The following is a 55587-nucleotide window of genomic DNA, read 5'->3' as shown; positions in this document are numbered from 1 at the left end:
TGTCCACCGTCCCGTTCGGCGGGCGCTCGTCGGCGACGGCGCACGCCAAACGGGCCGCGGGCGGTGACCACGTCGCGCAGATCAAGCTGACCGCGACGTCGATCGCCGACCCGGCCAAGACGGCGACGTCGGTCTGTACCGCTTTCGCCTTCTGACGGGAGCTGAAGGGCCCCTTCACGCGCATCCGCTGTGACTACTCGGGTGCCCGAGGCGAACGTGGCAATCCTGAAGGTCCGTGAAGGCCTCCTTACCTACCTTCAGGGTAGGTAAGGAGGCCTTCACGGACCCCGGCCGCCGCGGGGAAGGGGACTGTGGGGAAGGGGGCCTTCAGGTCCAGGACTACGCTCACGTGCCATGAGCGCGGTGTACGACTGCAGCAAGCGTGAATCCCGGGCCGACGGGCTCGCCGCGGCGGCGAGCGCGGTGCGCTCCAGCCGCCTCGTGGTCCTCCCGACCGACACGGTCTACGGCATCGGAGCGGACGCCTTCGACGGCGGCGCCGTCCAGTCCCTCCTGCGGGCCAAGAACCGCGGCCCGGACATGCCGGTCGGCGTCCTGGTCGGCTCCTGGTCCACTGTGGACGGACTCGTGCTCGGCACGCCGCCGCAGGCCCGTGCACTCATCGAGGCCTTCTGGCCTGGCGACCTCTCCATCGTCCTGCCGCACGCGCCGAGCCTGCAGTGGGATCTCGGCCAGTCACGCGGCACGGTGATGCTGCGCATGCCACTGCATCCGGTCGCGCTGGAACTGCTGCGCGACGTCGGCCCGATGGCGGTCTCCAGCGCCAACGTCTCCGGCCAGCCGCCCGCCTCCACCGCGCAGGAGGCCGTCGACCAGCTCGGCGACAGCGTCGCGGTGTACCTCGACGGCGGGTCCACCGGTGAGGCCGTTCCGTCCTCGATGGTCGATCTCACCGGCGACGACCCGGTCGTCCTGCGGGAGGGCGCGGTCAGCCGTGCCGCGATCGCGGAAGTACTGGGAGTGCCCGCGGAGTCACTGGCCTAGGACCGTGCGCCGCCGTATCCCCCTGGCGCGGTAGCGTGTTCGAGTGACTTGGACCTCGGCGGCGTAACGGACCATGCCTCCTACGCAAGGCCTCCCGATCCGGGAGTACATCCTCGTCGCCCTCACCGCGGCGGCCGTTACCTTCCTGCTCACCGGCGTGGTTCGCCGGGTGGCCATCCGGATCGGCGCGATCGCCAACCCGCGGGCCCGCGACGTCCACGTCACCCCGATCCCGCGGATGGGCGGTATCGGCATCTTCCTCGGCGTGGCCGCCGCGATGGGGCTCGCGCACCAGCTGCCCGCGCTGAGCCGGGGCTTCGACTTCTCCTTCGACTCGCTGGGCGTGCTGCTCGCCGCGGGCGTGATCTCCCTGATCGGCGCGCTCGACGACCGGTTCGAGCTCGACGCCTGGACGAAGCTGGCGGGGCAGGTCATGTGCGCCGGGATCCTGGTGATCTTCGGTGTGCAGTGGGTGTCGTTCTGGGTGCCGTGGGGCGGCGGTGGCGAATCCTTCGGCCAGGTGCTGGTGCTGGACAAGAACCAGGGCGCGCTGCTGACCGTCGTGCTGGTGGTCGTCATGGTCAACGCGATGAACTTCGTCGACGGCCTCGACGGGCTCGCCGGCGGTCTCGGTTTCATCGCCGCGGCGGCGACGTGCTCGTTCTCCCTTGGCCTGCTCGACTCCTCGGGCGGTGACGTCGGCGCGTACCCGCCCGCGCTCATCGCGGCCACGCTCGCCGGCGCCTGTCTGGGCTTCCTGCCGTACAACTTCCAGCCCGCGAAGATCTTCATGGGCGACTCGGGCTCGATGATGATCGGCCTCATGCTGGCCGGGGCGACGACGTCCGCGTCCGGCCGCGTGCCGTACCCGCAGTTCAGCGGCAAGGACGCGCTCGCGCTGCTCTCGCCGCTCGTCGTGGTCGCCGCGGTGCTCTTCGTGCCGCTGCTCGACCTGATCATGGCTGTCATCCGCCGCACCCGTCGCGGCGAGAGCCCGTTCGCCGCGGACAAGATGCACCTGCACCACCGTCTGCTGGAGATCGGCCACTCACAGCGCCGCGCGGTGCTGCTCATCTACTTGTGGGCGGGCCTGCTCGCGTTCGGCGCCGTGTCGGTGACGTTGTTCGACGACGCCGCGGTTTTCTGGATCGTCGGATTCGGTTTCCTGCTGGCGACTCTGGTGTCGGTGATCCCGCGGCTGCGGTCGCGGAACCGGACTGCGTGAACGGCTGGATCCGCACACGCCTACACTGGCGGGCTGAGACGACCAGGGAGTTTTCTGTGAGCGAGACCGAGAAGACCGTCGAGGCGGAGGAGAACCCTCACGCCAAGGTGGTTCTGCAGGCGGCCAACGCGATGATGAAGGCCTCCCTGAAGCTGGTTCCGCCGGCGGTGCTGATCTGCATCGCGGTCTTCACCATCCTCAAAGGACAGCCGGGGCTGCTCGGCTCGGTCATCGGCGGCGTGCTCGCCCTCGTGTCCGCGCTGGCGACGCTGGGCCTCATGCGCTTCAGCGCGGGCATGGACCCGATGTTCGTGATGGTGATCGCTCTCGGTGGTTACGTGCTCAAGATCGTCCTTCTTTTCGGGGCGCTGAGCCTGCTCCGCGGAGTGTCCTCGATCGACCCGATGGCGCTGGGCGTCACCATGATCGTCGCGATTCTCGTGGCCGCCGCCGTGGAGTTCGCGGCGTTCCGCAAGACCAAGATCCCGACGATCATCCCCGCCTCCCACTGATTTCGGGACTCAGGTCCTGACCTGGGGCGGGACCTAGGTCCTCGGCCGATCAGGGGCAATGTAGTACGCCTGTACGGCCCGTCGGATCCTGCTGATATGGTCCGCGTATGGGCGGCGGCCTCGGCTGCCGGCTCCTGATGACGAACCCCGAACAGCAGTGTGGCGACGGTGTTGAATCGTCCCTCATTACCCGCTGGTAGGCGTCTGTCTCCCGGGAGCACTGCATCGAGAATCCTCGTGTGCGGAACGTGAAGCCGTGTTCAGCACATCGTGGGGTGGCCGCCTCCGACGGCCCGATACGTGTCGGGTACGTTAAGTCCAGATCGTGACGATTCCCCCGGCGGAGTGAACGCCGGCCGGGAGAACCGGAAGGAGCCCAGTGGGCGCGCTGGTACTAGCCGAGGGTGCGGAGTTCGCGCCGCCTGGCGTCAAAGACTTCAACCTGCCGCCGTTGTTCGGTTCCGGCTATTGGTTGAGCTTCACCAAGCCGATGTTGCTGGTGGTCATCTCCCTGATCATCCTCATCACCTACTTCATGGTGTCGTCGCGCCGGTTGAAGGTCGTCCCGGGCAAGGGACAGTTCATCGCCGAATCGATTTACAACTTCGGCCGCAACAACATCGCGCGGGAGCAGATCGGCTCCGCCGACTTCAAGCCGTTCATCCCGCTCGTGCTCGGACTCTTCAGCTTCGTGCTGGTGAACAACCTCTTCGGGATCATCCCGTTCTTCCAGTTCCCCACGATGGCGCGAATCGGCTTCCCGGTCGCACTCGCGTTCCTTGTCGTTTACCCGGTGTATCACTACGTCGGGTTCAAGCGCCACGGTTTCAAGGGTTATCTGAAGAAGGAACTGGCCCCGGCGGGTATTCCCGGGTTCGTTCTGCCGCTGTACTCCACCATCGAGTTCGCGCAGAAGTTCTTCATCGCGCCTGCCACGCTGGCGATCCGAGTCTTCGCGGCGATGTTCGCCGGGCACCTGATCATCATGGTCTTCACGCTCGGTGGGAGCTTCCTGCTGACCGAAGGCGAAGGCCTCGTGAAAATCGCGTCGCCGGTGGCGTTCCTGTTCGCCATCGCGATGACCTTCCTGGAGGCATTCATCCAGGTCCTGCAGGCATTCATTTTCGCACTGCTGTCCGCAGGGTACATCGGCGCCGCGCTGGCGTCGGAGCACTGAGAGAACACCAAAAGCCCCCGATCCGCGTGAGTCGCGCGGACCGAGTTTGAAGGGAAACGCACGTGAGCAACATCGTTCTTGCGCAGCAGGCTGCCGAGGCCGTCAGCATCAACAAGGGTCTCGCCGCCATCGGTTACGGCCTCGGCGCGATCGGCCCCGGTATCGGTGTGGGTCTCATCTTCGCCGCCGTCATCAACGGCACCGCCCGCCAGCCGGAGGCCCAGGGCAAGCTGCAGAGCATCGCCTTCTCGACCTTCGTTCTGACCGAGGTTCTGGCGCTGATCGGTATCGTCATCTACTTCCTCGCCTCCGCCTAGGGCTGAGTTTCGCTCATCGCTTAAGGAGACGTTGTGCTGAAGACCGAATTGGTGTTGGCCGCCGAAGAGGTGCCCAACCCGATCGTGCCGCACGTTCCCGAGCTCATCCTCGGTTTCATCGCCTTCCTTCTGCTGCTGTTCGTCCTGAAGAAGTACGTCGTCCCTCGTTTCGAGACGGCATACGAGGAGCGGACCAAGCTGATCGAGGGTGGCATCGAGCGAGCCGAGAAGGCGCAGGCCGAAGCCGAAGAAAACCTTGCGCAGTACAAGGCGCAGCTGGCGGAAGCCCGTTCCGAGGCCGCGAAGATCCGCGACGACGCCCGGCTCGAAGCCGAGCAGATCAAGGCGGAACTGCGGGCCGAAGCGGAGTCCGAGTCCCAGCGCATCGTCGCCCAGGGCCAGGCTCAGCTGCAGGCCCAGAAGGCGCAGATCATCGCCGAACTGCGCGCCGAACTCGGCCGTAACTCCATCGAGCTGGCCAGCCGCATCGTCGGCGAGTCGCTCGCGGACGACGCGCGCCGCCACGGCACCGTGGACCGGTTCCTTGCCGAGCTGGAGACCGCTGGTGCCTCCAACGGAGCGGGGAAGTAGACCAGAATGACGCTGCATGCTGCGAGCCGTGAAGCGCTCGACCTCGCCGAGAATCGTCTCGGCGAGGTTCTGGCCGCCGCGGGTACGGACCCGGCGACGGTCGGCGACGAGTTGCTTTCGGTCGTCGCCCTGCTGGACCGGGAGATCGGCCTGCGCCGGGCCGTCGCCGACGGTTCGTCCTCGTCCGAAGCCCGGATCGGCCTCGCCCGCGGGATCCTCGCGGGCAAGGTTTCCGAACCGGCCCTGCAGGTGCTCGACTCCGTGGCGGGCAGCCGCTGGTCGAGCCCGCGCGAACTGACCGACGGGCTCGAGGCCCTCGGCCGCTCGGCGCTGCTCACCAGTGCGGAGAAGTCCGGGAACATCGACGCTGTCGAAGACCAGCTGTTCCGGGTCACCCGTATCGTTGCGGGCGCCCCGGAGCTCGAAAGGGCGCTGTCCGACCTGACAGCCCCCGCGGAGGCGAAGCGGACCCTCGTCCGCAACCTGTTCGCCGACAAGGTGGACGTGGTCACCGAGACCCTCGTCGAGCAGGTCGTCCTGCGCGCCAAGGGCCGCGGGGTCGCCAACGCCCTCGAGCGGCTGGTCCAGCTGGCCGCGGAACGCCGTGAACGCTCGGTCGCCCAGGTGACCAGCGCGAGCGCGCTGTCCGACGAGCAGCAGGCTCGGCTGAGCGAGAAGCTCAACGCCCTTTACGGGCGGCAGCTCGCGCTGCACGTCGAGGTCGACCCCAAGCTCGGCGGCGGACTCGTGGTCCGCGTCGGCGACGAGGTCATCGACGGCAGCACCGCGGGGCGCATCGACGCCCTGCGTCGCCGGCTGGCTAGCTGACCCCTAACAACGACTTTGCACACTGGCACGAACGAAGCGAGAGCGGGATTGAAATGGCGGAGCTGACGATCTCCTCGGATGAGATCCGTAGCGCGATCGAGAACTACGTCTCGAGTTACGCCCCGGACGTGAGCCGGGAAGAAGTCGGCGTCGTCGTCGACGCCGGTGACGGTATCGCCCACATCGAGGGCCTTCCCTCGGCGATGGCCAACGAGCTGCTCGAGTTCCCCGGCGGGGTCCTCGGCGTCGCGCTGAACCTGGACGCGCGCTCCATCGGTGCCGCGATCCTCGGTGACTTCGAGACCGTCGTCGAAGGCCAGCAGGTCAAGCGGACCGGTCAGGTCCTCTCGGTCCCGGTCGGCGAGGGCTACCTCGGCCGCGTGGTGAACCCGCTGGGCGCCCCGATCGACGGCCTCGGCGAGATCGAGACCACCGAGCGTCGCCCGCTGGAGGTCAAGGCCGCTTCGGTGGTCGAGCGCCAGCCGGTGGCCGAGCCGCTGCAGACCGGTATCACCGCGATCGACGCGATGACCCCGATCGGCCGTGGACAGCGCCAGCTGATCATCGGTGACCGCAAGACCGGTAAGACGGCCGTCGCGGTGGACACGATCATCAACCAGAAGGCCAACTGGGAGACCGGCGACCCGAAGAAGCAGGTTCGCTGCATCTACGTCGCGGTCGGCCAGAAGGGCTCCACGATCGCCGCCGTGAAGAAGTCCCTCGAGGACGCCGGTGCGATGGAGTACACGACCATCGTCGCGGCCCCCGCGTCGGACTCCGCCGGCTTCAAGTGGATCGCGCCGTACACCGGCTCGGCCATCGGCCAGCACTGGATGTACGAGGGCAAGCACGTCCTCATCGTGTTCGACGACCTGACCAAGCAGGCCGACGCCTACCGCGCGATCTCGCTGCTGCTGCGTCGCCCGCCGGGCCGTGAAGCCTTCCCCGGCGACGTCTTCTACTTGCACTCCCGTCTCCTCGAGCGCTGCGCCAAGCTCTCGGACGAGCTGGGCGCGGGCTCGCTGACCGGTCTCCCGATCATCGAGACCAAGGCGAACGACGTGTCGGCGTACATCCCGACCAACGTCATCTCGATCACCGACGGTCAGTGCTTCTTCCAGTCGGACCTGTTCAACGCCGGTCAGCGCCCGGCCATCGACGTGGGTATCTCGGTTTCCCGCGTGGGTGGTGCCGCGCAGGTCAAGGCGATGAAGGACGTTTCGGGTTCGCTCCGTATCGACCTGTCGCAGTACCGCGAACTGGAGGCCTTCGCGGCCTTCGCCTCGGACCTCGACGACGCGTCGAAGGCGCAGCTCGAGCGTGGTGCCCGCCTGTACGAGGTGCTCAAGCAGCCGCAGTACTCGCCGATGCCGGTCGAAGAGCAGGTCGTCACGGTGTACCTCGGCACGAACGGCCACTTCGACACGGTCCCGACCGAAGACGTGCGCCGCTTCCGTGACGAGTTCGTCGACTCCGCGCGTCGCAAGCACGGAGAGCTCCTCAAGGACATCCGCGAGTCGGGCAAGTTCTCCAAGGAGACCGCTTCCGGGCTGGTCGACGCGGTGAACGAGTTCAAGAAGGAGTTCACCACCTCCGAGGGCAAGAGCCTGACCGAGGTCTCCGACGCCATGGACGCCGAGAAGGTCGGGCAGGAGACCGTCAAGGTCAACAAGCCCGCACCGAAGAAGTGAGCTGGTAGCTCATGCCCGCACAACTCCGAGAACTCCGGTCGCGTATCAAGGCGACCAAGTCCATCGGCAAGATCACGAAGGCGATGGAGCTCATCGCCACCGCGCGCATCACCAAGGCGCGGGCGAAGGTCGCGGCGTCGCGGCCCTACGCGGACGAGATCACGAACGTGCTCTCCGCGCTGGCCAGCGCCTCGGCCAACCTCGACCACCCCTTGCTGGTGGAGCGAGCCGAACCGAAGCGCGCGGCGGTCCTCGTGATCACCAGCGACAAGGGTCAGTGCGGTGGGTACAACTCCAACGTGCTGAAGGCGACCGAAGAGCTCGTCACCCTGCTGCGTCAGCAGGGCAAGGAGCCGGTGCTGTACGTGACCGGCAACAAGGGCTTGAGCTACTACCGGTTCCGTGGCCGCGAGGTGGCCGAAAGCTGGACGGGGTTCTCCGACCAGCCCGGCTACGTCAACGCCTCGACCGCCGGTGAGCTCATCGTCGAGTCGTTCTTGAACGGTGCCGACGACGAGGCCGGTAACGCCGACGGCATCCTCGGCGTCGACGAGATCCACGTCGTCTACACCGAGTTCGTCTCGATGCTCACCCAGCGTCCGACCGCCAAGCGTGTCGCGCCGCTCGAGGTCGAGTACACCGAAGGCGACGAGGAGAAGCCCGAAGGCCTGGTCTCGAGCTACGAGTTCGAGCCCAACGCCGAAAAGCTGCTCGCCGCGTTGCTGCCGAAGTACATCAACACGCGGATCTTCGCGGCGATGCTCGAGTCCGCCGCGTCGGAACTCGCGGCCCGCCGTACCGCGATGAAGGCGGCGTCGGACAACGCGAACGATCTGGTGGGCACGCTCACGCGGGAGATGAACCAGGCCCGTCAGGCGCAGATCACCCAGGAGATCTCCGAAATCGTCGGTGGCGCGAACGCGCTCACCGCAGCAGGAAGTGATGATTGATGACCAGTACTGAAACCCCGCGCGCCAAGGGGCGCATCGTGTCGGTGACCGGGCCGGTCGTCGACGTCGAGTTCCCGCGCGGTGCCGTGCCCGATCAGTTCAACGCGCTCAAGGTCGAGATCGAGTTCGAGCAGCTGCGCAAGACGGTGACCCTCGAAGTCGCCGGTCACCTCGGTGACAACCTCGTCCGCACCATTTCGCTCCAGCCGCAGGACGGCCTGGTTCGTGGTGCCGAGGTCATCGACACCGGCGGCCCCATCACGGTCCCGGTCGGCGACAAGGTCAAGGGCCACGTCTACAACGCGCTCGGCGAGTGCCTCGACGAGCCCGGCTACGGTGAGGACCTCGAGCGCTGGGGCATCCACCGCAACCCGCCTTCCTTCGACCAGCTCGAGGGCAAGACGAAGATGCTGGAGACCGGCCTCAAGGTCGTCGACCTGCTGACCCCGTACGTCGAGGGCGGCAAGATCGGCCTGTTCGGCGGTGCCGGCGTCGGCAAGACGGTGCTCATCAAGGAGATGATCACCCGTGTCGCCCGGAACTTCGGTGGTACCTCGGTGTTCGCCGGTGTCGGCGAGCGCACCCGTGAGGGCAACGACCTCTTCCTGGAGATGTCCGAGGACGGCGTCATCAACGACACCGCCCTCGTCTTCGGTCAGATGGACGAGCCGCCGGGCACCCGTATGCGGGTCGCGCTGTCCGCGCTGACCATGGCGGAGTACTTCCGCGATGTGCAGAACCAGGACGTGCTGCTCTTCATCGACAACATCTTCCGGTTCACCCAGGCCGGTTCCGAGGTGTCGACCCTGCTGGGCCGCATGCCTTCGGCCGTGGGTTACCAGCCGACGCTGGCCGACGAGATGGGTCAGCTCCAGGAGCGGATCACCTCGACCCGTGGTCGTTCGATCACCTCGATGCAGGCGATCTACGTCCCCGCGGACGACTACACCGACCCGGCCCCGGCCGCGACGTTCGCCCACCTGGACGCCACCACGGAGCTTTCGCGTGGCGTCTTCCAGAAGGGCATCTTCCCGGCGGTGGACCCGCTGGCGTCGACGTCGACGATCCTCGACCCGGCCATCGTCGGTGAGGACCACTACCGCGTGGCCTCCGAGGTCATCCGGATCCTGCAGAAGTACAAGGAACTGCAGGACATCATCGCGATCCTCGGTATGGACGAGCTGTCGGAAGAGGACAAGCTGACCGTTCAGCGCGCGCGCCGCATCGAGCGGTTCCTGTCGCAGAACATGCTGGTCGCCGAGGCGTTCACGAACATCCCGGGCTCGACCGTGCCGCTGTCGGAGACCATCGAGTCGTTCGACCGCATCACCAAGGGCGACTTCGACCACTACCCGGAGCAGGCGTTCCTGGGTATCGGTGGCCTCGAAGACCTCGAGAAGAAGTACAAGGAAATCACCAAGAAGTGATGTTCCGATGAGCGGCGGGATCAGTGTCTACTGTGGACGCTGGTCCCGCCGTTCGCATAGATGGAACTTTGACTATTACACTCGGTGGCAGCACCTGAAGTGAAGGGAAGCTACGTGGCTGAGATTTCTGTCGAGCTGGTAGCCGTCGAGCGCCGTCTCTGGTCCGGTACCGCCACGTTCGTGGTGGCCCAGACCACCGAGGGCGAGATCGGCATCATGGCCGGTCACGAGCCGGTTCTCGGCCAGCTCGTCGAGGGTGGCGTCGTGAAGGTGACGACCACGGACGGCGAGACCGTGACCGCCGCGGTGCACGGCGGCTTCCTGTCGGTCACCGCGACCGGCGTGAGCATCCTCGCCGAGAGCGCCGAGCTTTCGCACGAGATCGACGTCGATGCGGCCAAGAAGGCGCTGAGCGGCGAAGACGAGCAAGAGCGGGCTAGGGCGACCGCCCAGCTCCGCGCGGCCGGTCAGTCGGTCTGACCGGGCGACGGGCAGGGGTCGGGCCGTGGAAATCGCCGTGGGTGTTCTCGGGGCCCTGACCATCCTGGCCGTGTTCGCGGCCTGGTATTCGTTGCGATGGGTCCGGATGCGCCGCGGTGGTGGCGTGAGCGTCGCGCTGCGGTGGCGTCCGGACGAGGCGCGGTCCAGCTGGCATCTGGGGCTGGGCCGCTACGAAGGCGACGAGTTCGTCTGGTTCCGGGTGTGGAGCCTGCGCACCGGCCCGGACCGGGTGTTCCAGCGGGCGAGCATGGAGATCGCGGACCGGCGGGATCCCTCCGGCACGGAGGCGTACGCCGTCCCCGAAGGTTCGATCGTCCTGCGGTGTGAGTCCGCCACGCAGGAGGCGATCGAGATCGCGATGGGCCCCGGCGCCCTCACCGGTTTCCTCTCCTGGCTCGAATCGGCCCCACCCGGCCGCCGCCTCCCGCGCGCTTCCTGATCACGCGTGTCGTCCATCTGATCACGCGTGTCCCGCGTCTGATCACGCGAGGTCGCCGTTCGAGCACGCCGTATGCTCGCGGCGTGACCATCGTCGACATCCCCGGTTCGAAGTCGATCACCGCCCGAGGCCTGTTCCTCGCGGCCGCCGCCCACGGTACGACCGTGTTGAGCAGGCCGCTGCGTTCGGATGACTCCGAGGGCTTCGCCGAGGGCCTTCTCAAGCTCGGTTATCAGGTCTCCCGTACTTCCGGCGAGTGGACCATCGAGGGCCGCCCCGAAGGCCCCGCTGTCGACAGCGCCGATGTCTTCTGCCGCGACGGTGCCACCACCGCGCGTTTCCTGCCCGCCCTGGCCGCCGCCGGCCACGGGACCTTCCGCTTCGACGCTTCCGGGCAGATGCGCGCCCGGCCGCTGGGGCCGCTGACGGACGCGCTGCTGGAACTGGGCGTCGATCTCACCTTCGAAGGCGAGCCGGGGCACCATCCGCTGGTGGTGCGGGCCGACGGGATCAAAGGCGGGGACCTGACGCTGGACGCGGGGCTGTCGTCGCAGTTCCTGACCGCGTTGCTGCTGGTCGGGCCGCTGACCGCGGAGGGACTGCGGATCACCGTCACCGACCTCGTCTCGGTGCCTTACGTCGAGATCACCATCGCGATGATGCGGCGCTTCGGCGTCGAGGTCGTCCGGGACGGCGACACGTTCGTCGTGCCGCCCACGCCGTATCAGGCCTGTCGCTACGAGATCGAGCCGGACGCCTCGACGTCGAGCTACTTCTTCGCGGCGGCGGCCTTGACCGGGAAGTCGGTGACCGTGCCGGGCCTTGGCGAGGGCGCGCTGCAGGGGGATCTGGCGTTCGTCGAGGTCCTGCGGCAGATGGGCGCGGACGTCGAGGTCGGCCCGGACGCCGTGACCGTGACCGGGACGGGCGGGCTGCGCGGCGTCACGGTGAACATGCGCGACATCTCCGACACCGTGCCGACGCTCGCGGCCATCGCGCCGTTCGCGGACGGGCCGGTGCGGATCGAGGACGTCTACAACACGCGGATCAAGGAATGCGACCGGCTCGCGGCGTGCGAGGAGAACCTGCGCGCGATGGGTGTCCCGGTGGAGACCGGGCGGGACTGGATCGAGATCCAGCCCTCCACGCCGACGGGCGCTCTCGTGAAGTGCCGCCGTGACCACCGGATCGCGATGGCGTTCAGCGTCACGGGGCTGAGGACGCCGGGGATCACGCTGGACGACCCGGGCTGCGTGAAGAAGACCTTCCCCGGGTTCCACGACGCTCTCGCTTCGCTGCGCGCTTCCTGGGACGCCTAGGTACTTCGGAAGCGAAGCGAACATGAGATCTTCACCGACCGGCATTTCTACCGGGCTCCGAACGTGATCCACGTCTATTCTCGGCGTATGACTCAGAGCGAGGACACGAACCGCTGGAGCCACCTTCCCGAGTCCGTGTCCCTGGAGGACACGATCACGATGAAGGCGATCGACCCGGGCAAGGACGGCACGCCCGACGTCGACCTCGAGCGTTATTGGGCGGCACAGGAACAGGGCTGAGCTCCACCCGACACACGATTCGGCACCTGGGCGCGACTACCGCGATCAGGTGCCGAATTGCGTCGTCAGGAGGCGCCGCCGGGCTGCCACAGGATGTCGCCGTCCGGATTGGCCAGTCGCGACAGGATGAACAGCAGGTCCGAAAGCCGGTTCAGGTACTTCAGCGCGAGCTGGTTCGTCGTCGTGGGTTCGGCCTCGAGCAGTGCCCATCCGGACCGCTCCGCCCGCCGCGCGACTGTGCGCGCCTGGTGCAGGAACGCCGCCCCCGGGGTGCCACCCGGCAGGATGAACGACGTCAGCTTCGGCACGCGCTCGTTGAACTCGTCGCACCAGCCTTCCAGCCGTTCGATGTACCGCTCGGTGATGCGCAGCGGTTCGTAGGGCGGGTTCTCCACGATCGGCGCGCACAGATCCGCGCCGACGTCGAAGAGATCGTTCTGCACCCCGCGCAGGACGTCCGTGATTTCCCCGGACAGACCGCCCATGGCGAGCGCGAGCCCGATGACCGAGTTGGCTTCGTCGACGTCGGCGTACGCGGACAGCCGCGGCGACGTCTTCGGCACGCGGGAGCCGTCGCCGAGCGCCGTGGTGCCGTTGTCGCCGACCTTCGTGTACACGCGGTTGATGCGAACGACCATGAAGCCGACTCTACCGGCCCGGCGTAAGGCAAATCCGGGCGAGAGGGCATGATTGGCGCCCATGAGCGAGCACTTCGACGTGCACGGCGGAGCACGGCTGGTCGGCGAGGTCGACGTGGTCGGGGCGAAGAACAGCGTCCTGAAACTGATGGCCGCGGCCCTGTTGGCCGAGGGCACGACGACCATCACGAACTGCCCCCAGATCCTGGACGTCCCGCTGATGGGCGACGTCCTGCGCAGTGTCGGCTGCGACGTCGTCATCGACGGCGACACCGCCAAGATCACCACTCCGGCCGAACTGTCGCACCGGGCCGATTCGGCCGCGATGGGCAAGCTGCGCGCGTCGGTGTGCGTGCTGGGCCCGCTGGTCGGACGGCTCAAGCAGGCCGTCGTGGCGCTGCCGGGCGGTGACGCCATCGGCTCCCGTCCGCTGGACATGCACCAGAACGGCCTGCGCAAGCTGGGCGCCACCAGCACCATCGAGCACGGCTGCGTCGTGGCGAAGGCCGACGGCCTGCACGGCGCGCAGATCTGGCTGGACTTCCCGAGTGTCGGCGCCACCGAGAACATCCTGATGGCCGCCGTGCTCGCCGAGGGCACCACGGTCATCGACAACGCCGCGCGCGAGCCCGAGATCGTCGACATCTGCACGATGCTGACCGAGATGGGCGCGAAGGTCGAAGGCGCGGGCACCTCGACCCTCACCGTCGAGGGCGTCGAGAAGCTGAACCCCACCGAGCACCGCGTGATCGGCGACCGGATCGTGGGCGCGACCTGGGCGTTCGCCGCCGCGATGACCCGGGGCGACCTGACCGTCCGCGGCGTCAACCCGCACTACCTCGACCTGGTCCTCGACAAGCTCCGCCTGGCCGGTGCCGAGGTCGAGACGTTCGACGGCGAGGGTTTCCGCATCGTCCAGAACGAGCGCCCGAAGGCCGTCGACTGGGTGACGCTGCCGTACCCCGGCTTCGCGACCGACCTGCAGCCGTTCGCGGTGGCGCTGTCGGCGGTGTCCGAGGGCACTTCGATGATCACGGAGAACATCTACGAGGCCCGTTTCCGGTTCATCGAAGAGATGATGCGGCTCTCCGGCGACGCGCGCACCGATGGGCACCACGCCGTCGTCCGCGGCGTGGAGAAGCTCTCCAGCGCGCCGGTGTGGGCCGCGGACATCCGCGCCGGCGCCGGGCTGGTGCTGGCCGGGCTGTGCGCGGACGGGGTCACCGAGGTCTGGGACGTCTTCCACATCGACCGCGGCTACCCGCATTTCGTGGAGAACCTGAACCGCCTCGGCGCCCGGATCGAGCGAGTCTCGGGCGAACCCGAGCGCGCCTGACTGCAACGGTCCGTGAAGGCCTCCTTGCCTACCCTGAAGGTAGTGAAGGGGGCCTTCATGTACTTCACCGCTCGCCCCACGCCAGTCCGGTGGGTAGGCAAATACGGTCCGTGTGACTAGCCCTCCAGCACGAGCGCCGCGCCGAAACCGACCAGTGCGGTTCCGGTGACGCCGTCGAGCGCGCGGCGGACCTTGCGCCGTTCCAGCCAGGTCCGCACGCGGTGCACGAAGAACAGCAGCATCATCAGCCAGATCGCGCCCAGCACCGCGACGGTGTAGGCGAGCAGCAGCGCGTCCCACGCGGAGGTCTTCACGGGGTCGAGGAACTGCGGCAGCACCGACAGGTACAGCACGAGGACCTTCGGGTTGGTGATGTTGGAGAGGAAGCCTTCACGGAAGCGGCGGAACCCGCTCGACCGCTGCTGCTTCACCGCCGCGAGGCCGGAGTAGTCACCGCGCCACGCGCCGCGCAGCGCCTGGATACCGAGGAAGACCAGGTAGGCGGCACCGACCCACTTGAGCGTCACGAACACCGGCTGCGACTGCGCGATGACGACGCCGAGGCCGAGCGCGGCGGCGGTGCCCTGGACGGAATTGGCCACGAAGATCCCTGCCGTGGCCAGGAACCCGCCGCGGGTGCCGCCGGAGAGAGAGTTCTTGAGCATCACCATCGTGTCCGGCCCCGGCGCGAGGACGATCAGGACGACGATGAGCAGATAGCTGCTGTAAGAACTCCAGGTCACGGTTGTCACGCTAGACGCCGGGCACGGGCGAGTCTCGCGGATTTCGGTCACATTCGCCGGTCACGATTCCGGCAAAGCCCTGTTCAGCGGGATGAAGCGGGCTTATCGTCCGCTCATGTATCTGGGGGATACGGGGCTGTTGCCCGGTGAAAGCCTGCTCTGGGAGGGCGTGCCGAAGCGCGTTCCGGCCGTCGAGAAGAGTGACCTGATCATCGTGCCGGGGCTGCTGTGCATCGGCTTCTGGGTCTACATGGCTTCGCGGACAGGCTCTTCGCCGCTGTTCGTCTACGTGCCGCCGACGGTGATGGTGGTGCTCTGGATCGGCCAGATGGTCATGCGGTACTTCAAAAGGCGGTCGTGTTCGTTCGTCGTGACCGATCGGCGCGTCGTGGTCCGGCGCAAGGGGGCCGACCTCGCGTCGCGGTACCTGGGTGACCTGGGGCCACCGCAGCTGACGGAGCACGCGGACGGAACCGCCACCATCACCTTCGGTGGCGGTGGCCTGTTCACGGGTTTCCGCAGTGGCACGAAAAGCCGTGACGCCGATTCGTCGCTTCCGGAGTTGGTCGGGATCGACGACGCGCGCCGCGTCCGCGACCTGATCGCCACGGCCCAGCATCAGGCGAGGTAGCGCGATGGATCGCATCGACGCCGATCTCGTGCCGGGCGAGCGCCTGCTGTGGTCCGGCAAGCCCCAGCGGATTCCGTTGCTGGTCAAGAACGACTTGATCCTGCTGCCCGCCGTCCTGGTCATCGGTGGCGTCATTCTCGGCGGTGTGCGCAACGGGTTCTCGCCTCTCCTCTGGGGCGTGCTCATGCTGGTCGGGGGCGTCTGGCTCGGCAGGCCGGTCCTCCGGTACGCCGCGTTGCGGACGGCTTCGTACGGGATCACCGATCGGCGCGTCATCGTCTGGACGAACGGGAAAGACGCGGTGGCCCACTACCTGACGGACCTCGGCCCGCCGTACGTCCGCGAGAACCCGGACGGCACCGGGACGGTCTGCTTCAACCTCGCCCCCGCGGACTTCGTCCAGACGACCGGCAGGGGATGGGTGGACCAGTCCTGGTCCGACGTGGGCCTGGATCCGAAGTACCCGGAACTGCTGAACATCGAGCATCCGATGGTGGTCCGCGACCTGATCGCCTCCGCCCAGCAAGGGGACCGCTAGGTCCGTTCGGCCCGAAGGCAACCGACGAACGGACACTGCCGCCCGCCTCGCGGACGGGTAGTGTGCGATGCCATGCATGAGGGGCAGATCGACCTCCTTCCAGGCGAACGGGTCATCTGGGCCGGGACTCCGGTGCGCAGGCCTCTCTTCAATCCCGGCGACTACTTCAACGTCCCCCTCGCCCTGCTCTGGTTGGGCGCCGTGACTCTGTACTTCCTCTACAACCACGAAACGACGTTCCACACGGTCGCGTGGGTCGTGCTCACCGTCGTCGGCGTGTTCCATGTCGTCGGCAGGCCGCTCATCAGGTACCTCAGGCTCGCCTCGACCACCTACGCGGTGACGGACGGCCGGGTCATCGCGACCAGTTCCCTGTTCCGCCGCAAAGAAGAGTCCGCGGAGTTGGCCGGGCTGGCGGATCCCGTGGTCACCCCGGGGCCCGGCAAGACCGGGACGATCACCTTCGGCAGGCTCGGTGTGCTGGCGTGGGCGTCGGCGAACTTCGGCGCCGGTGCCGGGAAGGACCGCAAGCCACCGGTCATCCTTGTGGGTGTCAGCGAGGTGGCGAAAGTGCGGGAAAAGCTCGCGAAAGCCGTTGACGAGGCACGACAGCGCCAGGAGCCGACCGTCGGAGAATGACCCGACTGTGTCCGATTCAACTGCGCGCCCGATGTTACCGGCCGGTACACTCAGACGGTCGTCCAGCGCCGGAGGTGCACCGTGCCCTATCCCACGGACCGTGAACGGGACCGCCCCTGGGTGATGCGGACCTACGCGGGCCACTCGTCCGCGGCCGCGTCCAACGAGTTGTACCGGCGCAACCTCGCCAAGGGGCAGACCGGTCTCTCCGTCGCCTTCGATCTGCCGACGCAGACCGGCTACGACCCGGACCACCAGCTGTCCAAGGGCGAGGTCGGCAAGGTCGGCGTCCCGGTTTCACATCTCGGTGACATGCGGCGGCTCTTCGACGGCATCCCGCTCGCCGAGGCCAACACGTCGATGACGATCAACGCGCCCGCCATGTGGCTGCTGGCGCTCTACGTCTCCGTGGCGCGCGAGCAGGCCGAAGCCGAGGGGCGCGACGTCGACGAAGTGCTGGCCAAGCTCACCGGCACCACGCAGAACGACATCATCAAGGAATACCTCTCCCGCGGCACCTACATCTTCCCGCCGGGCCCGAGTCTCCGCCTGATCACCGACATGATCGCGTGGACCGTGCACCACGTGCCGAAGTGGAACCCGATCAACATCTGCAGCTATCACCTGCAGGAAGCGGGCGCGACGCCGACGCAAGAGGTCGCGTACGCGTTGTGCACCGCCATCGCCGTCCTCGACGCCGTCCGGGATTCCGGGCAGGTCGAGCAGGCCGACATGGCCAAGGTGGTCGCGCGGATCTCGTTCTTCGTCAACGCCGGTGTGCGGTTCGTCGAAGAGATGTCGAAGATGCGCGCGTTCACCGCGCTCTGGGACGAGATCACCCGGGATCGGTACGGCGTAACGGATCCGAAGGCTCGGCGGCTGCGCTACGGCGTGCAGGTCAACTCGCTGGGGCTCACCGAGGCCCAGCCGGAGAACAACGTCCAGCGCATCGTGCTGGAGATGCTCGCGGTCTCGCTTTCCCGCGGCGCCAGGGCCCGCGCGATCCAGTTGCCCGCGTGGAACGAGGCGCTCGGCCTGCCGCGGCCGTGGGATCAGCAGTGGGCGCTGCGGATGCAGCAGGTGCTGGCCTTCGAGACCGACCTGCTGGAGTACGAAGACATCTTCGACGGCTCGCATGTCATCCAGGCCAAGGTCGACGAGATCATGACGGGCGCGCGCGAGGAGATCGCGCGGGTGCAGGATCTCGGTGGCGCTGTCACGGCCGTCGAGACCGGCTACATGAAGTCGCAGCTCGTCACCTCGCTCGCCGAGTTGCGGCGTGGCATGGAGAACGGCGAGCGGATCCTGGTCGGTGTCAACAAGTTCGAGACCACCGAACCTTCTCCGCTGCAGGCCGAGGGTGCGAAGGCGATCGAAACGATCGACCCCGCCGTCGAAAAGGAAGCCGTCACCGCGATCGAGGAATGGCGGGCGCACCGTGACAACGCGGCCGCCGAAGCGTCGCTGGAGAAGCTGAAGGCCATCGCGAAGACCTCGGAAAACCTGTTCGAGGCCACGATCGACTGCGCCCGCGCCGGCGTCACCACCGGCGAATGGTCGGGGGCGCTGCGCGAGGTGTTCGGCGAATACCGTGCTCCCACCGGGGTTTCCGCGTCGGCGACCGCGGGCGAGGGCAGCGAGGAGATCCGCCGCGTGCGCGACCGGATCAAGGCGACGAACACCGAGATCGGCGAACGGCTGCGGATCCTGGTCGGCAAACCCGGTCTCGACGGGCATTCCAACGGCGCCGAGCAGGTGGCCGTGCGGGCGCGCGACGTCGGTTTCGAGGTGGTGTACCAGGGCATCCGGCTCACACCGGAGCAGATCGTCGCGGCCGCCGTCCAGGAGGGCGTGCACGTTGTCGGGCTTTCGGTGCTCTCGGGTTCGCATCTCGAGGTCGTGCCGCAGGTCGTGGACGGCCTGCGGGCCGCGGGCGCGGGCGACATCCCGGTCATCGTCGGCGGCATCATCCCGCCCGACGACGAGAAGCTCCTTCTGGAGCGTGGGATCGCGAAGGTGTTCACGCCCAAGGACTACGAACTCACCGACATCATGGACGGAATTGTCGGATTGGTGCGGGAGCGCCACGGCCTGAGCACGTAAAGTCACCGTAAATCTCGGTACCGTAACGGCGGTCGGCGAGGGAGTCACTCACATTGCCGGGGCAAAGGTACCCCCCTACGTTTCGATTGAACCGATTAATCGAAAAGGGGTGCGGCTATGGCGCACGGCGAGTGGTCGAGGCGAGAATTCTTCCGGCGGTCGGCCGTTCTGGGGGCGGTGACGATCGGTGGCCCGGTGTTGTTGTCCGCGTGCACGTCGACCTCGTCGGGTGACGCTTTGCAGGCGGCCAAGGACGCGAAGAAGATCAAGATCGGTATCGCGAACGAAGCACCTTACGGTTTCACGGATCAAAGCGGCAAGGTCACCGGCGAGGCACCGGAAGTCGCGCGCGCCGTTTTCAAGGCGATGGGCATCGACAATGTCGAGGCCAGTGCCGTGTCGTTCGACCAGTTGATCCCCGCGCTCAACGCCAGGCAGTACGACATCGTCGCCGCCGGGATGAACATCAAGAAGGAACGGTGCGACGCCGCCGCGTTCTCGATCCCCGACTACTCGGCGCTGACCGCTTTGCTGGTACCGAAGGGAAATCCGCAGCAGATCCTGAAGTTCGAGGACATCGCCGCGAAGAAGGTCAAGGTCGCCGTGCTCTCGGCCGCGGTGGAGAAGGGCTACGCCACGGATTCCGGGGTGGCCGAAGACCAGATCGTCACGCTCGATTCGCAGGACAACATGCTCCGCGCGGTCACCGACGGCCGGGTCTACTGTGCCGCGCTCACCGACATCTCCCTCAAGGACGTGCTGGCGAAGAACGCGGGCGCGGCCGCCGAGGTCACGCCCGGCTTCGATCCGATCAAGAACGGGCAGCCCGTCGTCTCCGCGGGAGCGTTCGTCTTCCGCAAGGACGACAACCCGCTGCGCGAGGCCTTCAACGCCGAACTCAAGAAACTGCACGACAGCGGCGAGTGGACCAAGATCGTGACGCCGTTCGGGTTCTCGGCGGACAACCTGCCGAAGACCGACGTCACCACCGAGAAACTCTGCGCGGTGTAACGGGGCTGACGTCATGTCGTCGTCGGTATCGCATATCATCACTTCCGTCCTCAGTGGACTGACAGCGACCGTCACCGCCGCGCTCGGCGGGATCGCGGTCACCGTCGTGCTCGCGTTGATCGCGGGGCTCGCGCTGAGATCGCCGTCCAGGATCGTGCGGGGGATTTCCCGCGTGTACGTGGAGATCTTCCGCGGCACCTCGGAGGTTGTCCAGCTGTTCTGGCTGTATTTCGTGCTGCCGGTGCTGGTGGGCTTCCAGCTGGTCCCGATGTTCGCCGGGATCCTGGTGCTCGGCCTGAACCACGGCGCGTACGGCGCCGAGATCGTCCGTGGCGCGGTGAACTCCGTTCCGCGGGCGCAGTTCGAAGGCGCCGTCGCGCTCAACCTGACACCCGCCCAGCGGATGCGGCGGGTGATCCTGCCGCAGGCGTTCGCGGAAATGCTGCCACCGTTCAACAACCTGTTCATCCAGTTGCTGAAGAGCACCGCCCTGCTCTCGTTCATCGCCGTTCCGGAGATGGCGCGGCAGGGTGAACTGCTCCGGCCGGTGTTCGGTGCCGAGATCGGCTGGATCTACGGTACGGAACTCGTGCTCTACCTCCTGCTCGCGCTGCTGATCACGAGCGGGATGCGGGCGCTGGAGAGGTTCGCGGCGCGGCGTCTCGGCAGGGCGCCCGCCAAGATGACGGCCACGGCGGGGGGTGTGTGATGGACTGGAGCTGGGAAGCCGCGTTCGACTCGATTCCCCTTTTGCTGGAGGGACTTCTCGTCACCGTCGAGATCACCCTGCTCGCTTCGGTGGTCGGCTACGCGCTCGGCCTGGTGTTCGCGCTGATCCGCCGCACGGGGATTCCCGTGCTGTCCCAGGCGGTGCGGCTGTTCATCGAATTCGTCCGCAGTACCCCGTTGCTGATCCAGGTGTTCGCGATCTACTACCTGGTGCCGCCGCTGACGGGGTTCACGATGTCGGCCTTCCTCACCGGCGTGGTGGCGCTCGGTGTGCACTACGCGACCTATGCGGCCGAGGTCTACCGGGCCGGGATCGAAGCCGTCCCGAAAGGACAGTGGGAGGCCGCGACCGCGTTGAATCTGCCGAGGTCGCGGGTGTGGACGGCGGTCGTCCTGCCGCAAGCGGTTCCGCGGGTGCTGCCCGCGCTCGGCAACTACACGATCTCGATGTTCAAGGAAACTCCGCTGCTGCTGGGGATCGGCGTTCTCGACGTGCTCAACCGGGCGAAAGAGGTGGGCGCCGAAACGTTCCGCGTCATCGAGCCGTACACCCTGGCCGGGGTGCTGTTCCTGCTGGTGAGCCTGCCGGCGTCGATTCTGGTGAGAAGGTTGGAGCGCCGTGCCGCCCACAGTTGATTCCCCGATGATCCGGTTCTCGCAGGTGGTCAAGTCCTATGGCGACCACGTCGTGCTGCGGGACCTCGATTTCACCGTCGCGCCAGGGGAATTCGTCTCGCTGATCGGGCCGAGCGGCTCCGGGAAGACGACGATCCTGCGGTTGCTGATGACCCTGGAGCGGGTCGACGGCGGCACCATCGAGGTCTGCGGTGACCACCTGAGCCATATGGAGCGCGGCGGGAAACTGGTGCCCGCGGACGAGAAGTACCTGCGGACCGTGCGCAAACGGATCGGCATGGTGTTCCAGCAGTTCAACCTGTTCCCGAACATGAACGTGCTGCGCAACATCACCGAAGCGCCGATCCACTCGCTCGGCATCGCACGGGACGAGGCCGAGGCGCGAGCCGTCGAACTGCTGGAAATGGTGGGGCTCTCGGACAAGAAGGACGCGCATCCCACGCGGCTTTCCGGCGGCCAGCAGCAACGCGTCGCGATCGCACGGGCGCTCGCGATGCGGCCGGACGTGCTGCTGCTGGACGAGGTCACCTCGGCGCTCGACCCCGAACTGGTCGCGGACGTCCTGCGCGTACTGCGCGAGATCGCCGCGTCCACGGACATCACGATCCTGTGTGTCACGCACGAAATGCAGTTCGCGCGGGACGTTTCGGATCGGGTGATGATGTTCGACGAGGGTCAGGTGCTGGAGGACGCCGCGCCGGACAAGCTGTTCAGCGAGCCGGAGCACGACCGGACGCGACGGTTCCTCAAGGCCGTGATCGACCGCGCGTGAGGCTTCCGGAGCGTGGTCGGCCGAGCTGGTCGTGAGTGGCGATTCGGGTTAGAGCCGTAGGTGTCTTGGTTACGTACTGGTTTGGGGTCGCGGTTGGTCACGGGGTTCGCCGCGTGTCGTCCGTCTGGACACGGGAGTCCGCGTCCGTGGTGTCGCGAAAGCCACTTTCGGGACGTCTGATGTCCCGAAAGTGGCTTTCGCGACATGTCTGGCCCTCGCTAGCCAGGTAGAGGTCGTGAACGGGCCGGAGGGTGCACCACGACAAAACCCTCGCAACCCTCGTGAGCGGCAAGTCGTGTTAGAACACGAATCGCCACTCACGACCACGGGGACCCCGCTCTCAAAGGTTCGCGAGGATCTCCTTGGTCGAGGTGACCGTGGCGAACCCGCCGCCGTGCAGGTTCGTCGCGGTCGCCTTGGACAGTTCGTCGGCGGTCAGGACGCCGCCGTCCGGCCCGGCGAGGTCGAAGGTGAACGTGGCGTCGAGCGCGAAGGTGACGTCGTAGCCGAGGTTTCCGCCGACACGAGCGGTGGTCTCGCAGCAGAAGTTCGTCTGGATGCCGGCGAGCACGAACGACGTGATGCCGCGCGTCTTCAGCCAGCCGTCGAGGTCGACGTCGCCGTGGAAGGCCGAGTTGACCTTCTTGCCGAACACCAGATCCGCGCGCACGCCGTCGAGTTCGGGCTTGAAGTGGTTGCCCTCCTGGCCGGGCTGCAGCGACGAGCCGGGCTTCACGGAGTCGTGGTGCACCAGCACGATCGGCAGTCCGCGCTCCTGATAGGCGTCGACGAGCGCCTTGATATTGGCTTCCGCGCCGGGATTGTTGCGCGGGCCCCAGACGGGCTTGTCGAAGCCGCGCTGGACGTCGATCACGAGCAGGGCCTTGGTTGCAGTGGTCATGGGTTCGAGTTTCGGGCCTTTTCCCGAGGCAAGGGAGTGGTAGAAGAAGCGCGATGCGGTACTTTTCTGCCATGCGAACCGTGGGCGTGCTCCTCCTGCCGGGTAGCCGGTCCTTCGATCTGGGCGTGATCGGCGAGGTCTGGGGCGTGGACCGCACCGACAGCGGAATCGGCCCGTTCGAGGTCCGGCTCTGCGCGCCCGCCCGTGAGAGGGTCGCCATCCACCCGTTCGGCCAGGTCGAGGCGACACATGGGCTGGGCGGGCTGGCGGGCTGCGATCTCGTGCTCGTACCCGGCAGGGTCGATCCGCACGCCGAGGTGCCCGCGGCCGCCGTCGCCGCGCTGCGCAAGGCCCACCGGGCGGGGATCACCGTGGCGTCGCTGTGTTCCGGGGCCTTCACCCTGGCCGCGGCCGGATTGCTCGACGGCCGGTCGGTCACCACGCATTGGCGGCTGCTGGACGCCCTCGAGACCGCCGCTCGCGACGCGGTCGTCCAGCGGGACGTCCTGTTCACCGACGAGGGTGACGTGCTGACGTCCGCCGGCGTGGTCGGCGGGCTGGATCTTTGCCTGCACCTGGTGCGGCGTGATCACGGCGCCGAGGTCGCGGCCGCGCTCGCCCGGCGGCTCGTGATGCCGCCCGCGCGGGAAGGCGGACAGCGGCAATATGTCGACAACCCGTTGCCGCCGAAGCCGTCGCGGCCGAGTGTTTCGTCCACAATGGACTGGGCGCTGGAGCGGATCGCCGACGACATCGGCGTCGACGACCTCGTCGGGCACGCCGGGCTGAGCGAGCGGACCTTCCACCGCGAGTTCGCGGCGGCCACCGGCGTGACACCCGGACGCTGGCTGCGCGCGCAGCGGGTGCGGCTCGCGCGCCGTCTGCTGGAGACGACGGAGCTCCCCGTAGAGCGGGTCGCGCAGCGCTCCGGCCTCGGCACCGCCGCCAACCTGCGGCGACGGCTGCGGGCCGACGTCGGCGTCGGACCCGATTCGTATCGCCGGACGTTCCGGTCGGTTACCGTCGAAGCATGGCCGAGTACGAGCACATCCTCGTCAAGCGGGACGGCGACACCGTCACGATCACCATGAACCGCGCCGCGCGGCGGAACTCGCTTTCGGCGGATCACCTCGCCGAACTGCTGGCGGCGTTCCGCGAGGCGGGGAAGACCGACGCCACCGGGATCGTGCTGGCGGGCGCCGGGCCGGTGTTCTCGGCGGGACACGACTTCGGCGACGTCGCCGCGCGTGACCTGATGGGTGTGCGTGAACTGCTGCGGCTGTGCACGGATCTGATGGGCACGATGCAGTCGGTGCCGCAGGTCGTCGTCGCGCGGGTGCACGGGCTCGCGACCGCGGCGGGCTGCCAGCTGGTGGCCTCGTGCGACCTCGCCGTCGCCGCCGAATCCGCCGGATTCGCGCTGCCCGGCGGCAAGGCGGGCTGGTTCTGCCACACCCCCGCGGTGCCGGTGGCCCGGTCGATCGGGCGGAAGCGGCTGATGGAACTGGCGCTCACCGGCGACGTCGTCGACGCGGCGACCGCGCTGGACTGGGGCCTGGTGAACCGCGTGGTCCCGGACGGCTCGCTGGACGAAGCCGTCGCTTCACTCCTCGGGCGCGCGACGCGCGGGAGCCGGGCGAGCAAGGCGATGGGGAAGCAGACCCTTTACGCGCAGCTGGACCGGCCCGAGGCCGATGCCTACGCGCTAGCGCTGGAGGTCATGGCTTCGGCGTCGCAACTGCCCGGGGCGCGTGAGGGAATGGCGGCCTTCCTGGAGAAGCGCTCCCCGGAGTGGCCGGACTGAGACCTCAGCCGCGCTCGCGCAGGAGCAGGAGCATGTAGGCGGCCATCGTCAGCGCGTCGGTGATGTCACCCGAAGCGATCATCTTCTCGAACTCGTCGCGTCCGAACCAAGCCGTCCGCATGTCCTGCTCCTCGACCTCGCGCTGGGCCTCACCCTGCGTGAGATCGGTGGCGAGGAACACGTGCCCGCGCTGGCTCGACATACCGGGGGCGACGTCGGTCAGGCCGAGGTCGGTCAACTCGCCCGCGATCAGCCCGGTCTCCTCGCGCAGTTCACGGGCGGCGAGTTCGCGCGGCGGGAGGTCGGCCAGATCGGGGGCGGTGCCCATCGGGAACTCCCACCGCCGCAGGCCGAGCGGATAGCGGAACTGCTCGACCAGGTGAAACCCGTCGTCTTCGTAGGGCATCACCACGGCGAGCGTGGGTTTGTCGATGACGGCGTAGATCCCTTCGGAACCATCGAGCCGCCGGACCGCGTCCTCGCGCACGGTCATCCAGTTGTTCCGGTACACCTCACGCGTGCTGACACGCTGAACGGGGTCCATGCGCACAGTATCGCCGTGCTTGTCCTACCCTCGCGTGGTGCGCCTAGTGATCGCTCGCTGCCAGGTCGACTACGCCGGCCGTCTGACCGCCCATCTGCCGATGGCCACCCGGCTGTTGCTCGTGAAGGCCGACGGCTCGGTGTCCGTGCACTCGGACGACCGCGCCTACAAGCCGCTGAACTGGATGAGCCCGCCGTGCTGGCTGATCGAGGACGGCAAGCTGTGGATCGTCGAGAACAAGCAGGGAGAGAAGCTCGTCATCACGATCGACGAGATCTTCCACGACCACTCCCAGGAACTCGGCGCGGAACCGGGTCTGCAGAAGGACGGCGTCGAGGCACACCTGCAGGAACTGCTCGCCGAGCACATCAAGACCCTCGGTGACGGCTACACCCTGGTGCGGCGGGAGTTCCCGACCGCGATCGGTCCGGTCGACATCATGGCCCGCGACGCCGAGGGCGCCAGCGTGGCCGTCGAGATCAAACGGCGCGGCGAGATCGACGGAGTCGAGCAGCTGACGCGGTACCTCGAACTGCTCAACCGCGACCCGCTGCTGGCGCCCGTGCAGGGCGTCTTCGCGGCGCAGATCATCAAGCCGCAGGCGCGCGTGCTGGCCGAGGACCGGGGGATCCGGTGCCTCACGCTGGACTACGACGCGCTGCGCGGCATCGAGTCGGACGAATTCCGCCTCTTCTGACCCGCACGTGACTGGGCGCCGTACGCGGGTGTGCGGTGCCCGATCACGCGAGTTCCGCCCCCGATCACGCGAGTTCCGTCTCCGATCACGCGAGTGCGGTGTCACGCCGCCCCGTCGCGCGACATGATCGCGCGGGGCTGAAGGGCCCCATCCCCGCATGACACGGGGGAAAGCGCCCTTCGCCGCGTCCGATGCGGGGAAGGGGCCCTTCAGCCCCCGTATGCGGCCGCGGTGGGCGCTGAACAGCCGAGATCCAATCGAGTCCTCGGTTTTGTATCTGCATTCTTTCTCGCGCCACAGAATGCCCTAAAGGGCGGCGAGAAATTAACGAACTCGACTCATCCTGCAAAAGAACCAGCTATTTCTGTGCCATTCGGGTGAACGCCGGATTACGTGGTCTCGCGCTGTGCCACACTCGATTTCCGCGAGGGGTGCCGCCGACACAAGGGGCCCGCGGGTGCAGGGGTGATGTGCCATGGCTGATTCTCCGAAACGCGTCGATCTGGTGCTGGAAGGCGGCGGCGTCAAAGGCATCGGGTTGCTGGGCGCGGTGCTGGAGTTGCACGAAGCCGGCTATTCGTTCCCGCGGATCGCCGGGACGAGTGCGGGGGCGATCGTCGCGACGCTGGTCGCCGCTTATCAGAAGGCCGGGAAGGATCTCGGCGCTCTGGAAGCGGTGATGAACGACATGGACTGCGGCCGGTTCCAGGATCAGTCCCTGCTCGACAAGGTCACCGGCCCGATCGGCGACGGCGTCGCTTTGCTCCTGCACGACGGGATGCACACCGGTGACTATCTCGCCGAATGGCTCACGCCGTTGCTGGAGGAGGTCGGAGTGCGCACTTTCGCCGATCTCGCCATCGACGATCCCGAAGGCACTTTGCGTTCCCATCAACGGTATTCGCTCGTCGTCCACGTCAGTGATCTGACCCGCCGCGTGCTCGTCCGGCTGCCTTGGGATTATTCCCAGTACGGCCGCGATCCCGGCGGGGAGAAGATCGTCGACGCCGTCCGCGCGTCGATGTCGATCCCGTTCTACTTCCGGCCGGTGCAGTTCGACGTCCGCCCCGAGGGCACCGTCACCTGGGTCGACGGCGGTTTGCTGTCGAACTTCCCGATCACCGTCTTCGACCGGACCGACGCGAAGAAGCCCCGGTGGCCGACCTGGGGAGTGAAGCTTTCCGGGGAACCCGTCGGCGGCAGGGACAAACCGGTGAAGACCGCGTTGCGGATCGCCATCAGTTCGCTCGAAACCCTGCTGTCGGACTGGAATCGTTACCGGTTGCACGAGGAAGGTGTGAACCGGCGGACGATGTGCGTCGACACGACCGGTGTTTCCGCCGTCGACTTCGGGCTCGGCGACGAGGAGAAGAAGCTCCTCTTCGAAAACGGGCGGGAGGCCGCGCGGCGGTTTCTGGAAAAGATTGTGCCGCAGTGACTCGCCGGCGGTATTCCGGTGGGATGAGGGATAGGAGGATCCCATGCGTTATCGCCCGATCGGCAGTGATCCGGCGGACGGCCGCCTCGGCCGGTTCGTCCCGGACGACTGGCGCCACGTCGAGCGCTATCCGCTGACCGCCTTGGCCACCGAGGACCGGCCCACCCGGTCGCCGGTCGTCATCGGCGTCAACTGGTACAAGGAATTCGACGTCCCGGAAAAGGACTCGAAGTCCGGCGAGTACTTCGTCGCGAAGGGCGGCGCGAAGTCGCTCACCCGGATCCGCGGCGGCCACTGTGTCTGCCTCGAGCCCGGTGAATCGAAGGACGGCGACACCCAGTACGCCTTCTACGACCAGGGCAAGGAAGGCGCCTGCGTCGGATTCGGCTGGTCGCGCTGCATGACGCTGTTCAACAGCGACCTCTACGCCGCGCGATGGCTGTGGGACCAGTCGAAGATGCGCGACGAATGGGAAGAGACCAACCCCGGCGACAACAACGGCACGTCCGTCCGCGCGGCGGCCGAGGTCCTGCTGGAACTGGGGCACGTCCCGTGGTCGGAGAGCTACGCCAGCGACGATCACGTCAAGCGAGCCGCCTACACGCCCGACGTCAAGAACGGCATCCAGGCCTATCGCTGGGCGAAGACCGTCGACGAGGTGCACGAGGTCCTCGGCAACCCGCGTGCCGACGAACTCGGCGCCGTGCCGTTCCTCAACTCGTGGGGTCCGAACTACCCGCACCGCACGTACCTGCCGGACGATGTTCTCGCCCGGTTGATCAAGGAGGACGGCGAAGTAGGCCTGCCCACGGACCGGTAAACCCCCACCGGTCGCGAGAAAGGACCGTTCCCGGCGGCGACGCCGGGGCGGTCCTTTTTCTCACGTTTCCGGGCGTCTCGATCGACGGCGTCACCTCGGGACAGGACAGGAATTGTCAGGAATAGCCCCGATCCGGACACTTCCGGGCTAGCCGGGCCCACCCACGCTGCCGTTGCTGAATCCATGCAGTATGGTCCGCGATTGACGCGATACCGGCGTTTCTCGTGGACATTTTCACTATGGAGGTGGGTCGGTTGCACGTGCTGGCCGATGCGAACCTGCGGCTCGACGCAAGTCCTATCGACTACGTCCTGCTCGCCTTCTATTTCGCGCTGGTGCTCGGCATCGGGTACCTGGCGCGGAGGTCGGTCTCGAGCAGCCTGGACTTCTTCCTCTCCGGCCGCTCGCTGCCCGCCTGGGTCACCGGCCTCGCCTTCATCTCGGCGAACCTCGGCGCCGTCGAGATCATGGGCATGTCGGCCAACGGTGTGCTCTACGGCCTGCCGACCTTCCACTACTTCTGGATCGGCGCGATCCCGGCGATGCTGTTCCTCGGCATCGTGATGATGCCGTTCTATTACGGCTCGAAGGTCCGCAGTGTCCCGGAGTTCATGCTCCGCCGGTTCGGCAAACCCGCCCACCTCGTCAACGGCATCAGCTTCGCCAGCGCGCAGATCCTCATCGCGGGCGCGAACCTGTTCCTGCTCGCCAGCGTGGTGAACCTCCTGCTGGGCTGGCCGTTGTGGGTTTCGATCATCGTCGCGGCCGCGGTCGTGCTCTCCTACACCGCGCTCGGCGGTCTCTCCGCCGCGATCTACAACGAGGTCCTGCAGTTCTTCGTGATCGTCGCGGCGCTGCTGCCGCTGACCATCGTCGGCCTGGTGAAGGTCGGCGGCTGGCAGGGACTGGTCGACAAGATCTCCGCAGGCCCCGGCGGAGACGCGCAGCTGTCCTCCTGGCCGGGTGACAACCTCACCGGCTTCGGCAACAGCTTCCTCTCCATCCTCGGCCTCGTCTTCGGCCTCGGTTTCGTGCTGTCCTTCGGTTACTGGACCACGAACTTCGTCGAGGTCCAGCGTGCCATGGCTTCCAAGAGCATGTCGGCCGCGCGGCGGACGCCGATCATCGGCGCGTTCCCGAAGATGTTCATCCCGTTCATCGTGATCATCCCCGGCATGATCGCCGCGGTCACCGTGTCCGAGTACGTCCAGGACAAGCAGGTCCTGCTCGACGGCGGCGAAGCGCCCAGCGGGGTCACCGCGAACAACGCGATCCTGCTGCTGATGCGCGATCTGCTGCCCAACGGCATGCTCGGCGTCGCGATCGCCGGTCTGCTCGCCTCGTTCATGGCGGGGATGGCCGCGAACCTGAGCTCGTTCAACACCGTCTTCACCTACGACATCTGGCAGTCGTACGTGAAGAAGAACGAGTCCGACGGCTACTACCTCCGGCTCGGCCGCCTGGTCACCGCGGCGGGCACGGTGCTGGCGATCGGCACCGCGTTCATCGCGTCGAACTCCGGGAACATCCTGACCTACCTGCAGGACCTGTTCTCCTTCTTCAACGCACCGCTGTTCGCCACCTTCATCCTCGGCATGTTCTGGAAGCGGATGACGGCGACGGCGGGCTGGGTCGGCCTGGTCTCCGGTACCGCGTCCGCGATCACCGTGTGGCTGCTTTCGCAGGCCGGGGTTCTCGGGCTCACCGGGCAGGGCGTCAGTTTCGTGGCCGCCGGTACGGCGTTCGTCGTCGACATCGCGGTCAGTGTCGGTGTTTCGCTCGCCACCGCGCCGAAGCCGGAATCGCAGCTGGTCGGCCTCGTCTACTCCCTCACCCCGAAGGAGTCGCTGAAGCACGATGAAACCGGTGACGACGCGGGCTGGTACCGCAAGCCGGGCCTGCTCGCGGGCATCGTGCTGGTCCTGACCATCGTGCTCAACATCATCTTCTAGGAGGCCGGAGATGGCTGCGTCCCAAGCTCCCAAGAAGGCCGGCGTCTTCGACATCCGGCTGATCATCGCCCTGCTCATCGGCGGCTACGGGCTGGTGCTCACGATCATGGGCATCGGCTTCACCACCCAGGCCGAGCTCGACAAGGCCGCCGGCGTCCGGATCAACCTGTGGGCGGGCATCGGCATGCTGGTGTTCGGGCTGCTGTTCGTCCTGTGGGCGAAGCTGAGGCCCATCGTGGTGCCGCCCACGTCCGAAACCGGCGAGGGCGCCGAATAGCCGGGTTGTCCGGACAGCGGCGCGGCGGTCCGGCTACCGTGCACTTCGTGCTGCTCAACGCTCGACGTCGCCGGATCGCGTCCGTGCTGGCCCTGGTGGCCGCGCTCGGCGCGCTGACCGCCTGCGGACAGAACCTCGGCAAGTCCAACTTCGCCCGTACCACCGTCGCCGCCGAAGCCGGTGCCGGTGGTGAGGTGCCGAGCGGGAACATCAACGATCCGGCGGTCACCCCCGCGGTGATGCGCACGATCGACCCGTGCCCGCTGGTGGGCAAGGACGCGCTGAGCGGCCTCGGCACCCCGGAGGATCCGGTGCCGTCGTCGACCGCGTTCGGCGGCTGCCGGGCCAAGGTCGTCGACGCCGGCGGCAAGCAGTTTTCCGTCAGCGTCGACATCGGTGCGTCGACCTATCTGTCCGACACCGGTGGCGCCGTCATCACGGCGGTGGAGGGCCTGCCGCAGGTCGAGCGGAAGAGCAAGGACGGCAAGAGCTGCGACGTCGGCGTCATGACGTTGCGCAAACCCGAGCGTGGAGTGAGCTTCTCGGTCACTTACGACGGCGGCGATCCCTGCGCGACGGCCCGCACGGTCGCGGCGAAGGCCGTGAAGAGCCTGCACTCGTCCCCGGCGAAGTACCCCTCCAGCGCGGGCACGCTGACCGCTGTCGACCCGTGCGCCGTCGCGGATCCCGCCATCCTCGGCGAGGTGGCGCCGCACGGCGCGACCTCCCCGACGACCTTCCACGCCTGTGACTGGACGCCGGGTTCCAACCCGCGGATCACCATCGGCTTCCGCCCCGGCCGTCCGCCGCAGGAACGCGACGGGACCAAGAAGGTCGAGGTCGGCGGTATCGACGTCTATCAGAAGGTGGGCGTCGGCAGCAGTGCCGAGTGCAAGATGGAGTGGCAGCACAAGCCGTGGGCAGGCGAATACGTCGAGCTCGTCACCGTGACGTACCAGAACTACGACGAGAAGAAGGACGAAACCGCGTCCTGCGAGAAGACGGCGAAGATCGCCAAATCGGTGATCTCGAAGCTGCCGAAGCCCTGACGCTGGCGGCATCCGGCCCGGCGAGGTAGGAAGGGGACAACCCACCCGCCGACGTGTCGGAGACCGCCATGAAGAAGATCATCAACGACCCGAAGACGGTGGTCGCGGAATCCCTGCGAGGGCTCGCCGTCGCGCACGCGGACGTCCTGCGCGTGGAGGACGATCCAGCGATCGTGGTGCGCGTGGACGCGCCGGTGGCGGGCAAGGTCGCGGTGATCTCCGGCGGCGGTTCCGGGCACGAACCCCTGCACGGCGGTTTCGTCGGGCAGGGCATGCTGGCGGCCGCCGTACCGGGCGCGGTGTTCACCTCGCCGACGCCGGACGCGGTCGAGGCCGCGGTCAAGGCCACCACCGGTGACGCCGGCGCGCTGCTGATCGTCAAGAACTACACCGGCGACGTGCTCAACTTCGAGACCGCCGCGGAACTCGCCGCCGCCGAAGGGCTCGACGTGCGCAGCGTGGTCATCGACGACGACGTCGCGGTCAAGGACTCGACGTACACCGCCGGTCGTCGCGGTGTCGGTGGCACCGTGCTGCTGGAGAAGGTCACCGGCGCGGCCGCCGAGCGCGGGGACTCGCTCGACGCGGTGGAGGCCTTGGCGCGCAAGGTGATCGGCCAGGTCCGCTCGATCGGTGTCGCGCTCACCGCGCCGACGGTGCCGCACGCGGGTGAGCCGAGTTTCGAGCTCGGCGACGACGAGATCGAGTTCGGCATCGGGATCCACGGCGAACCAGGCATCGAAAAGACCCCGGCCTTGCCCGCGGACGAGCTCGTCGCGCGCATGGTCGAAGCGGTGGTCACGGATCTGCCTTTCAGCGAGGGCGACAAGGTCCTGCTCTTCACGAACTCGATGGGCGGCACCCCGCTGGTCGAGCTGTACCTGGCACACGGCATCGCCGAGCGGCTGCTGGCCGAGCGTGGGATCGTGGTCGAACGGCGCCTGGTCGGGCCGTACATCACCAGCCTCGAGATGCAGGGGATGAGCCTGACGTTGCTGAAACTGGACGACGAGCTGACCGAGTTGTGGGACGCGCCGGTGAACACCCCGGCCCTGAGGTGGGGAGTCTGATGGCCTGCACCGCCGAGACGCTCGCCGCCGCCTTGCGGGCGGCGGCCGCGGTGATCGCCGAACATCGCACCGAGCTGATCGATCTCGACCGCGCGATCGGCGACGCCGACCACGGCGAGAACATGGACAGGGGGTTCACCGCGATCGTGTCCGCTTTGGACACCGCGACCCCCGAAACCCCCGCCGCGGTCGTGAAACTCGCCGCCACCACGCTGATCTCGAAGGTCGGCGGCGCGGCGGGCCCGTTGTACGGCACGGCCTTCCTGCGCGCGTCGGTCAAATTGGGCGACGCGGCCGAAGTGGACGGTCCGCTGCTCGTGGAAGCCTTGCGCGCGGCGCTCGAAGGTGTGCAGGCACGCGGCAAGGCCGTCGGGGGAGACGCGACCATGGTCGACGCGCTGATCCCCGCCGTCTCGGCCGCCGAGGAGGCTTCAGGTGACGACATCGCCGCGATCCTGACCGCGGCCGCGGACGCCGCGGAAAAGGGCGCCGAGTCCACTGTGGACCTCGTGCCGCGCAAGGGCCGGGCGTCGTATCTCGGCGAGCGCGCGAAGGGGCATCTCGATCCCGGCGCCCGCTCGACGGCGCTGCTGCTGCGCGCGTTCGCGGAGGCCGCCAAGTGAGTGTCGGAATCGTGCTCGTCTCCCACAGCGCCAAACTCGCCGAAGGGCTCGCGGAACTCGCCGCCCAGATGGCACCGGACGTCACCATCGTGGCGGCGGGCGGCCTGTCCGAAGGCGGGATCGGAACGGATTACGACGAGGTCGTCGCCGCGACGCAGCGCGCCGATTCGGGAGCGGGCGTCGTCCTGCTGTACGACCTGGGCAGTGCGCAGATGACAGCGGATCTCGCCGTCGAATCGCTCGCCGACCCGTCGGCCGCGGTCGTGGTGGACGCGCCGCTCGTCGAGGGCGCGATCGCCGCCGCCGTCGCGGCGCAGGGCGGCGCGGATCGCCAGGCCGTCGCCGGAGCCGCCGCCTCGGCGGGTGCCCCGCCGGATCTGACCTTCGACAGCGGCGTGCAAGACGGCGAGAGCAGCGTCGAACTCACGCTGCGGAACGACGTCGGGCTGCACGCGCGGCCCGCCGCGGTCCTGGTCCGGAGCATCGCGGGCCTGGACGCGGAGGTCACCGTGCGGCTCGGGGAAGAGACCGCGGACGCCAACAGCGTCCTCGCCTTGATGGCTCTCGGCGCACGCCAGGGTGACCGGATCGAGGTCCGCGCGAAAGGTGCGCAGGCCGAAGAAGCGCTCACCAAGGTCAAGGACCTCGTCGACCAGAACTTCGGGGAGTGACACTTACTCGATTCGGAGGGTGACAGCCGCTGCTTTCCGCGCCCCGGCATGGCACGATCGGGGAAACTACCAGCGAGTAACCTCCGGAGGCCGGTTGTGGCGCGGGAAATCTCGAGTGTGGGAGTCATCGGTCTCGGCACCATGGGTGCCGGGATCGCCGAGGTGCTCGCGCGCAGCGGTGTGTCCGTCGTCGCGGTGGAGATCGACGATGACGGCGTGCGCCGGGGCCGGGGTCATCTGGAGCATTCGACCGAACGGGCGGTGTCGGGCGGCAAACTCGACGCCGACGGCCGGAACGAGCTGCTGGGCCGGATCCGGTACACCACGTCACTCGCCGAACTGTCCGATGTGGACCTGGTGATCGAGGCGATCCCCGAGAACCTCGAAGCGAAATCCGACGTGTTCGCGCAGCTGGACAAGATCACCGGCGCCGACACGATCTTCGTGTCCAACACCTCCTCGCTGTCGATCACCGAGATCGGGGTGCACACCGCGCGGCCGGGCAAGGTCGTCGGGATGCACTTCTTCAACCCGGCGCCGATCCTCAAACTGGTCGAAATCGTCCGCACCGTGGTGACCGAGCCGGACGTGGTCACCGACGTCGTCGCGTTCGCCGAACGTCTCGGCAAGACGCCGGTGGTGATCGGCGACCGCGCCGGGTTCATCGCGAACGCGCTGCTGTTCGGGTATCTCAACCACGCCGTGCGCATGTACGAGCAGCGCTACGCCACGCGTGAGGATCTCGACGCGGCGATGCGGTTCGGCTGCGGATATCCCATGGGGCCCTTGGCTTTGCTCGACCTCATCGGGCTGGACACCGCGTACGAGATCCTCGATACGATGTACCACCAGTCCCGCAACCGGCTCCACGCGCCGGCGCCGCTGCTGAAGCAGATGATCACCGCCGGGCTGCTCGGCCGGAAGACGGGGCAGGGCTTCTACACCTACGACGAACCGGATTCGCCGACGGTGACCGACGCGGTCACGGCGTCCACAGTGGACACCGTCGCGCCGCGGGAGGTGCGGAAGGTCGGTGTCGTCGGGACCGGGACGATGGCGACAGGCATCGTCGAGGTGTTCGCGAAACGCGGCTACGAGGTCATCCTGCGGGCGCGGAGCGCGGAGAAGGCCGCGGCGTCGGTCGCGCGGGTGAAGAAGTCGCTGGACAAGTCCGTCGTCAAGGGCCGGCTGTCCGAGGAAGACGCCGCCGCCGCGCTCGGCCGGATCTCGCCCGCGGTGGAGTTCGACGAGCTGGCCGACGTCGACCTCGTCATCGAGGCGGTGGCCGAGGACCTCGCCGTCAAGCAGGCCGTCTTCGCCGCTCTCGACGACGTCGTGAAACCGGGCGCGGTCCTGGCGACGACCACGTCCTCGCTGCCGGTCATCGAATGCGCGGCCGCCACCTCGCGGCCGTCGGACGTCGTGGGGGTGCACTTCTTCAACCCCGCGCCGGTGATGAAACTCGTCGAGGTCGTCTCGACGATCGCCACCGCGCCCGACGTGATCGCGACCGTCGACGCCGTCTGCGGGGCGGTGGGCAAACATCCGGTGCACTGTGGCGACCGGGCCGGGTTCATCGTCAACGCGCTGCTGTTCCCGTACCTCAACGACGCGGTGAAGATGCTCGAGGCGCACTACGCGGAGGCCGACGACATCGACACCGCCATGAAGGTGGGCTGTGGCCTGCCGATGGGCCCGTTCGAACTGCTCGACGTCGTCGGGCTGGACGTCTCGCTGGCGATTCAGCGGACCCTGTTCAACGAGTTCCGCGAAGAGGGCTTCGCGCCCGCGCCGCTTCTGGAGCACCTCGTGACCGCCGGGCGGCTCGGGCGGAAGACGGGGAAGGGATTCAAGGACTACTCGGCCAGGTGAGGCCTCGTGAGCTCTGCAGGACGGGAACCCCGTCCGCAAGCGGGCACACCGGGGACATCGGCCACGAGCGATCAGTACTGACCGTGCCGCGCCAGGCAGCACCTCGCGAGTGGTAAGGACGGTTAGAGCGGGCCGGTATTTGCTTACCTACGCGTGACCAGGGCGAAGGTGAGGTGAGGTAGTCGAGGGTCGCTCCGGTCTCGGAGCTCGATGACACCGGAATCTCACCGCGGCAGGTTCGAGCGTGGAGGAATCGGGACGTTGAGTGTCCCGATTCCTTCATCGTCGAGGCGGGTGTTCCGTACCACTCACGAGAGGTGACCGGGCTGGGTAGCCTGGAAGCATGCCGGTTTCCTCGGGGGTCAGGAAACGGATCAAGGAACTCCTCGATCCGGACGACGAGATCCAGTACGTGTTCCCAGCCGACATCTTCGGCAGCGCCAATCCCTGCGTGTTCTTCGCGGTGACCCGCAAGACGATCACGATCATGACGACCGGACGGTTGAGCAGGAAGTCGCCGAAACGCGTCATCGCGACGACCCTGCGAAACCATCGGATCGGGCCCGTGGAGACGGGCGGCAATCCGTGGTTCGAGTTCAACGGCGTCGTCTACGAGATCGACGACGAGTACATCTCGGTCGTCCACGCCGCGGACGCGGAGATCTCGCGGAGTGCGGCAAAACCTGAAGATCCGCTGCCGGACCTCTAAGCTCCCGTGGGTGCGTCAGCTGACATACGGCGGGGTCCCCATCCCCGGCCTGAACGACCTGGTCCGGACGGCCATCCGGCTGCACCCCGCGCCGGGCGAGCCTCGCCCCGACGAGAGCCACTTCGGCGGCCCGCTGCTTTGGCCGTCGGATGAGCCGTGGCCGGAATGCCCCGTGACCTGGCCTCCCGACCCGGACGCGTCCGACGACGCGTGGGCGGGCGGACATCCGCTCGAGGGTCCGGTCCCGGTGATGGTCAGCGCGGCGCAGTTCTTCCGCGACGACTTCCCGGAGCTGCCCTTCCCCGAGGGCACCGACGTCCTGCAGATCCTGTTCTGCCCGCTCGAGCACGACAGCCCGCATCATTCGGCGCCCGCGGTCCGGCTGGTGTGGCGCGATTCCGGCGAGGTCGGGGACATCGCGGACCCGCCGCCCGCTCCCGAGGAGGCCCAGGCCGACTTCCTGCCGGTTCCGTGCGTGTTCGAGCCGTGCTCGATCGACGAACTGCCCCGGCTGTGCGACTTCCCACCGGAGACCCGCGCCGCGCTCGGCATCCCCGAAGGCGCGAGCGACGATCCGGAGGGCTGGCCGGAGCTGGACCACTACTCGAAGATCGGCGGCTGGACGGCCTGGTACGCGACCGGTCGCCACGAGCTGGGCTGCCGGGAATGCGGTGCCGAGCTGCGGCAGACGATCTCGCTGGCCACGGAGGAACACGAGGTCGGCTGTGGCTGTGAGGTCGCGGAGGACGAACCGGCTGGCTGGTCGTTCCACCGCAGGGGAGCGCTGAACATCTTCACCTGCCCCGCCGACGTCACCCATCCGTTCAAGGTCCGCGTCGACTAGGCGGCGCCTCGGACGCAACTCCGCACTCGCGTGATCAGACCCGTAACTCGCGTGTGCGGAGCCGGGTCACGCGAGATCGGTGTGTGGACACAGCCGCGCGGTGCCGCGGGACGGCGCCTAGCCCGGCGGGAGCAAAGGTCCCCCGCTCCAGTGCTGGAAGACCAGGTTCGTGTGCACCCTGGCGACCTCGTCGCGGGCGGTCAGCTCGTCGAGCACCAGCCGTTGCAGCTCGGTCGCCGAAGCGGTGGCGACATGCGCGAGGAAGTCGTCCGGTCCGGTCAGGTGGTAGACGGCGCGGACCTCGGGCAGGGCCAGCAGATGCTCGACGAACGCGTCCACCAGCGTCCGCCGGTGCGGGCGGACCTGCACGAACAGGAGCGCTTCGAGCGGGCGGCCGAGTTTCGCGGCGTCCACCTCCGCGCGCTGGCCGACGATCACCCCGAGCTCGCGCAGCCGGTTGACGCGGTCGAGGCAGGTCGAAGGTGCGACGCCGACCTCGGCCGCCAGATCCTTGTTCGAGATCCGGGCGTCGTTCTGCAGCAGCCGCAGAATCCGCAGGTCGACCGTACTCAGTTCGACAGAATCCGGCATCTGCGAATGATATCCGAGGATATTGCTTTCGATCCGAAGAAAATCGCACCATCTCGGTATGACCGCAACGCTGCGCACCCGGGCCGTCCACGCCGGCCGTGACGATCTCACGGACCTCGGCGTCCACGCCGCACCGCTCGACCTGTCCACGACTTACCCGTCGCGGGACAGTGTCGAAGAGGCGGCCCGCATCGACGAGTTCGCCACCTCGGGCTCGCTGTCCGGGCTCCCGGTCTACGGACGGCTGAGCAACCCGACCGTCGAGCGGTTCGAGAAGGCGCTGGCCGAGCTCGAAGGGTTCGAAGACGCCGTCGCTTTCGCCACCGGCATGGCGGCCGTGTCGGCTTCGCTGCTCGCCGCCGTCGCGCAGGGCAAACGGCACGTCGTCGCCGTCCGGCCGGTCTACGGCTGCACCGACCACATGCTCACGTCCGGCTTGCTCGGCACTGAAGTGACCTGGGCGGATCCGGCGGGCGTCGCCGCGGCGCTGCGTCCCGACACCGGATTGGTACTGCTCGAGACGCCGGCGAACCCGACCCTGCGCGAGGTCGACATCGCCGAGATCGTGCGCGCGGCGGGCGATGTCCCCGTGCTGGTCGATAACACCTTCGCGACTCCCGTGCTCCAGCGGCCCGGGCGTCACGGGGCCCGCTTCGTCCTGCACAGCGCCACCAAGTTCCTCGGCGGCCACGGCGACGTCATGGGCGGTGTGGTCGCCTGTAGCGCCGAGGATGCCGGGATGTTGCGGCAGATCCGGTTCGCCACCGGCGGCGTGCTGCACCCGCTGGCCGGGTACATGCTGCTTCGCGGCCTCTCGACCCTTCCGCTGCGCGTCAACGCCGCGTCCGCGACGGCCGCCGAACTCGTCGAGCGGCTTCGCGGGCACGCGAACGTGAGCGCGGTGCACTATCCGAGTGTCGGCGGTCCGTTGATCGCGTTCGAGGTCGAGGGCGATCCGCACGCGCTCATCGGCGCGGTCCGGCTGATCACCCCGGCCGTCAGCCTCGGCAGCGTGGACTCGCTCATCCAGCATCCCGCGTCGATCAGCCACCGGATCGTCGCCGAGGACGATCGGCACGGAGCGGGCGTCACCGACCGGCTCATCCGCATGTCGGTGGGCCTGGAGGACGTCGAGGATCTCTGGCACGACCTGGACCAGGCACTCAAGGCGTGCTGAATCACTGCGATCATGGTCACCGGGATGTCGACAAATCGGCTCGCCTGGCTAACCTGGTCGGGTGAAAGATCTGGTTTCGTCCTGGGTGGAATCTTCGGCTCGTAGCACGCTTTCGCGGCTTCACGAGCAGATCGGCGTCGCCGGACTCGCCGCGGCGGCGGCCCTTCCCGGGCTGTCGGCCGTCTTCGATCAGCACTCCGCGGCGGTACGCGACATCCTCGCGGCGGGGGTCGAAGGTTCGGCGGCTGTCGCCGGGGTGGTGCTTCTCGCGGGCTACACGCGAGGGCTGCTGGACGAGGCCAAGACCAAGGGCTGGACGTTCCGCGCTCCGGCCGATCTGTCCGCCTGGAACACCAGTGACTGGCTGACCGCTCGCCTGGTCGGCGTGTGTTCGCTGGCCGCCACGATGGACGACCGGCGCACTCAGCCGACCGGGAACGGGTAGGGCGGCCGGACACCCCACCCGCTCCCGTTGCAGGTCAGCGGTACTCCGGCGGAGGGGGCATTGACCCGCCGGGGGGCCGCTGGCCGGGATCCTGGTGCGGGGGCACCTGACCCTGGCTGGTCGGGAACTGCTGGTGCGGCTGGCCCATCGCGTTCGGGTCGGCCGCGTGGTGCCCGGCGGACACCGGCTGGTGAGCGGTCGTCCGCTCGGTCGGCACGTCACCGGAGCGACTCGCGTCCTCCCGGCCCCGCTGATAGGCCTCGGCCTGCGCCTTCGCGGCCGGGATCTCCGACTCGGCCCGGTTGAGCCAGGTCTCCCAGCGCTGCTGCATCGGCTTGATCAGGCCACCGCCGACACCGACGACGGCGATCCCGCCGACCGTGGCGAGCACGGTGATCAGCACCGGCAGCGTGACCGCGGTGGCCACGCCGATCTGGTTCAGCGCGGCGATCGCACCGAGACCCCAGATGAACACCGAGGCGATGGTGGCGAGCACCTTGCCGTAGGAAACGCCGCCGAGGGCGTTGCCCACCAGGTCCTTGACCGCCTTGGCGATCGCACCCGCGATCACCACGATGATGATCGCGACGATGGCGCGCGGCAGCCAGGCGACGATCTCGTTGAGCAGCGAACTCACCGGGTTCGGGCCGAACACGCCGAAGGCGAACTGCAGGGCGATCAGCAGGATCGCGTAGTAGACGATCTTGCTGATGATGTTCGACGCGTCGAACTGGCCCCGCGCGAGCATCTGTTTGAAGCCCCCGCGTTCGAGGAGCCGGTTGAACCCGACCTTCTCGAGGACCAGGCTCACGGCCTTCGCGATCGCCTTGGCGATCAGCCAGCCGATGAACAGGATGACCAGGAACGCGAGCAGCTTCGGGACGAACGTGGCGACCGAACTCCAGGCGCTGGACACGCCTTGACCGAAATCGACGGCCGCCAGTGCTGATGTGGCCACTGGGCTTCTCCCTTCCCACGACTGGAGGTTCCAGACTGGTGGGAGGGGGGTACCCGCCGTTCGGGCGATCACACGGTGCGCCACCCGATCGAGTGGTCAGCCGCAGCAGCCGCCTCCGCAGCAACCGCCGCCCCCACCTGCGGGAACGGGGGCGGGACCGGACGCGGATCCGGTCAGCGCGACGGTCGTCAGCAGCTTGACGGTGTCCTGGTGGCCTTCCGGGCACGGCGCGGGCGCACCGGACTCGCTCATCGGCCGCAGCAGTTCGAAGGTCCCGGCGCATTCGCGGCAGCGGTAGGCGTAAGTCGGCATACCGGCATCATCCCATCTCCTTTCGTCCGCCGGGATGGCAAGCTGGCCGGGTGGAACTGCCTGTCGCGGCGAAGGTGCCGCATCTCGGCCAAGTCGTCCCGTCCGTCCTTTCCGCCCTCGGCGCCGCCGGGTTCGCCAACTCGCTGAGCCTGTCCGAGGCCTCCAGCGCCTGCGTCCTGCTCATCGACGGCCTCGGCTGGGAACTGCTGGCCGAGCACGCGGCCGACGCGCCCGTGCTCACCCAGCTGGCGAAGTCGCCGCTGCGGGTCGGTTTCCCGGCCACGACGGCGGCGGGCCTCGGCGCGATCGGCACGGGGCTGGCCTCGGGGGAGCACGGCCTGGTCGGCTACAGCTTCGAAGTCCCGGGGGCGGGCGTCCTGAACGCGCTGCGCTGGTCCAGTCATGTGGACGGCGGCGACCTTCGCGGGGCGCTGCCGCCGCGTGAGGTGCAACCCCTGCCGACGACGTTCGAGCGCGCCGCGGCAGCCGGGATCACGACCAGCGTGGTCTCGTCGGCGAAGTTCTCCGACACCGCGCTCACCCGCGCGACGCAATCCGGCGCCCGCTATGTGGGCGTCCACGCGCTCGGCGACCTCGCCGCCTGCATCCTGCGCTGCCTCGAGGCGCGGCCGGCGTTCTGCTGGGGCTATCACAGCGAACTCGACATGCTGGGCCACATCTACGGTCCGGGCTCGTCACCGTGGCGGATGCAGCTGCGGCACGTCGACAAGCTGGTCGAGTCCCTTGTGGACGGCCTGCCGTCCGGCGCGCTCCTCGCGGTCGTGGCCGACCACGGCATGGTGACCGTCGAGGATGCGCTCGACATCGACGAGACGCCCGCGCTGCTCGGCGGCGTCCGGGCCATCGGAGGCGAGGTCCGGGCACGGCACGTCTACTGCGAACCGGGGGCGGAGGCCGACGTGCTGGCGGCCTGGCGTGAGGTGATCGGCGACCGGGCGTGGACCCTCTCGCGCGACGAGGCCGTCGACGCGGGCTGGTTCGGACCGGTCGCCGACCGGGTCCGGCCGCGGATCGGCGACGTCGTCGTGGCGGCGAAGGGGCGATTCGGGCTCGTACGGGAGCTTGCCGAGGCCGTCGAGTCCTCGATGGTCGGTCAGCACGGCTCGCTCACCCCGGCCGAACAGCTCGTCCCCCTGGTCCTCGCGCGCGGCTAGCCCGCGTTCAGTCCTCTGGATGCGGTCCTTGCGTGTGCAACTACCGCATCCAGAGGACTAAACGCGTCAATCCGGCTTCCTCGCGGAGAAGCTCACGGAGCGCTTCGGGACGTGGTCGACCTTGATACCGGTGAATCCGGCGTCCTGGAGCCGGGGCCAGACCGAAACCGGGTCGAGCGCGTTCATCGTGTCGCCGATGTGGAGGAGCCGGAACGGCGCATTCGCCAGGCTGTCCATCGCCCGCAGGACACCGCCGGGCCGGAGCACCCGGAACGCCTCGGCGAAGATCGCGTCCTGCAGTGCCGTCGTCGGCACGTGGTGCAGCATCGTGAAGCAGACGACCGCCGAGAACTCGCCGTCCTCGAAGGGCATCGATGCGCCGTCGCCGTGGACGATCCGCACGCGGCCGTCGAACTCCCGCTTGAGGACGCCCACCGACGCCTCGTCGATCTCGACGGCGGTGAGCCGGGGGACGAGCCCGGCGAGCGCCCGGGTGGTCGCGCCGAAGCCCGGTCCGACTTCGAGTACGGAATCGCCGAGGTCGTAGCCGGCGATGTTGCCCGGCATCTCGGCGGCGACGGCTTTCGCCCACAGCGCGGAACTGCAGAGTTTGCGGTGCACCAGGTTCATCGGCATGAATTCGAAGCTAACGGTGACCGATAGGCGATAGGCTGCCAAGTGATGTCGCAAATCGGACTCCTGCCCCCGATGTCGACGGCGATGGTGCTCGGCGAGATGGACCTGCCCGCCGGCACGTGGCTCCCGTGGCACGAGCACGACGGCCACCAGCTCGCCTGGGCGGCGCGGGGGATCCTGAGCGTGAACGTCGGCGAGCGGTACTGGGTGCTGCCGCCGACGCGGGCGCTGTGGATCCCGGCCGGGGTCGTCCACCGCACCGGCGCCACCGCGCAAACCGTGCTGCGCGGCATCTACGCCGCTCGGGACCGGTGCCCGGTGCACTGGCTCGCGCCGACGCTCGTCGCCGTCCGGCCGCTGCTGCGGGAACTGCTGGATCACCTCGGCTCGGCCGACCTCACCGAAGACGCGCGACGCCGGGCCGAGGCCGTCGCGTTCGACCTGCTCGAACCGGTGGACGTCGTGCCGATCACCGTGCCCATGCCGTCCGACGAGCGGGCACTGACCGTCGCGCGGGCGGTGGTCGCCGATCCGGCGGGCCGGCGCAACCTCACGGATTTCGCGCGCGACGTGGGCGCGAGCGAACGCACGCTCGCGCGGCTGTTCCTCACCGAATGCCGGACGACGTTCGGCGCGTGGCGGGTCCAGGCCCGGCTGCGCGCTTCGCTGCCGTTGCTGGCCGAGGGCATGCCACTGACCGCGGTCTCCCGCCGGATCGGCTACTCCTCGCCGAGCGCGTTCGTCGTCGCCTTCCGCCGGGCGGTCGGTGTGACGCCGGGCGCCTACTTCGGCGACCGGTGAGGCTCGCCGGATACCGTCTCGGACGTGCCTCGACGTAACCGGCCCGAACGCGGTGGACGCCCCGACCTCGGCGCGTCGACCGGCTGGGCGCGCTCCGAATCGGCCAAGGACGGCGAGTGGCTGGTCCGGACCGTGCCCGGCGCCCAGGCCACCAAGGACTACCGCTGTCCCGGCTGCGACCACGAGATCCGGCCGGGGACCCCGCATCTGGTCGTCTGGCCCGCCGACGACACCGGCGGTGTCGCCGACCGCCGCCATTGGCACAAGGCGTGCTGGGACGCGCGATCCCGGCGGCGTCCGGGCCGCTGGTGATTCAGCGCCGCAGGTGCAGTGAGGGTGCGCCCTCGAATTCCTCCTTCGTGTGGATCTTGAAGCCGAGCCGCTCGGCGACCCGGATCGACGGTTTGTTGGACACCATGATGTTGGCGATCACCGGGACGTCCGGGATCTCCCGCTCCGCCCATTCGACGACGGCGCCCGCCATCTCTGTCGCGTAGCCCTTGCCCCAGGTGAACGGCCAAAAGCGGTACGCGAGGTTCAGCACGCGCTCGCCGTTCCATTCGTGATACCGGACGCCGCCGAAGCCGGCGATCACCTCCGGATCGTCCGAAGCGGACACCGTGAGGTAGCCGAAACCGTGCTCGGCCCATTGCTTCATCCAGGCGTCGTAAAGCACGTTCGAGCCCTCGACGGTGTGCGGCACCGGGTTGAACTTGTTCGTTTCGGGATCGGCCTGCAGCGCGACGATGTTCTCGCGATCCGCCTCGCGCAGCCTCCGCAGCAGGAGCCTCTCCGTCTTGATCTCTGTCAGCACGGATCTGACGGTAGCGTCCGGGTGCGACAGAATTATCGCCATGAAGGATCTCCCGCTGGTACTGCTGCACGCCTTCCCCGTCGACGCCCGCATGTGGGACGGGGTGCGAGCGCCCCTCGTCGAACGCCTGCGGCTGATCACCCCCGACCAGCGTGGCCTCGGCCGCAGCCCGTTGCCGGAAACCGGCCGGGAGCCGAGCCTGGACGATGCCGCCCGCGACGTCGTGGCGTTGCTCGACAGGCTCGAACTCGACAAGGTCGTCCTCGGCGGCTGCTCGATGGGCGGGTACCTGACGATGGCGGTGCTGCGCGTCGCACCGGAACGCGTGGGCGGCCTCGTTTTCCTCGACACCAAGGCGACGGCCGACACCGCCGAAGCCGCGCGGGCCCGGTACGACGTCGCGGCACGGGTCGAAGCGGAAGGCGCCGGGTGGATGCCCGAAGCCGTCACGCCCGGCTTGATCTCGGGGAAGGCCGCTCCGGAAGTCTCCGAACGACTTCGCGAACTGATCACTTCGCAGCCGCCTGCGGGGATCGCGTGGGCGGCGCGCGCGATGGCGGCACGGCCCGACTCGATCGAAACACTGAGGTCGGCCGACGTGCCGGCGCTGGTCGTGGTCGGCGAAGAGGACGGCCTGACCCCGCTGGAAGCGGCGAACACCCTGGTGGAGACGCTGCCGGACGCGACACTGGTCGTATTGCCGGAGGTGGGGCATCTGACGCCGCTGGAGGATCCGGCGGGAGTCGTCGAAGCGATCTTGGGCTGGTACCCCGCGTAGAAACGTTTCCCCCTGCCCCTTTAAAGGTATAGCGGACAGGGGGACTTGCGGCAAGCCCCCATTCCCGGTCCACAATTCGTGCCTTCACGTTTTGTCGAAGGGGGATTCCCATGCGTGTACTCCTGTCCACTATCGGGACGAGGGGTGAGGTACAGCCGTTGGTGGCACTGGCGGTGCGATTGCGGGAACTCGGCCAGGAGGTCCGGCTGTGCGCGCCGCCGGATTTCCGTGAATGGGCCGAAGGCCTCGGGATCTCCTTTGCCCCGCTGGGGCCGGAACTCCGGTCCACAGCGAAGCCGGATTCCGCGATGACCAAGGCGATGGCCACTCCCGAGGGGCGGCGCGCGATGGCCGAAGCCATGGTCGTCGACCAGTTCGAGACGATGCCGGACGTGGCCGAGGGCTGCGATGCCGTCGTCGCGGGAATGGCGTTGAACATCGCCGCCCATTCGGTGGCGGAACGGAAAGGGATTCCGTATTTCTTCACCGCTTACTGCCCGATAACGCTGCCTTCCCTGCACCATCGTCCGCCCGTTTTCCCGGGATGGGCGCCGAAGAATCCCGATGCCGCCATCCCGGCGCTGTGGGCCGACGACGCGGAACGGTGGAACCGGCAATGGGGCGACGTGCTCGACGCGCAACGCAAACTGCTCGGCCTGCCGCCGGTCGACGACGTCCGCGGGCACATCTTCACCGAGCAGCCGTGGCTGGCCGCCGATCCGGTGCTGGCGCCGTGGCGGGGACCGTCGGCGCTGGACGTGCACCAGACCGGCGCCTGGATCCTGCCGGACCACAGCCCGTTGTCCCCGGAACTGGAGGCGTTCCTCGACGACGGGGAACCGCCGATCTACTTCGGATTCGGGAGCATCCGCGCTCCGGAGGAGATCGCGAAGGCGATGATCGAGGCGGCGAGGGCGCACGGGCGGCGGGCGATCGTGTTCCGCGGCTGGACCGAACTGGCGCTGATCGACGACGAACCCGACTGCGTCGCCATCGGGGACGTCAACCAGCAGGCGCTCTTCCCCCGGGTCGCGGCGGTCGTGCACCACGGCGGCGCCGGTACGACCACGGCGGCGACCCGGGCCGGGGTGCCGCAGGTGCTCGTCCCGCAGATGTTCGACCAGCCGTATTTCGCGCGGCGGGTCCGGGATCTGGGGGTGGGGACCTCGATCACGGGGGAACCGACGGCGGAGTCGCTGGCCTCCGCGCTGGCGGAGGTGCTCCGGCCCGAGGTCGCTTCGAGCGCTGCTCGAGTCGGTGGTGAGGTGCGGACGGATGGCGTCGATGTGGCGGCGAAGCTGCTGATGGAAGCCGTCTAACTCTTCCCCAAGTCCGTGAAGGCCTCCTTGAGGGACCCAGGGTCCCTCAAGGAGGCCTTCACGGACCGGACCTGCGACCAGGTACCTAAGCCCCGGCTGGCTCTGACCCGAATCGCCACTCACGACCCATCCGGGCCGAGTGGGTACTTCGCGTGACTGGGCGGACAACACGCGTGATTGGACGGACAACACGCGTGATTGAACGGAGGACACACCACTAAATGCGGGAGAAGTAGCGCTCCAGCGCGGCTTCGGCTTCCCCGAGCCGCGCCGGGAACCGCTGGGCGATGACGAACCGCCAGGGAACCTCGAACAACCGCCGCAACGCGATGAACGGCTCCAGCGACGACGGCTCGACATCCGCCGGGTACGCGTCCAAGGCGGCGGGTCCGGCCTCCGCGTAGAGCACGCCGAGGTCCCAGCCGAGTGGTCCGCGCCAGGTGTCCTCGAAGTCGAGCCAGCACGGCCCGGACGCCGTCGCGACGACGTTCCCCCGATGGGCGTCGCCGTGCAGCGGCCGGGCCCCCTCCGTAGGAAGGGCCGCGGTGACCCTTTCGAGTTCTTCGTACAACCGGGGCGCCGCGCCGCCCATCGTGTGGCCGTGCCGGTCGAGCAGCGTCCGGAGCTCTCGGACGGGTCCGAGTTCGGGCAGCTCACCGGGGTAGTCCTCGAGCGCCTCATGGACCCGGGCCAGCGAGGAAGCGATCTCCCACGGCGACAGCGTGTGCCCCGGCTCATGGGGTGTGTAATGCCAGAGAGTGACCGGCAAGCCGCCCGCGAAATGCGGTCCCGCCGGGGGATCCGTGGTGGGTGAGACGACGAGCACATCACGTTCCGTGAGGTACCTCGACAGCTCGACGTCGCGCGCGAGCCAGTCCACAGGGGACGGCCTGGCGAAGCGCGTCGTTCCCGGTGCCCGCGCCACCACAGGACCCAGTCTCACCAGCACGTTCGACTTGAAATGCAGGACCTCGGGATCGTCCGTCGGCAGCCCGTACCGGTCACCGACAGCGACCGCCGCGGCCACTCCCGCCCGCGTGTGTTCGTCGGTCACGGCGCGATCTTGCCAGCCGGTGCGCGCGACGGTGGGTAGTGAGGGCTACGATCCCCACTAGCCGCCGAAATGGGTCCCGAACCCGGCCGACGGCAGAACATTGACCACCACAAGGTTTGAGTGTTGGAGGCAGGAGTGACGGCCGTAGCCCCCAAGCCGATCGCCACGCGCCCGTACCCCGCGCGCGAGTCGGTTAAGGGTTCGTACCTGCTGCGGTTGTTCCGCACGACGGACCACAAGCAAATCGGCATCATGTACCTGGTCACGTCGTTCGCCTTCTTCATGGTGGGCGGCGCGATGGCGATGCTGATCCGCTCCGAGCTGGCGCGTCCCGGGCAGCAGTTCCTTTCGCAGGAGCAGTACAACCAGCTGTTCACGATGCACGGCACGATCATGCTGCTGCTGTACGCGACGCCGATCCTCTTCGGATTCGCGAACTTCGTGCTGCCGCTGCAGATCGGTTCGCCGGACGTCGCGTTCCCGCGGTTGAACGCGTTCTCGTACTGGCTGTACCTCTTCGGCGGCCTGATCGTGATGTCCGGCTTCCTGACGCCGGGTGGCGCCGCCGACTTCGGCTGGTTCGCCTACACCCCGCTGTCGGACGCCATCCACTCGCCCGGCGTCGGCGCCGACCTGTGGATCTCCGGTCTGGTGGTCTCGGGTCTCGGCACCATCCTCGGTGGCGTCAACATGATCACCACGGTGGTCTGCCTGCGCGCCCCCGGTATGACGATGTACCGGATGCCGATCTTCACCTGGAACATCCTGGTCACCAGCATCCTGATCCTGCTGGCGTTCCCGATCCTGACCGCGGCCCTGATGGGCCTGCTGGCGGACCGGCATCTCGGGGCGCATGTGTTCGACCCCGCGAACGGCGGCGTGATCCTCTGGCAGCATCTGTTCTGGTTCTTCGGCCATCCAGAGGTCTATATCGTGGCCCTACCGTTCTTCGGGATCGTGTCGGAGATCTTCCCGGTCTTCAGCCGCAAACCGATCTTCGGTTACAAGGGCCTGGTCTGGGCGACGCTGGCGATCGCCGCGCTTTCGGTGGCCGTGTGGGCGCACCACATGTACGCGACCGGCGCCGTGCTGCTGCCGTTCTTCTCCTTCATGACCTTCCTGATCGCGGTCCCGACGGGCGTGAAGTTCTTCAACTGGATCGGCACGATGTGGAAGGGCCAGCTGTCCTTCGAGACGCCGATGATCTTCTCGATGGGCTTCATCGTCACGTTCCTCTTCGGTGGTCTGACCGGCATCATGCTGGCCGCGCCGGCGATCGACTTCCACGTGTCGGACAGCTACTTCGTCGTCGCGCACTTCCACTACGTGCTCTACGGCACGATCGTGTTCGCCACGTTCGCCGGGATCTACTTCTGGTTCCCGAAGATCACCGGCCGCATGATGGACGAGAAGCTCGGCAAGTGGCACTTCTGGACCACGTTCATCGGCTTCCACGCCACGTTCCTGGTGCAGCACTGGCTCGGCGCCGAAGGTATGCCGCGGCGGTACGCGGACTACCTGCAGTCCGACGGCTTCACCACGCTGAACACGATCTCCACGATCGGCGCGTACATCCTCGGCGCCTCGACGCTGCCGTTCATCTGGAACGTCTTCAAGAGCTACCGGTACGGCGAGATCGTCACGGTGGACGACCCGTGGGGCTACGGCAACTCGCTCGAATGGGCGACGTCCTGCCCGCCGCCGCGGCACAACTTCACCGAGCTGCCGCGGATCCGGTCCGAGCGTCCGGCGTTCGAGCTGCACTACCCGCATATGGTCGAGCGCATCCACAAGGAGGGTGAGATCGGCTTCTTCGGGAAGCAGAAGGTCAACACCCACCGCGCGCCGTCCCAGGTGCTCACCGACGCGGCCATGCCGGGTGATCACTCCAAGGACAACGCCAGCGAGCAGTGACCCGATAAGCGGAAATGGCGCGTGCCCTGCCTCACACCGAGGCGCGGCACGCGCCTTTTTCGCGTCCGGCTAAGGAAGACTGAGGCCCGTGACGCAGACACCAGTTCTCATCACCACCACCGGTCCCGACAAACCGGGTGTGTCCTCGGTGCTGTTCGCCGTGCTGTCGCGCCACGACGTCGACGTCCTCGACGTCGAACAGGTGGTCATCAGAGGCCAGCTGGTGCTCGGCGTGCTCGCGGGCGTGTATCGCGACCCCGAAGGCCTGCAGGAATACGTCGAGCAGGCGATGGCGTCGGTCGGGATGGAGGTCGAGGTCAAGATCGGTTCGGCCATCGGCGCCGATCCGTTCGCCATCGGCCAGAAGGACTCGACGCATGTCCTGCTGATGCTCGGCCGCCCGGTGACCGCGAGGGCGTTCTCCGATGTCGCGCGCCGCCTCGCCGCGCTGGACGTCAACATCGACTCGATCCGCAGTGTCGCCGACTATCCGGTCACCGGGCTGGAGCTGTACGCCTCGCTCGCCCAGGACACCCCGGAGGCCGACGCCGCCTTGCGGACCGCGCTGGCCGACGCCGCCGTCGAGGCCGGGATCGACATCTCGATCGAGCGCGCCGGGCTCGCCCGCCGGGCCAAGCGGCTGGTCGTCTTCGACGTCGACTCCACGCTCATCCAGGGCGAGGTCATCGAGATGCTCGGCGCGCACGCCGGCGTCGAACCGCAGGTCCGCGAGATCACCGAGGCCGCGATGCGCGGCGAGCTGAACTTCGGCGAGTCGCTGGAGCGCCGGGTCGCACTGCTGGAAGGGCTGCCGGAGACGGTGCTCGACGAGGTCGCCGCGTCGATCGAGCTCACCCCCGGCGCGCGCACGACCATCCGCACGTTGAAGCGGATGGGCTTCCGCTGCGGGGTGGTTTCGGGCGGGTTCACCAAGATCATCCAGTCCCTCGTGGACGACCTCGGCCTTGACTTCGCCGCCGCGAACGAGCTAGAAGTGGTCGACGGCAAGCTCACCGGCCGGGTGGTCGGGGAGATCGTCGACCGCGCGGGCAAGGCGACGGCGCTGCGCCGGTTCGCCGAGGAGTACGAGATCTCGCTCCAGCAGTGCGTCGCGGTCGGCGACGGGGCGAACGACATCGACATGCTTTCGGTCGCCGGGATGGGCGTCGCCTTCAACGCGAAACCCGCGCTGCGCGAGGTCGCCGACACCGCGCTTTCGCACCCGTACCTCGACGCCGTGCTGTTCCTGCTCGGCGTCACCAGGTCCGAAATCGAGGCCGCGGACGCCGCCGACGGTCTCGAATACTCCCGGCCATGAGCGTGCTGGAGCCGCTGGCAGCGCGCTACGCGTACTGGCTGGGACTGCCCGCCGAAGACACGGTGGACACCTCCGACGAGGATCCCGCCGAGGTCCGCGCCATGCCGGTGATCCTGCGGATGGAACGCGCCGAACCGCCGTCCCGGACGGCTTTGCTGGAGGCAGCCGCGGCGGCCGCTGTCGCCGTCTGTCTCGACGAACGCGCCGAGCCCGAGGGCGAATGGCAGGAACCGCTCAAGGCGTGGGTCGACGGCCGGATCCGCAAGGTCGCCCGGCGGGCGCGCGGTGCGCATTGGCAGGCGGTCCAGGAGCTGCCGGGCGTCACGATCGAGGTCGACGGCGCCGAGGCGCGGGCCTTGCTCCCCGGCCTTGTCGTCGAGACGCCGAAAGAGGTCTCGCGACTCCAGATCTCCGGCAGTGAGCTCCCGGCCGACGAGCCCGGCCCCGCGCCGGAGGGGCTCCCACGGTTGCTGCTGAACCCCGAGGTCTCGATGACCGTCGGCAAGGGCTCCGCGCAGGTCGGGCACGCGACGATGATCCTGGCCTCGCTGCTGGACGGAGCCGAACGGGCGGCTTGGGCCGAGACCGGGTTCCGGTGCTCGGTGCGGACCCCGCCGGTCGCGATCTGGAAAGCGCTGTGCCCGGTCGAGGATCCCGAGGGCTCGTGGCGCCGCGACGGTGTCGTCGCGGTCCGGGACGCCGGTTTCACCGAAGTCGATCCCGGAACAGTCACGGTCATCGCCCAAAGGGCTTAACCTCCTATACTCCCCGCATGGGTGACCGGCTGATCGCCGGGCGCTACCGCTTGGAGGAGCGGATCGGCGCCGGGGGTATGGGCGTGGTCTGGCGTGCCACCGACCAGGACCTCGGGCGGGTCGTCGCCCTCAAACGTTCGCAGGTCGGGGACAGCGGCCAGATCCGGCGTGAGGCGCGGATCGGCGCGGGTCTGCACCATCCGAACGTGGTCACCGTGTTCGACGCCGTGATCGACGAAGACGACCGCTGGCTCGTCATGGAGTACCTGCCGTCGCGCAGCCTCGCCGACATCATCGACGCCGAGGGGCCGCTTTCACCCGGCAAGGTGGCGAAGATCGGTGTCCAGCTCGCCGCGGCGCTCGCGGCGATGCACGAGAAGGGCATGGTCCACCGCGACCTCAAACCGGGCAACGTCCTGGTGGCCGAGGACGGCACCGCCAAACTCACCGACCTCGGCATCGCGCAGTGGGCCGAGGTGACCCGGACCGGTGGCGGTCTCGACGTCGGGACTCCCGGTTACGTCGCCCCCGAGATGGCCGAAGGACAGCAGGCGGGCGCCGCCGCGGACGTGTTCTCGCTCGGCGCGACGCTGTTCGCCGCCGTCGAGGGCACTTCGGTGTGGGGAGATCCGAACGCGGGACCGTTCGTCCAGCTCCGGCGAGCGACGTCGTACACCCTGGAGCCGATCCGCCGGGCGGGCTCGCTGGCGCCCGTGCTGACCGAGTTGCTGCGGCGCAAACCCGCCGGGCGGCCGAACGCCGTCCGCGCCGCCGACCTGCTGGCCGAAGTCGCGGACGTCGACGTTCCGAAGCGCTCGCGACGGTTCCGGGTGACCAAGCGTGCCGTCGCGATCGGAGCCATCGCCGCGGTGGTCGTGCTGGTGGGAGGCCTGATCTTCGCCCTGAGGGAACCGGCGTCGATGGCGGCCGCCCCGCGTCCCGCCGATTCGGTCGGAGACCTGCGGACGGCGGATCCCTGTTCGCTGGTGGACCCTTCCGTGCTGCGGCAGTTCGGCACCCCCGAACTCGACACCGCCAACGGCAACTTCAACGCCTGCGGAATCCTGCTGCGTATGAGCCCCGACGACGGGGACATCGTCGACGTCCGGCTCGAGCTGACGTTTCCGGAAGCGCCGTTGCTGGAGAAGCCGGTGCCGGGACGGTTGAGCGTGCGCGAGGTGGTGGGCAAACCCGAAGAGAAGTGCGAGCGGGTCATCCCGCTGCCGGACGGCAACCAGGTCTGGGTGCACGCCAAGCACATCCAGGACTGGCACGCCCACTTGTGCGACTACGTCGATCCGGTGGCCGTGCACGCGGCGGCCGTGCTGAACCGGGAACCGATCAAGCGCCGTCCCGGCCCCTTCGCCGCGGGGACGCTCGGGAGTCTCGACGCCTGCGCGCTGGGCGGTGATCTGCCGAAGGAGATCGTCGGTGGCCCGGCCGAGCCGGATCCGGTCTTCGGCAATTGGGAGTGCTACTGGAACCATCGCGACATGCAGGTGGCGATCCGGTTCGAACGGGAGTGGGCGCCGTTCGAGGACGACGGCGCCCGTGTCGTTCTCGGATCGCGGGAGGCGTTCGTCGAGATCGCGCCCGACTGGGAGGCTTGCCAGGCCGAGATCCCGCACCGGACCTTCTTCGGCAATGGTCGCGCCATGATCGAGACGGTGGAAATCTACGTCTCGGACAAGGTCAAGAAGCCGCAGGAGATGTGCCCGGCGGCGGAACGGCTGGCCAAGGGCATCGCGCCGAGGCTGCCGTCACTCTGAAAGGGAAAATCGTGTCTTTGGAAGTCCAGCGCGACGGCGAGCACCGCTTCATCGGCCGCAACGAACGCGGTGCCGAGGTCGTGATCGGCCGCAAGGGCGCGGAGGGCGCCTTCTCGCCCGCCGAACTGCTCCAGATCGCGGCGGCGGGCTGCTCGGCCGTCACCGCCGAGAACCTCATCACGCGCCGGATCGGGGAGGACTCGAAGTTCCGGGTCGGCGTGACAGCGGATCAGCGCGAAGGCGCTTCGGAACTCGACGCCGTCCACGTGGCCTTCGACGTCGACGTGTCTTCTCTCGCCGCGGAGGACCGGGAGGCGCTGGCTGTCGCGGTGGACCGCGCCATCGAGCGGCTGTGCACGGTGAGCCGGACGTTGAAGAAGGGCATCCCCGTCACCGAGAGCTTCCCGACCGAGTAGACGACGTGAAGGGAGCTTTCCCCGCGTGTCATGCGGCGAAAGCTCCCTTCAGCTCTAGTGCTTGGCGGCGTGGCCTTCGGAGCTCCACACCACGTACGCCTCGTCGGCGTCGGTGGTCATGGCCTCGATGAACTTCTCGTTGTCGAAGCCGGGCAGCGTCTGCAGCCGCTCGATCAGCGCGTCGGCGGCCGGGTCGCCGCTGGGGATCGCGGTGCCCTTCCCGTCGGCGCCGGCGAGCATGAAGAAGACGTCTTCCTTCCACGGGCCTTCAGGGATCACTCTGACCACCACCGCGGACAGCTCGGACCACGTGACGGCTTCCTCGCTTCCGTCCGCGAGCTGGCGCCGCACCCCGGTGTCATCGACGCTGACCGTCCGGGATTGTGCGTTGGGCGACTCGTGGGACAACCGGTTCTCCCTGTCTTCGGCGTTCCGTTTACGGTACTCGGCCGTGTTCCAGGCCACTCAGGCCGGGGCGGCGGCGTCGAGGCGGCGCAGCGCGTCGCGGGCGACCTTCGGGTCCATGGTCGGCCAGAACGGCGGCAGCGAGGCACGCAGGAATCCGCCGTAGCGGGCGGTGGCCAGCCGCGAATCCAGGATCGCCACGACACCGCGATCGCTGACCGACCGGTGCAGGCGTCCGGTGCCCTGTGCCAGCAGCAGCGCGGCGTGCGTGGCCGCGACGGTGAGGAAACCGTTGCCACCCCTGGCTTCCACGGCTCGCTGCCGCGCGGACGAGACCGGATCGTCCGGACGCGGGAACGGGATGCGATCGACCACCACGAGCTGGAGCGACGGACCGGGCACGTCGACGCCCTGCCACAGCGACAGCGTGCCGAACAGGCAGGTGCGCGCGTCCTCGGAGAACTTCTGCACCAGCAGGCCGGTGGAATCGTCGCCCTGACACAGGATCGGCAGGTCGAGCCGCTCCCGCATCTCCTCGGTGGCCTGCTTCGCCGCGCGCATCGAGGAGAACAGGCCGAGTGTGCGCCCGCCCGCGGCCTCGATCAGCTCGGCCAGCTCGTCCATCGTCGAGGGCTGCAGCCCGTCCCTGCCCGGCGGCGGCAGGTGTTTGGCCAGGTAGAGGATGCCGTTGCGCTTGTGGTCGAACGGGGAGCCGACGTCGAGGCCCGTCCACTTCGGGCCGTCGCTGTCGTCACTGTCGGCGGGGGCGGCCTTGTCGGTCGCCGTACCCGGTGACTTCTCGACCCTGGCCCCGCCGGGCGGGAGCCCCCACTGCCGGGCCATGGTGTCGAAAGTGCCGCCCAGGGTCAGCGTCGCCGACGTGAGGACGGTCGTGTGCTGGTTGAAGACCCGCTCCCGCAGCAGCCCCGCGACACCGAGCGGGGCGACCTTCAGCGCGGGCGGACGCGGGTTCGTGGAGAAGCGGTCCCCGGTCAGCCAGACGACGTCACGCTGATGCGCCTTGTCGTCGTCGAAGGCTTCGAGGAGCCGGACCGCGGTGTCGTGGACCTCTTCGAGCAGCGATCGCGCGAGTTTCCGGGCGGTGGCCTCGTCGACGTCTTCCTTGCGGTCCTTGCCGAGCGAGGTGAGGCAGCGGTGCGCGGCGTCGCGGACGGCGGGGATCGCGCCGTTGAGGGCCTGCGGCAGCGAGTCCATGCGCCCCGACGGCATGTCGTCGAGGATCAGGGCCAGCCCGTCGCTCGCCTCGAGCAGCTGATCGGCCACTTCGTCGTCGACCAGTTTCCCGCAGCGCCGGGCGGCCGCGGAGACCATCCCGCTGGTCAGCTCGCCCGTCGCCACGGACGTCACGCGGTCGACCAGGTCGTGCGCCTCGTCGATGATCACCAGGTCGTGATCGGGGAGCACCTGGTAGCCCTGCAACGCGTCGATCGCCAGCAGCGCGTGGTTGGTGACCACGACGTCGGCCTTGCCCGCCTCGGCACGGGACCGCTCGGCGAAGCAGTCCGTGCCGATGGGACACCGCGAGGCGCCGAGGCATTCCCTGGCCGTGACGGAAACCTGGCGCCACGCCTGATCCGAGACGCCGGGGACCAGCTCGTCGCGATCGCCGGTTTCGGTGTCGGACGACCATTCCCGCAGCCGTGTGACCTCCTTGCCCAGC

62 protein-coding genes (2 of these 62 cut by a window edge) are annotated in these 55587 nt (G+C 68.2%); 50 read left to right on the top strand and 12 right to left on the bottom strand.

Annotated elements, in window-relative coordinates:
- From HDA45_RS12750 to HDA45_RS12680, 15 genes are all read left to right on the top strand, one after another.
- On the top strand, positions 1-155 hold the 3' end of the coding sequence (locus HDA45_RS12750) for a M6 family metalloprotease domain-containing protein (protein WP_184894933.1). Its footprint begins 1831 nt before the window's first position; only the last 155 of its 1986 coding nucleotides appear in the window; its start codon lies beyond the left edge, outside the window; it ends in the stop codon at positions 153-155.
- A gap of 199 nt (positions 156-354) precedes the next feature.
- Positions 355-1005, top strand: a complete 651-nt coding sequence (locus HDA45_RS12745; RefSeq protein ID WP_184894931.1) for an L-threonylcarbamoyladenylate synthase — start codon at positions 355-357, stop codon at positions 1003-1005.
- A gap of 73 nt (positions 1006-1078) precedes the next feature.
- Positions 1079-2230: a glycosyltransferase family 4 protein gene (locus HDA45_RS12740; RefSeq protein WP_184894929.1), complete on the top strand. Its 1152-nt coding sequence runs from the start codon at positions 1079-1081 to the stop codon at positions 2228-2230.
- Positions 2231-2286: 56 nt separating this feature from the next.
- Positions 2287-2742 (top strand): Cg1360 family ATP-synthase-associated protein, encoded by a 456-nt coding sequence (locus HDA45_RS12735; RefSeq protein WP_184894927.1) that lies wholly within the window; start codon positions 2287-2289, stop codon positions 2740-2742.
- Between the two features lie 379 nt (positions 2743-3121).
- Entirely contained in the window at positions 3122-3919 is a 798-nt protein-coding gene (gene atpB / locus HDA45_RS12730) for a F0F1 ATP synthase subunit A (protein ID WP_184894925.1), read from the top strand.
- A gap of 62 nt (positions 3920-3981) precedes the next feature.
- The gene (locus tag HDA45_RS12725; RefSeq protein ID WP_005150354.1) at positions 3982-4236 is read left to right on the top strand and encodes an ATP synthase subunit c family protein; all 255 of its coding nucleotides are present in this window, start codon (positions 3982-3984) and stop codon (positions 4234-4236) included.
- Between the two features lie 33 nt (positions 4237-4269).
- Complete coding sequence (locus HDA45_RS12720) at positions 4270-4827, top strand: F0F1 ATP synthase subunit B (protein ID WP_184894924.1); 558 nt, start codon at positions 4270-4272, stop codon at positions 4825-4827.
- A 6-nt stretch (positions 4828-4833) separates the two neighbouring features.
- A complete protein-coding gene (locus tag HDA45_RS12715; protein ID WP_184894922.1) occupies positions 4834-5655 on the top strand; it encodes a F0F1 ATP synthase subunit delta in 822 nt (273 codons plus the stop codon).
- A gap of 53 nt (positions 5656-5708) precedes the next feature.
- The gene (atpA, locus tag HDA45_RS12710; RefSeq protein ID WP_184894920.1) at positions 5709-7346 is read left to right on the top strand and encodes a F0F1 ATP synthase subunit alpha; all 1638 of its coding nucleotides are present in this window, start codon (positions 5709-5711) and stop codon (positions 7344-7346) included.
- 11 nt (positions 7347-7357) lie between these two features.
- Complete coding sequence (locus HDA45_RS12705; protein WP_184894918.1) at positions 7358-8296, top strand: F0F1 ATP synthase subunit gamma; 939 nt, start codon at positions 7358-7360, stop codon at positions 8294-8296.
- Positions 8296-9723 (top strand): F0F1 ATP synthase subunit beta, encoded by a 1428-nt coding sequence (atpD, locus tag HDA45_RS12700; protein ID WP_184894916.1) that lies wholly within the window; start codon positions 8296-8298, stop codon positions 9721-9723. The genes HDA45_RS12705 and atpD overlap by 1 nt, the downstream gene beginning before the upstream one ends.
- 114 nt (positions 9724-9837) lie before the next feature.
- The gene (locus tag HDA45_RS12695; RefSeq protein ID WP_007028324.1) at positions 9838-10203 is read left to right on the top strand and encodes a F0F1 ATP synthase subunit epsilon; all 366 of its coding nucleotides are present in this window, start codon (positions 9838-9840) and stop codon (positions 10201-10203) included.
- A gap of 25 nt (positions 10204-10228) precedes the next feature.
- Positions 10229-10663: a DUF2550 domain-containing protein gene (locus HDA45_RS12690; RefSeq protein WP_101610243.1), complete on the top strand. Its 435-nt coding sequence runs from the start codon at positions 10229-10231 to the stop codon at positions 10661-10663.
- Positions 10664-10746: 83 nt separating this feature from the next.
- A complete protein-coding gene (gene aroA, locus HDA45_RS12685) occupies positions 10747-11982 on the top strand; it encodes a 3-phosphoshikimate 1-carboxyvinyltransferase (RefSeq protein ID WP_184894913.1) in 1236 nt (411 codons plus the stop codon).
- Between the two features lie 87 nt (positions 11983-12069).
- Positions 12070-12222 carry a hypothetical protein gene (locus HDA45_RS12680; RefSeq protein WP_005150324.1) on the top strand — a complete coding sequence of 51 codons (153 nt, stop codon included), beginning with the start codon at positions 12070-12072 and terminating at the stop codon, positions 12220-12222.
- A 65-nt stretch (positions 12223-12287) separates the two neighbouring features.
- On the opposite strand, the gene HDA45_RS12675 is transcribed toward HDA45_RS12680, so the two are convergent.
- The gene (locus HDA45_RS12675) at positions 12288-12860 is read right to left on the bottom strand and encodes a cob(I)yrinic acid a,c-diamide adenosyltransferase (RefSeq protein WP_184894911.1); all 573 of its coding nucleotides are present in this window, start codon (positions 12858-12860) and stop codon (positions 12288-12290) included.
- A 61-nt stretch (positions 12861-12921) separates the two neighbouring features.
- On the opposite strand from HDA45_RS12675, the gene murA reads away from it, so the two are divergent.
- Positions 12922-14196 (top strand): UDP-N-acetylglucosamine 1-carboxyvinyltransferase, encoded by a 1275-nt coding sequence (murA, locus tag HDA45_RS12670; RefSeq protein ID WP_184894910.1) that lies wholly within the window; start codon positions 12922-12924, stop codon positions 14194-14196.
- Positions 14197-14312: 116 nt separating this feature from the next.
- Here the strand turns inward: murA and HDA45_RS12665 are convergent, their stop codons facing one another.
- Positions 14313-14939, bottom strand: coding sequence for a LysE family transporter (locus HDA45_RS12665; RefSeq protein WP_184894908.1), 627 nt, complete (start codon positions 14937-14939; stop codon positions 14313-14315).
- A gap of 115 nt (positions 14940-15054) precedes the next feature.
- Here HDA45_RS12665 and HDA45_RS12660 point away from each other — a divergent pair, with 115 nt between their 5' ends.
- From HDA45_RS12660 to ehuA, 8 genes are all read left to right on the top strand, one after another.
- Complete coding sequence (locus HDA45_RS12660) at positions 15055-15570, top strand: hypothetical protein (protein ID WP_184894906.1); 516 nt, start codon at positions 15055-15057, stop codon at positions 15568-15570.
- A 4-nt stretch (positions 15571-15574) separates the two neighbouring features.
- On the top strand, positions 15575-16108 hold the full coding sequence (locus HDA45_RS12655; RefSeq protein WP_184894904.1) for a hypothetical protein: 534 nt from the start codon (positions 15575-15577) through the stop codon (positions 16106-16108).
- Positions 16109-16180: 72 nt separating this feature from the next.
- On the top strand, positions 16181-16747 hold the full coding sequence (locus HDA45_RS12650) for a YdbT family protein (protein WP_184894902.1): 567 nt from the start codon (positions 16181-16183) through the stop codon (positions 16745-16747).
- 81 nt (positions 16748-16828) lie between these two features.
- Complete coding sequence (locus HDA45_RS12645; protein ID WP_184894901.1) at positions 16829-18850, top strand: methylmalonyl-CoA mutase family protein; 2022 nt, start codon at positions 16829-16831, stop codon at positions 18848-18850.
- 117 nt (positions 18851-18967) lie between these two features.
- On the top strand, positions 18968-19861 hold the full coding sequence (gene ehuB / locus HDA45_RS12640) for an ectoine/hydroxyectoine ABC transporter substrate-binding protein EhuB (RefSeq protein WP_184894899.1): 894 nt from the start codon (positions 18968-18970) through the stop codon (positions 19859-19861).
- A 13-nt stretch (positions 19862-19874) separates the two neighbouring features.
- The gene (ehuC, locus tag HDA45_RS12635; protein WP_184894897.1) at positions 19875-20570 is read left to right on the top strand and encodes an ectoine/hydroxyectoine ABC transporter permease subunit EhuC; all 696 of its coding nucleotides are present in this window, start codon (positions 19875-19877) and stop codon (positions 20568-20570) included.
- Entirely contained in the window at positions 20570-21226 is a 657-nt protein-coding gene (gene ehuD, locus HDA45_RS12630) for an ectoine/hydroxyectoine ABC transporter permease subunit EhuD (RefSeq protein ID WP_101610230.1), read from the top strand. Before ehuC ends, ehuD begins: the two co-directional genes overlap by 1 nt.
- A gap of 7 nt (positions 21227-21233) precedes the next feature.
- On the top strand, positions 21234-21998 hold the full coding sequence (ehuA, locus tag HDA45_RS12625; RefSeq protein ID WP_184905552.1) for an ectoine/hydroxyectoine ABC transporter ATP-binding protein EhuA: 765 nt from the start codon (positions 21234-21236) through the stop codon (positions 21996-21998).
- Between the two features lie 340 nt (positions 21999-22338).
- On the opposite strand, the gene HDA45_RS12620 is transcribed toward ehuA, so the two are convergent.
- Positions 22339-22899, bottom strand: coding sequence for a cysteine hydrolase family protein (locus HDA45_RS12620; protein WP_184894895.1), 561 nt, complete (start codon positions 22897-22899; stop codon positions 22339-22341).
- A gap of 71 nt (positions 22900-22970) precedes the next feature.
- Here HDA45_RS12620 and HDA45_RS12615 point away from each other — a divergent pair, with 71 nt between their 5' ends.
- Together HDA45_RS12615 and HDA45_RS12610 are read left to right on the top strand one after the other, a co-directional pair.
- Positions 22971-23990 carry a GlxA family transcriptional regulator gene (locus tag HDA45_RS12615; protein WP_184894893.1) on the top strand — a complete coding sequence of 340 codons (1020 nt, stop codon included), beginning with the start codon at positions 22971-22973 and terminating at the stop codon, positions 23988-23990.
- Positions 23930-24703: an enoyl-CoA hydratase-related protein gene (locus HDA45_RS12610; RefSeq protein WP_184894891.1), complete on the top strand. Its 774-nt coding sequence runs from the start codon at positions 23930-23932 to the stop codon at positions 24701-24703. The genes HDA45_RS12615 and HDA45_RS12610 overlap by 61 nt, the downstream gene beginning before the upstream one ends.
- A gap of 4 nt (positions 24704-24707) precedes the next feature.
- Here the strand turns inward: HDA45_RS12610 and HDA45_RS12605 are convergent, their stop codons facing one another.
- Positions 24708-25247, bottom strand: a complete 540-nt coding sequence (locus HDA45_RS12605; RefSeq protein WP_184894889.1) for an NUDIX domain-containing protein — start codon at positions 25245-25247, stop codon at positions 24708-24710.
- 37 nt (positions 25248-25284) lie between these two features.
- On the opposite strand from HDA45_RS12605, the gene nucS reads away from it, so the two are divergent.
- The 12 genes from nucS (at position 25285) to HDA45_RS12545 (ending at position 37269) form a co-directional block, all read left to right on the top strand.
- Positions 25285-25944 (top strand): endonuclease NucS, encoded by a 660-nt coding sequence (gene nucS / locus HDA45_RS12600; protein ID WP_026466918.1) that lies wholly within the window; start codon positions 25285-25287, stop codon positions 25942-25944.
- 475 nt (positions 25945-26419) lie between these two features.
- A complete protein-coding gene (locus HDA45_RS12595; RefSeq protein WP_184894887.1) occupies positions 26420-27382 on the top strand; it encodes a patatin-like phospholipase family protein in 963 nt (320 codons plus the stop codon).
- Positions 27383-27425: 43 nt separating this feature from the next.
- A complete protein-coding gene (locus HDA45_RS12590; RefSeq protein WP_184894885.1) occupies positions 27426-28202 on the top strand; it encodes a hypothetical protein in 777 nt (258 codons plus the stop codon).
- Between the two features lie 254 nt (positions 28203-28456).
- Positions 28457-30154 carry a sodium:solute symporter family protein gene (locus HDA45_RS12585; RefSeq protein WP_184905550.1) on the top strand — a complete coding sequence of 566 codons (1698 nt, stop codon included), beginning with the start codon at positions 28457-28459 and terminating at the stop codon, positions 30152-30154.
- 10 nt (positions 30155-30164) lie between these two features.
- A complete protein-coding gene (locus tag HDA45_RS12580) occupies positions 30165-30431 on the top strand; it encodes a hypothetical protein (RefSeq protein WP_184894883.1) in 267 nt (88 codons plus the stop codon).
- Between the two features lie 47 nt (positions 30432-30478).
- Positions 30479-31480 (top strand): DUF3558 domain-containing protein, encoded by a 1002-nt coding sequence (locus HDA45_RS12575; RefSeq protein WP_343072059.1) that lies wholly within the window; start codon positions 30479-30481, stop codon positions 31478-31480.
- Between the two features lie 68 nt (positions 31481-31548).
- Complete coding sequence (gene dhaK / locus HDA45_RS12570) at positions 31549-32550, top strand: dihydroxyacetone kinase subunit DhaK (RefSeq protein WP_184894879.1); 1002 nt, start codon at positions 31549-31551, stop codon at positions 32548-32550.
- Positions 32550-33173, top strand: a complete 624-nt coding sequence (dhaL, locus tag HDA45_RS12565) for a dihydroxyacetone kinase subunit DhaL (RefSeq protein WP_184894876.1) — start codon at positions 32550-32552, stop codon at positions 33171-33173. The genes dhaK and dhaL overlap by 1 nt, the downstream gene beginning before the upstream one ends.
- Positions 33170-33844 (top strand): dihydroxyacetone kinase phosphoryl donor subunit DhaM, encoded by a 675-nt coding sequence (dhaM, locus tag HDA45_RS12560; protein WP_184894873.1) that lies wholly within the window; start codon positions 33170-33172, stop codon positions 33842-33844. The genes dhaL and dhaM overlap by 4 nt, the downstream gene beginning before the upstream one ends.
- Positions 33845-33940: 96 nt before the next feature.
- Positions 33941-35716, top strand: coding sequence for a 3-hydroxybutyryl-CoA dehydrogenase (locus HDA45_RS12555; RefSeq protein ID WP_184894871.1), 1776 nt, complete (start codon positions 33941-33943; stop codon positions 35714-35716).
- Positions 35717-36059: 343 nt separating this feature from the next.
- Positions 36060-36425, top strand: coding sequence for a hypothetical protein (locus HDA45_RS12550; protein WP_184894869.1), 366 nt, complete (start codon positions 36060-36062; stop codon positions 36423-36425).
- A gap of 10 nt (positions 36426-36435) precedes the next feature.
- Positions 36436-37269 (top strand): YwqG family protein, encoded by an 834-nt coding sequence (locus tag HDA45_RS12545; RefSeq protein WP_184894867.1) that lies wholly within the window; start codon positions 36436-36438, stop codon positions 37267-37269.
- 117 nt (positions 37270-37386) lie between these two features.
- On the opposite strand, the gene HDA45_RS12540 is transcribed toward HDA45_RS12545, so the two are convergent.
- Positions 37387-37860, bottom strand: a complete 474-nt coding sequence (locus HDA45_RS12540) for an Lrp/AsnC family transcriptional regulator (RefSeq protein ID WP_184894865.1) — start codon at positions 37858-37860, stop codon at positions 37387-37389.
- Between the two features lie 58 nt (positions 37861-37918).
- Here HDA45_RS12540 and HDA45_RS12535 point away from each other — a divergent pair, with 58 nt between their 5' ends.
- Together HDA45_RS12535 and HDA45_RS12530 are read left to right on the top strand one after the other, a co-directional pair.
- Positions 37919-39037, top strand: coding sequence for a trans-sulfuration enzyme family protein (locus HDA45_RS12535; protein WP_184894863.1), 1119 nt, complete (start codon positions 37919-37921; stop codon positions 39035-39037).
- A gap of 61 nt (positions 39038-39098) precedes the next feature.
- Positions 39099-39482 carry a DUF6401 family natural product biosynthesis protein gene (locus HDA45_RS12530; RefSeq protein WP_184894861.1) on the top strand — a complete coding sequence of 128 codons (384 nt, stop codon included), beginning with the start codon at positions 39099-39101 and terminating at the stop codon, positions 39480-39482.
- Between the two features lie 34 nt (positions 39483-39516).
- Here HDA45_RS12530 and HDA45_RS12525 read toward each other — a convergent pair whose 3' ends face one another.
- Entirely contained in the window at positions 39517-40440 is a 924-nt protein-coding gene (locus HDA45_RS12525; protein ID WP_184894859.1) for a mechanosensitive ion channel family protein, read from the bottom strand.
- 96 nt (positions 40441-40536) lie between these two features.
- Positions 40537-40752, bottom strand: a complete 216-nt coding sequence (locus HDA45_RS12520) for an FmdB family zinc ribbon protein (RefSeq protein ID WP_184894857.1) — start codon at positions 40750-40752, stop codon at positions 40537-40539.
- A 50-nt stretch (positions 40753-40802) separates the two neighbouring features.
- Between HDA45_RS12520 and HDA45_RS12515 the strand changes: the two genes are divergently transcribed.
- Positions 40803-41927: an alkaline phosphatase family protein gene (locus tag HDA45_RS12515; RefSeq protein ID WP_184894855.1), complete on the top strand. Its 1125-nt coding sequence runs from the start codon at positions 40803-40805 to the stop codon at positions 41925-41927.
- Between the two features lie 66 nt (positions 41928-41993).
- Here HDA45_RS12515 and HDA45_RS12510 read toward each other — a convergent pair whose 3' ends face one another.
- Complete coding sequence (locus HDA45_RS12510) at positions 41994-42557, bottom strand: class I SAM-dependent methyltransferase (RefSeq protein WP_184905548.1); 564 nt, start codon at positions 42555-42557, stop codon at positions 41994-41996.
- A 51-nt stretch (positions 42558-42608) separates the two neighbouring features.
- On the opposite strand from HDA45_RS12510, the gene HDA45_RS12505 reads away from it, so the two are divergent.
- The gene (locus HDA45_RS12505) at positions 42609-43364 is read left to right on the top strand and encodes an AraC family transcriptional regulator (RefSeq protein WP_246480686.1); all 756 of its coding nucleotides are present in this window, start codon (positions 42609-42611) and stop codon (positions 43362-43364) included.
- Between the two features lie 24 nt (positions 43365-43388).
- On the top strand, positions 43389-43676 hold the full coding sequence (locus HDA45_RS12500) for a hypothetical protein (protein WP_184894852.1): 288 nt from the start codon (positions 43389-43391) through the stop codon (positions 43674-43676).
- 1 nt (position 43677) lies between these two features.
- Here the strand turns inward: HDA45_RS12500 and HDA45_RS12495 are convergent, their stop codons facing one another.
- Positions 43678-44178 (bottom strand): GNAT family N-acetyltransferase, encoded by a 501-nt coding sequence (locus tag HDA45_RS12495; RefSeq protein WP_343072058.1) that lies wholly within the window; start codon positions 44176-44178, stop codon positions 43678-43680.
- Positions 44179-44218: 40 nt separating this feature from the next.
- Between HDA45_RS12495 and HDA45_RS12490 the strand changes: the two genes are divergently transcribed.
- Together HDA45_RS12490 and HDA45_RS12485 are read left to right on the top strand one after the other, a co-directional pair.
- Positions 44219-44956, top strand: coding sequence for an alpha/beta fold hydrolase (locus HDA45_RS12490; protein ID WP_184894848.1), 738 nt, complete (start codon positions 44219-44221; stop codon positions 44954-44956).
- Between the two features lie 110 nt (positions 44957-45066).
- A complete protein-coding gene (locus HDA45_RS12485; RefSeq protein WP_184894846.1) occupies positions 45067-46275 on the top strand; it encodes a glycosyltransferase in 1209 nt (402 codons plus the stop codon).
- Positions 46276-46492: 217 nt separating this feature from the next.
- Here HDA45_RS12485 and HDA45_RS12480 read toward each other — a convergent pair whose 3' ends face one another.
- Positions 46493-47329 (bottom strand): phosphotransferase, encoded by an 837-nt coding sequence (locus HDA45_RS12480; protein ID WP_184894844.1) that lies wholly within the window; start codon positions 47327-47329, stop codon positions 46493-46495.
- Between the two features lie 135 nt (positions 47330-47464).
- Here HDA45_RS12480 and ctaD point away from each other — a divergent pair, with 135 nt between their 5' ends.
- The 5 genes from ctaD (at position 47465) to HDA45_RS12455 (ending at position 53501) form a co-directional block, all read left to right on the top strand.
- On the top strand, positions 47465-49243 hold the full coding sequence (gene ctaD / locus HDA45_RS12475) for an aa3-type cytochrome oxidase subunit I (RefSeq protein ID WP_093937616.1): 1779 nt from the start codon (positions 47465-47467) through the stop codon (positions 49241-49243).
- Positions 49244-49331: 88 nt separating this feature from the next.
- Positions 49332-50561 (top strand): phosphoserine phosphatase SerB, encoded by a 1230-nt coding sequence (gene serB / locus HDA45_RS12470; RefSeq protein ID WP_184894842.1) that lies wholly within the window; start codon positions 49332-49334, stop codon positions 50559-50561.
- Positions 50558-51316, top strand: coding sequence for a peptidyl-tRNA hydrolase (locus HDA45_RS12465; RefSeq protein WP_184894840.1), 759 nt, complete (start codon positions 50558-50560; stop codon positions 51314-51316). The genes serB and HDA45_RS12465 overlap by 4 nt, the downstream gene beginning before the upstream one ends.
- 17 nt (positions 51317-51333) lie before the next feature.
- Positions 51334-53085, top strand: coding sequence for a serine/threonine-protein kinase (locus tag HDA45_RS12460; protein WP_184894837.1), 1752 nt, complete (start codon positions 51334-51336; stop codon positions 53083-53085).
- 11 nt (positions 53086-53096) lie between these two features.
- Entirely contained in the window at positions 53097-53501 is a 405-nt protein-coding gene (locus HDA45_RS12455) for an OsmC family protein (RefSeq protein ID WP_184894835.1), read from the top strand.
- A gap of 54 nt (positions 53502-53555) precedes the next feature.
- Here HDA45_RS12455 and HDA45_RS12450 read toward each other — a convergent pair whose 3' ends face one another.
- Together HDA45_RS12450 and HDA45_RS12445 are read right to left on the bottom strand one after the other, a co-directional pair.
- The gene (locus HDA45_RS12450) at positions 53556-53909 is read right to left on the bottom strand and encodes a hypothetical protein (RefSeq protein WP_026466908.1); all 354 of its coding nucleotides are present in this window, start codon (positions 53907-53909) and stop codon (positions 53556-53558) included.
- Positions 53910-53966: 57 nt separating this feature from the next.
- A protein-coding gene (locus tag HDA45_RS12445; RefSeq protein ID WP_184894833.1) for a helicase C-terminal domain-containing protein crosses the window boundary here: on the bottom strand, positions 53967-55587 show its 3' portion. The gene runs 437 nt beyond the window's last position; only the last 1621 of its 2058 coding nucleotides appear in the window; the start codon falls outside the window, past its right edge; the stop codon is at positions 53967-53969.

The sequence above is a fragment of the Amycolatopsis umgeniensis genome, from assembly GCF_014205155.1.
In the GTDB taxonomy this organism is placed as follows: Bacteria; Actinomycetota; Actinomycetes; order Mycobacteriales; family Pseudonocardiaceae; genus Amycolatopsis; species Amycolatopsis umgeniensis.
This window is presented reverse-complemented; position numbering and strand designations above follow the sequence as displayed.

What these genes read in the sequence shown, in the direction of transcription:
- HDA45_RS12745 (WP_184894931.1), top strand. Translation starts at nt 355, where the DNA reads ATGAGCGCGGTGTACGACTGCAGCAAGCGTGAATCCCGGGCCGACGGG.
- HDA45_RS12740 (WP_184894929.1), top strand. Translation starts at nt 1,079, where the DNA reads ATGCCTCCTACGCAAGGCCTCCCGATCCGGGAGTACATCCTCGTCGCC.
- HDA45_RS12715 (WP_184894922.1), top strand. Translation starts at nt 4,834, where the DNA reads ATGACGCTGCATGCTGCGAGCCGTGAAGCGCTCGACCTCGCCGAGAAT.
- atpA (WP_184894920.1), top strand. Translation starts at nt 5,709, where the DNA reads ATGGCGGAGCTGACGATCTCCTCGGATGAGATCCGTAGCGCGATCGAG.
- HDA45_RS12705 (WP_184894918.1), top strand. Translation starts at nt 7,358, where the DNA reads ATGCCCGCACAACTCCGAGAACTCCGGTCGCGTATCAAGGCGACCAAG.
- atpD (WP_184894916.1), top strand. Translation starts at nt 8,296, where the DNA reads ATGACCAGTACTGAAACCCCGCGCGCCAAGGGGCGCATCGTGTCGGTG.
- HDA45_RS12680 (WP_005150324.1), top strand. Translation starts at nt 12,070, where the DNA reads ATGACTCAGAGCGAGGACACGAACCGCTGGAGCCACCTTCCCGAGTCC.
- HDA45_RS12675 (WP_184894911.1), bottom strand. Translation starts at nt 12,860, where the DNA reads ATGGTCGTTCGCATCAACCGCGTGTACACGAAGGTCGGCGACAACGGC.
- murA (WP_184894910.1), top strand. Translation starts at nt 12,922, where the DNA reads ATGAGCGAGCACTTCGACGTGCACGGCGGAGCACGGCTGGTCGGCGAG.
- HDA45_RS12660 (WP_184894906.1), top strand. Translation starts at nt 15,055, where the DNA reads ATGTATCTGGGGGATACGGGGCTGTTGCCCGGTGAAAGCCTGCTCTGG.
- HDA45_RS12655 (WP_184894904.1), top strand. Translation starts at nt 15,575, where the DNA reads ATGGATCGCATCGACGCCGATCTCGTGCCGGGCGAGCGCCTGCTGTGG.
- HDA45_RS12650 (WP_184894902.1), top strand. Translation starts at nt 16,181, where the DNA reads ATGCATGAGGGGCAGATCGACCTCCTTCCAGGCGAACGGGTCATCTGG.
- ehuB (WP_184894899.1), top strand. Translation starts at nt 18,968, where the DNA reads ATGGCGCACGGCGAGTGGTCGAGGCGAGAATTCTTCCGGCGGTCGGCC.
- ehuC (WP_184894897.1), top strand. Translation starts at nt 19,875, where the DNA reads ATGTCGTCGTCGGTATCGCATATCATCACTTCCGTCCTCAGTGGACTG.
- ehuD (WP_101610230.1), top strand. Translation starts at nt 20,570, where the DNA reads ATGGACTGGAGCTGGGAAGCCGCGTTCGACTCGATTCCCCTTTTGCTG.
- ehuA (WP_184905552.1), top strand. Translation starts at nt 21,234, where the DNA reads ATGATCCGGTTCTCGCAGGTGGTCAAGTCCTATGGCGACCACGTCGTG.
- HDA45_RS12620 (WP_184894895.1), bottom strand. Translation starts at nt 22,899, where the DNA reads ATGACCACTGCAACCAAGGCCCTGCTCGTGATCGACGTCCAGCGCGGC.
- HDA45_RS12615 (WP_184894893.1), top strand. Translation starts at nt 22,971, where the DNA reads ATGCGAACCGTGGGCGTGCTCCTCCTGCCGGGTAGCCGGTCCTTCGAT.
- HDA45_RS12610 (WP_184894891.1), top strand. Translation starts at nt 23,930, where the DNA reads ATGGCCGAGTACGAGCACATCCTCGTCAAGCGGGACGGCGACACCGTC.
- HDA45_RS12605 (WP_184894889.1), bottom strand. Translation starts at nt 25,247, where the DNA reads ATGGACCCCGTTCAGCGTGTCAGCACGCGTGAGGTGTACCGGAACAAC.
- HDA45_RS12595 (WP_184894887.1), top strand. Translation starts at nt 26,420, where the DNA reads ATGGCTGATTCTCCGAAACGCGTCGATCTGGTGCTGGAAGGCGGCGGC.
- HDA45_RS12590 (WP_184894885.1), top strand. Translation starts at nt 27,426, where the DNA reads ATGCGTTATCGCCCGATCGGCAGTGATCCGGCGGACGGCCGCCTCGGC.
- HDA45_RS12580 (WP_184894883.1), top strand. Translation starts at nt 30,165, where the DNA reads ATGGCTGCGTCCCAAGCTCCCAAGAAGGCCGGCGTCTTCGACATCCGG.
- dhaK (WP_184894879.1), top strand. Translation starts at nt 31,549, where the DNA reads ATGAAGAAGATCATCAACGACCCGAAGACGGTGGTCGCGGAATCCCTG.
- dhaL (WP_184894876.1), top strand. Translation starts at nt 32,550, where the DNA reads ATGGCCTGCACCGCCGAGACGCTCGCCGCCGCCTTGCGGGCGGCGGCC.
- HDA45_RS12550 (WP_184894869.1), top strand. Translation starts at nt 36,060, where the DNA reads ATGCCGGTTTCCTCGGGGGTCAGGAAACGGATCAAGGAACTCCTCGAT.
- HDA45_RS12540 (WP_184894865.1), bottom strand. Translation starts at nt 37,860, where the DNA reads ATGCCGGATTCTGTCGAACTGAGTACGGTCGACCTGCGGATTCTGCGG.
- HDA45_RS12535 (WP_184894863.1), top strand. Translation starts at nt 37,919, where the DNA reads ATGACCGCAACGCTGCGCACCCGGGCCGTCCACGCCGGCCGTGACGAT.
- HDA45_RS12520 (WP_184894857.1), bottom strand. Translation starts at nt 40,752, where the DNA reads ATGCCGACTTACGCCTACCGCTGCCGCGAATGCGCCGGGACCTTCGAA.
- HDA45_RS12510 (WP_184905548.1), bottom strand. Translation starts at nt 42,557, where the DNA reads ATGAACCTGGTGCACCGCAAACTCTGCAGTTCCGCGCTGTGGGCGAAA.
- HDA45_RS12505 (WP_246480686.1), top strand. Translation starts at nt 42,609, where the DNA reads ATGTCGCAAATCGGACTCCTGCCCCCGATGTCGACGGCGATGGTGCTC.
- HDA45_RS12490 (WP_184894848.1), top strand. Translation starts at nt 44,219, where the DNA reads ATGAAGGATCTCCCGCTGGTACTGCTGCACGCCTTCCCCGTCGACGCC.
- HDA45_RS12485 (WP_184894846.1), top strand. Translation starts at nt 45,067, where the DNA reads ATGCGTGTACTCCTGTCCACTATCGGGACGAGGGGTGAGGTACAGCCG.
- HDA45_RS12465 (WP_184894840.1), top strand. Translation starts at nt 50,558, where the DNA reads ATGAGCGTGCTGGAGCCGCTGGCAGCGCGCTACGCGTACTGGCTGGGA.
- HDA45_RS12460 (WP_184894837.1), top strand. Translation starts at nt 51,334, where the DNA reads ATGGGTGACCGGCTGATCGCCGGGCGCTACCGCTTGGAGGAGCGGATC.